This is a genomic window from Denitratisoma sp. DHT3, assembly GCF_007833355.1.
GTDB lineage: Bacteria > Pseudomonadota > Gammaproteobacteria > Burkholderiales > Rhodocyclaceae > Denitratisoma.
This window is the reverse complement of record NZ_CP020914.1, coordinates 2670282-2727585: the sequence shown is the minus strand read 5'-3', so window position 1 is coordinate 2727585 and position 57304 is coordinate 2670282. Positions and strand designations below refer to the sequence as shown.

Sequence of the window (57304 nt, the reverse complement as noted above, 5' to 3'; positions counted from 1 at the left end):
AGAATCGGGATCGCCAAGTATAAGTCAGAGTCCATGGCCTCAGCACCTCATCTCCACGCCCCGATCGAAGACGCCGAACGCCTGCGGCAGGGCCAGCGCATCACCTGGGTCAGCGTGGCGGTCAATATCGCGCTCACCGCGATGCAGGTCGTGGTGGGGCTCGCGGCCCATTCGCAGAGCCTGATCGCCGACGCGATGCACACTCTGTCCGACGTGGTGGCGGACGTCTTCGTGCTGATCGCCAACCGCAAGGGCGCCGAGGCCGCCGACGCGCAGCACCCCTACGGCCACCATCGCTACGAAACCCTCGCCTCTCTGATGCTGGGACTGCTGCTGTCGGCCACCGGCATCGGCATCCTGCTCGCCGCCGCCGGCCGCCTGGAGAATCTCGCCACCCTGCCGCCGGTGGGCATCGCCGCCTTCTGGGCCGCAATCGCCACCCTGGTCGGCAAGGAAGGGCTGTTCCGCTACATGCTGACCGTCGCCGAGCGCCTGCGCTCGCCGATGCTGATGGCCAACGCCTGGCACGCCCGGGCCGACGCGTTGTCCTCGCTGGTGGTGGCGGTCGGCATCGCCGGCAGCGTGCTGGGCGTCGGCTTCGCCGACGGCGTGGCGGCCATCATCGTCGGGGCGATGATCGTCAAGGCCGGCGTGCGCTTCGCCTGGGAGGCCATCAACGAACTGATCGACACCGGACTCTCCGCCGAGGAAGTGCAGCGCATCCATGAAACCCTGCGCACCGCACCGGGCGTGCTGGGGCTCCACGACCTGCGCACGCGGCGCATGGCGCACCACGTGCTGGTCGACGCCCACATCCAGGTCAGCCCGCGGGTCAGCGTCTCCGAAGGCCACCTGATCGGCGAACTGGCCCGGCGACGCTTGCTCAAGGCCCACCCCGAGGTTCTCGACGTGCTGGTGCACGTGGATGCGGAGGACGACGTGGATTCCAGCCAGCGCGCCATGGGGCTGCCCGAACGGGATGCACTGGTGCGCCATCTGCGCCACTTGCTGGGAGATGCGCCGCCTCCATTCGAGGACATCACGCTGCATTACCTGGGACGCAAGGTGGAAGCGGAAGTCGTCCTGCCCGCCGAGCTCATGGCCGATCCGGAACACCTGGCCCGCATCGGTCGCTGCCTGGCGCAACGCCTGCCGGGCGACACCTGGTTCAGCGCGGTGAGGCTGAGTTGCCGGGTTGCACCGGAATAGTGCATCAGCCGCATCCAACGCACCAATAAAGTGCGACGGATGGCGCCCATCTCAGGCATCGACCCTTGTGGCACAATGGCCGCCCCCGGATTGGCGTTTGGCACAGATACTGCTAACTCGCCGCGGTAGCGAATTCCCGCACGCATTGAATCGTTAGGAGAGTCCCTCATGACCACGCCTCAGAATGTGATGAAGCTCATCAAGGAGCAGGAAGTCAAATTCGTCGACTTCCGCTTCACCGACACCCGCGGCAAGGAGCAGCACGTCGGCGTGCCCGTTTCCGCCTTCAGCCTGGACAAGTTCGAGGACGGCCACGCCTTCGACGGCTCCTCCATCGCCGGCTGGAAGGGCATCCAGGCCTCCGACATGCTGCTGATGCCGGATGCCGGCACCGCCTACATCGACCCCTTCTTCGACGAAACCACCCTGGTGCTGACCTGCGACGTGGTGGAGCCTTCCGACGGCAAGGGCTACGACCGCGACCCGCGTTCCATCGCCAAGCGCGCCGAGGCCTACCTGAAGTCCTCCGGCATCGGCGACACCGCCTATTTCGGCCCCGAGCCCGAATTCTTCATTTTCGACTCCATCGAGTGGGGCGTGGACATGTCCGGCGCCCACGTCAAGATCCGCTCCGAGGAAGCGGCCTGGTCCTCCTCCGAGAGGTTCGACGGCGGCAACACCGGCCACCGCCCCTCGGTCAAGGGCGGCTACTTCCCCGTGCCTCCGGTCGACTCCTTCAACGACATCCGCGCCCAGATGGTGCTGGCCCTGGAAGCCTGCGGCTGCCCCGTCGAGGTGCATCACCATGAAGTGGCCACCGCCGGCCAGAACGAGATCGGTACGGTGTTCAACACCCTGGTGAAGCGCGCCGACCAGACCCAGGTGCTGAAGTACATCGTCCACAACGTCGCCCACCAGTACGGCAAGACCGCCACCTTCATGCCCAAGCCCATCGTCGGCGACAACGGCTCCGGCATGCACGTGCACCAGTCGATCTGGAAGGATGGCAAGAACCTGTTCGCCGGCAACGGCTACGCCGGCATGTCCGAGTTCGCCCTGTACTACATCGGCGGCATCATCAAGCACGCGCGCGCGCTCAACGCCATCACCAACCCGCTGACCAACTCCTACAAGCGCCTGGTGCCCGGCTTCGAGGCCCCGGTGAAGCTCGCCTACTCGGCCAAGAACCGTTCCGCCTCGATCCGCATCCCCTTCGTCAACAGCGACAAGGCCCGCCGCATCGAGACCCGTTTCCCCGATCCGGGCGCCAACCCCTACCTGTGCTTCGCCGCGCTGATGATGGCGGGCCTGGACGGCGTGCAGAACAAGATCCACCCCGGCGACCCCGCCGACAAGAACCTCTACGACCTGCCCCCCGAGGAAGACGCCAAGATCCCGACCGTCTGCTCCAGCCTGGAGCAGGCCCTGGAGTACCTGGACAAGGATCGCGAGTTCCTGACCCGTGGCGGCGTGTTCTCCAACGAGTGGGTGGACAGCTTCATCGAACTGAAGATGGAGGAAGTCACGCGTTTCCGCATGACCACCCACCCGGTCGAGTTCGACATGTACTACTCGATCTGAGCCCTTCGGGTTCGCCATGGAAAGGACGGGGCGACCCGTCCTTTTTTGTTTGGGGCAAATCCCCTACACTCTCCCCATCCGCGATTCTTTCCTCGATGCCCATGAAAGGACTGCTCCTGCCCGCTCTGCTCGGCCTGGCCGCCTTGGCCGCGCCGTTGGCCGACGCTCAGGCCAACACGCTGTATAAATGCAGCGATGGCGACGGTCGCACCACCTACACCAACACCAAACCCGCCGCCCAGCGCTGCACCGTCCTCTCCCGCGAGACGCCGCCGGCCGCCAAGGCCCCGAGTACAGCCGCCGGCCGCCCCCGCGGCGTTGCCGCCAGCCCTTCGCCGACGGACTTCCCCCGCGTCAGCATGGACGCTCAGCAGCGCCGCGACACCGATCGCCGCCACATCCTGGACCAGGAGCAGATGGCGGAGCGGAGGAACCTCGAGGAAGCCCGGCGCGCGCTGGCCGAACAGGAGGTGCAGCGCACCGGTCCCGACCAGATGCGCCCCTACCGGGATCGCATCGCGCTCCACGAGCGCAATCTCGAGGCCCTGCGGCGCGAGATGTCCAATCTGAGATAGAGGTGTCACGGGTGCAATTCTTGCTGCATCGATCGGCATGAACGCCCCCGACACCTCCTCGTCGCAAGGCGCCTTCGGCGGCCTCGACCTGCTCTCCTCCGCGGTGATCCTGCTCGACGACCAGCAACGCATTCGCCATCTCAATCCGGCGGCGGAAAATCTCTTCGCCGCCAGTCAGCGCAGCTGGCTGGGGCGTCCGCTGGAACAGTTGCTGGGCCATTCGCCGACGCTGCGCTCGGCGCTGGACAATGCCCTGGGCAACAACTGGAGCTACACCGGCCACAACATCGAGGTCGCGCGCGGCGAGCGGCCGGCGCTGCACCTGGACTGCACCGTGACCCCGGTACACACCGCCGGCACCCGCCTGCTGCTGGAATTCCGTCCCATCGACCAGCAATTGAAAGCCGCGCGCGAGGAACGCGAGGCGGTGCAGCAGCAGGCCACGCGGGAACTGATCCGCAACCTGGCCCACGAGATCAAGAACCCCCTGGGCGGCATTCGCGGCTCGGCCCAGCTGCTGGAACGGGAACTGGCCAATCTGCCCAACGCGCCGACGCTCAGGGAATACACCGAGGTCATCATCAGCGAGGCGGATCGCCTGCAGGACCTGATGCAGCGCCTGCTCTCCTCCCACCGCGCGATGCAGCCGGCGCCACTGGGCATCCACGAGATCCTGGAGCGGGTGCTGCGCCTGATCCATGCCGAATTCGCCGGGGTACGCGTGCGCCGCGACTACGACACCTCGCTGCCGCAACTGACCGGCGATCCCGAGCAGCTGATCCAGGCCATTCTCAATATCGCCCGCAATGCCGCCCAGGCGATTGTGAGCATGCCTCCCGATCACCATGTCGAAGGCGGCGAGATCGTTTTCCGCACCCGCGCGGCGCGCCAGGTCACGCTGGCGAAGAAACGCTATCCCTTGGCACTCGAATTGCAGGTGATCGACAACGGCCCCGGTATCCCCGAAGAGATGCAGGACAAGATCTTCTATCCCCTGGTTTCCGGCCGCGAGGGCGGCAGCGGCCTGGGACTGGCGCTGGCGCAGAGCTTCATCCAGCAGCACCACGGCAGCATCGAGGTCGAATCGCGCCCCGGCCGTACCAGCTTTCGCATCCTGCTGCCGCTGGCGGCCGACCGCAACGAATTAACAGGTAAGCATTCATGAAACTCCCCCCTTCCCCCCCCTCGCGGGGGGTTCGAATCGGCTCGCTGCACTCGATGTCACGGGGCGCTTCGTGGCAATACCGTTCGATTTCTTACGGTATGCGCCCATGAAACCGGTCTGGATTGTCGATGACGACCGTTCCATCCGCTGGGTCTTCGAAAAGGCCCTGGGACGGGAGGACATTCCCCACCAGAGCTTCGCCACCGCCACCGAGGCCCTGGCCGCCCTGGAGGCCGGCGAACGGCCGCGGGTCCTGGTCTCCGACGTGCGCATGCCCGGCCCGAGCGGCCTGGAACTGCTGCGTCAGGTGAAGGCGCGCTGGCCCGAGCTGCCGGTGATCATCATGACCGCCTACTCCGACCTGGATTCCGCCGTGGCGGCCTTCCAGGGCGGCGCCTACGAATACCTGCCCAAGCCTTTCGACGTGGACCAGGCGGTGGCCTTGGTGCGGCGGGCCATCGACGAGTCGACGCACCACGTTGGTGCCTCCATCACCACCGAACTGGTGCCCGAAATCCTCGGCCAGGCGCCGGCCATGCAGGAGGTGTTCCGCGCCATCGGCCGCCTGGCCCAGTCCCATGCCACGGTGCTGATCAACGGCGAGTCGGGCACCGGCAAGGAACTGGTGGCCCGCGCCCTGCACCGCCACAGTCCGCGCCGGGACGCGCCGTTCATCGCCATCAACACCGCGGCGATTCCCCGCGACCTGCTGGAGTCCGAGCTCTTCGGCCATGAGAAGGGTGCCTTCACCGGCGCCGCCGCCCAACGCCGCGGGCGCTTCGAGCAGGCCGAGGGCGGCACCCTGTTCCTCGACGAAATCGGCGACATGCCCGCCGAACTGCAGACGCGGCTCCTGCGCGTGCTCTCCGACGGCCACTTCTACCGGGTCGGCGGCCAGTCGCCGGTCAAGGCCAACGTCCGGGTCATCACCGCGACCCACCAGCATCTGGAGGCGCGGGTCAAGGAAGGCCTGTTCCGCGAAGACCTGTTCCATCGCCTCAACGTGATCCGCCTGCGGCTGCCGCCGCTGCGCGAGCGGCGCGAGGACATTCCGCTGCTGGCGCGGCATTTCCTTGCCCACAGCGCCAAGGAACTGGGCGTCGACTCCAAACGCCTGACCGACGCCGCCCTGCGCCACCTGCAGAACCTGGAGTTCCCGGGCAATGTGCGCCAGCTGGAAAACCTCTGCCACTGGCTGACGGTAATGGCACCGGGCCAGGCCGTGGACGTGGCCGACCTGCCTGGCGAGATGCGCGAACAGACCGCCAGCAGCGGCCCCATGGACTGGCTGGAAGCGCTCTCGGGAGAAGCCGACCGCCTGATCGCCGCCCGCCCCGGCGAAGTCTTCGATCGCCTGACCCGCGCCTTCGAGGGCACGCTGATCCGGCGCGCGCTGGCCGCCACCGGCGGACGGCGCATCGAGGCCGCCCATTTGCTGGGCATCGGCCGCAACACCATCACCCGCAAGATCCACGAACTCGACCTGGATCACGCCGACGACGCGGATCAGGGATAATCCTCAAGCTGGCCAAGCCGGAAACCGTACGGGAGAGGCTCGCTACGCTCGGATGTTTGGTCAACCGTTTCAATTCGCAATTTCACGCCAACTATCGACTCTCCCGACCGTTCCCATGAAATTCGACCCCCGGCGCCTGGCAGCGGGCGCCTATCCTTTCGCGATGACGGTGGAGCCGCGCTTCGCCGACATGGACATCGTCAAGCACATCAACAACCTCGCCGTCGCCGAGTACTACGAGGAGGCGCGGGTGCGCTTCCTGATGGAAGTCCTCGGCGAGGACTTTCTGTTCCGTGCCCGGGAGTTCCGCCTGCTGGTGGCCCGCGCCAGTTACGACTACCTGCACGAGGCCCGCTACCCGACACCGCTGGAAGTCCGGGCCGGCATCGCCCGTCTCGGCCGCAGTTCCTTCGATCTGGCGATGGCCCTGTTCCAGGACGAACGCTGCATCGGCCTGGCCGACGTGGTGAAGGTCCATCTGGTCGCCGGCAAGCCGGCGCCGCTGCCGGCCGAACTGCGCGCGCAACTGGAATCCCGGGCGCTGCGGCTGGCGCCGACGGGATAAGCGGCGGCCATGCAGATGATGGACAGCACTTTCGACATCGCCGCCACCGCCGCCGCGCTGGGCACCGCCGCCTGCCGCCTCGACATCGACGCCGTGGCGGAATGCGACTCCACCAATACCCGGCTGCTGGAGCGAGCCCAGGCCGGTGCGCCTTCCGGCACCGTGCTGGTGGCGGATAAACAGACGGCGGGCCGGGGACGGCGCGGGCGCCAGTGGGTCTCGGCGCCGGGCGACAGCCTGACCTTTTCCCTGCTGTGGCGCTTCCCCCCCGCTTCCCCGGCGCCGGCCGCCCTGTCGCTGGCCGTCGGCCTGGCGCTGGCGCGCGGCCTGGAGGCCCTGGACGTGCGGGAGGTCGGCCTGAAGTGGCCCAACGATCTGCTGCTGCGGGGACGGAAGCTCGCCGGCGTCCTGGTCGAACTACAGGCGGGAGAGGTGCGCAGCGCGGTGATCGGCATCGGCCTCAATCTGCGCCTGCCGGCCGACCTGCCGCCGGAAGTGGCGGCGGCCGCGCTGGGGCAGGCCCTGCCCCTCGGACCGCAGGCGCCCAGCCGCGAAACAGTGTTGGCGGCGCTCTTGGCGGCGCTGGTGACGACCCTGGACGAATACGCCGACGGCGGCTTCGCGGCCCTGCGCGAGGCGTGGCTGGCGCGCCATGCCTGGCAGGGGCTGCCGGTGCGGATCAGCGGCGGCGAGGTCGCCGAGGGCCGCTGCCTGGGGGTGGACGAGGATGGCGCGCTGCTGCTGGCGTCGGCCACCGGCCCGCGCCGCATCCTGGCCGGCGACGTCAGCCTGCGGCCGGCGGAACCGGGGGACGGCGCCTCATGATTCTTTGTCTCGACTGCGGCAACACCCGCATCAAATGGGGCCTGCGGGAGGGTTCGGACTGGTGCGCACGCGGCGCCTTCGCCACGACGGCCACGCTGACCACGGCAACCGTCGCAGAACTGGCGGCGCACCTGCCCGCCGACCGCATGGCCGCGGTCACCCGCGTGCTGGGCGTCAACGTGGCCGGGCCGGCGGTCGCCGCCGCCATCGAGCGGGGCCTGGGGCGGTCCGTCCAATGGTTGCAGGCCAGCCCCCATTGCTGCGGCGTGACCAACCATTACGAACAGCCGGCGCAACTGGGCGCCGACCGCTGGGCCGCCCTGATCGGCGCCTGGCATCTGCAGCAGGACGCCTGCCTGGTGCTGAGCGCCGGCACCGCCACCACCATCGACGTGCTGGACGCCGGCGGCGGCTTCCAGGGCGGGCTGATCCTGCCCGGCCTCGATCTGATGCGCAGCGCGCTGGCCCGGAACACCGCGCAACTGCCGCCGCAGCCCGGCCATTACCGGATGCTGCCGCGCAACACGCAGGACGCGATCAGCAGCGGCGCGCTGCACGCGACGCTGGGCGCGATCGGCCGCATGTACGCCCATCTGGCCCAGATGACTGCCGGCCCGGTCCCCGCGTGCCTGCTCTCCGGCGGCGCGGCCGAGGCGCTGGCGCCCCACCTCGAGCTTCCCCTGCGGCGGGTGGACAACCTGGCGCTGGAGGGTCTGGCCCACCTCGCCCTGGCGTCCTGAGGCACAATTCGGTGTTTTGATCGACGCATTTTCCCGAGGACCCCATGGAAGCGACCCGCATCGACCTGGAACAGAACGACATCCCCACCCACTGGTACAACGTGGTGGCGGATATGAAGAATCCTCCCGCGCCGCCCCTGGGACCCGACGGCAAACCCGTGGCGCCGGAACGCATGATGGCCATTTTCCCCGGCGCCATCCTGGAACAGGAGATGAGCGCCGAGCGCTGGATCGCCATCCCCCAGGAAGTGCGCGAAATCTACCGCCTCTGGCGTCCCAGTCCCTTGGTGCGCGCCGTGCGCCTGGAGCAGGCCCTGGGCACCCCGGCGAAGATCTTCTACAAGTTCGAGGGCTGCTCGCCGGCCGGCTCCCACAAGCCCAATTCCGCCGTGCCCCAGGCCTTCTACAACAAGCAGGCGGGCATCAAGCGGCTCACCACCGAGACCGGCGCCGGCCAGTGGGGGTCGTCGATCGCCTTCGCCGGCCAGATGTTCGGCCTCCCCGTGCGGGTCTACATGGTGAACGTCAGCTATCAGCAGAAGCCCTTCCGCCGTTCCATGATGCAGACCTGGGGCGCCGAGGTCTATGCCAGCCCCTCGGAGCTGACTCAGACCGGCCGCGACGCCCTGGCCAAGGATCCCAACAATCCCGGCTCGCTGGGCCTGGCGATCTCCGAGGCCGTGGAGGAAGCCGCCGGCCGCGCCGACACCAACTACACCCTGGGCTCGGTGCTGAACCACGTGCTGCTGCACCAGAGCATCATCGGCCTGGAGGCGAAGAAGCAGTTCGAGAAGATCGGCCTCTACCCGGACGTGATCCTGGGCCCCTGCGGCGGCGGCTCCAGCTTCGGCGGCATCGCCTTCCCCTTCCTCGCCGACAAGGCGGCCGGCGAGAAACGCGCCCAGAACCTGCGCTGCGTGGCGGTCGAACCCACCTCCTGCCCGACCCTGACCCACGGCGCCTACGCCTACGACTACGGCGACGCCTCCGGCTTCACGCCGCTGATGAAGATGTACACCCTCGGCCACGACTTCATGCCGCCCGGCATCCACGCCGGCGGCCTGCGCTACCACGGCGATTCGCCGCTGGTCTCGCAGCTCTTCCACGAGGGCCAGGTGGAGGCGGTGGCCGTGCCGCAACTGGCCACCTTCGAGGCCGGCATCACCTTCTCGCGGGCCGAAGGCGTGATTCCCGCACCCGAATCCTGCCACGCGATCCGCGCCGCGATCGACGAGGCCCTGAAGTGCAAGGCGACCGGCGAGCCCAAGGTGATCCTGTTCAATCTCACCGGCCACGGCCACTTCGACATGGCCGCCTACGACAAGTATTTCGCCGGGGAGCTGGACGACTACGCCTATCCGCGCGAGGCGGTGGAAGCCTCCTTGCAGCACCTGCCGCAGGTGGGCTGAGGCCGGGCCGCGATGGTCCTGCTGCGCCTGGCCGTGCTGTTGGCGGTATTCGCCAACCTGGTGTTCTACGCCTGGAACCGGAACGCTCCGGGGGACACCGGCGACGGCCGCGAACCCCGGCGCCTCGCCGCCCAGGTCGCCCCCGAGAAGCTGCGGCTGGTGCCGGCCGCGGAACTCAAGGCGCTGGAAGCGCCATCGATACCCTCGGTGGCTCCCGTGACGGCCAATGGGAGCCGCGAAGCCTGCCGCCTGGTCACGGGACTGAAAGCCGCCGACGGCGAGCGCCTGCGTGCGGCATGGCAGGCCCGGTTGCCTGAACTCCACTTCAAGCGCCTCCCCATCGACACGGCGCCGATGTACCAGATCGCCATCGACGGCCTGCCCGGCCGGGCGGCGGCCGAGGCCAAGCTGGCGGAGGTGCGGGCACTGGGCATCAAGAGCGAAGTGAGCTACGTCAACCCGGCGCCAAGCCGCTATGCGCTGGTCTTCGCCACATTCCGCAGCGAAGCCGGCGCCCGCGAATACCTGGCCGACCTGGCGCACCGGGGAGTCAAATCGGCCCGTATCGTCACCCACCCTTCCTCGCCGCAGGAAAGCCGGATCGAGGCGCGGGGCCCGGAGGCGGGCCTGGCCAGGCTCGCCGAACTGCTGAAGCCCCTGACGGGCGCCAAGCTGGAGGAATGCGCGACACCATGAACCAAGCCCCGATGCGCCATACCTTCATCGTCGGTCTGACCGGCGGCATCGGCAGCGGCAAGAGCGCCGCCGCCGACATGTTCGCCCAACTGGGCGCCGCCATCGTCGACGCCGATGCCGTGGCCCACGACCTGACCGGACCCGGCGGCGCCGCGATGGCGTCGATCCGGGAGGCTTTCGGCCCCGCGCTGGTGACGCCCGCCGGCGCCCTGGATCGGACCGCCATGCGTCAGTTGGCCTTCACCGACCCGTCCGCCCGGGCGCGCCTGGAAGCCATCCTCCATCCCCTGATCGCGGCCGAGGGCGCGGCCCGCATGAGCGCCGCCATGGCGCACGGCGCGCCTTACGTGATCCATGCCGTGCCGCTGCTGGCGGAGTCCGGCGGCGCCCGTCAGCACATGAGCCGGATATTGGTGGTGGATTGCCCGGAAGACCTGCAGGTGAGCCGGGTCATCGCCCGCAACGGTCTGGCGGCCGAGGAAGTGCGCCGCATCATGGCCGTGCAAGCCAGTCGCGCCCAGCGCCTGGCGATCGCCGACGATGTGATCGTCAACGACGGCGATCTGGAGCGCCTGCGGCGTCAAGTCGCCGTATTGCATGCCAAATACCTTGAAGCGGCGACAAAAGCCGTCTTTTCGGGTTGAGATTTAGGCTCGGATCGGGGAGAATCGGGGCGAATTCCCCCAAGGGCCCTGGCGCGTGATCACCTACGAATATCCCCTCAATGAGCGCATCCGCACCCTCTTGCGCCTGGAGGATCTATTCGACAGAAACGCGCATTTCCTCGCCGGTCAGACGCCCGAGGACCATCATGTGGCCCTGGCGACCATGTTCGAGATTCTGGAGGCCGCCGGTCGCGCCGACCTCAAATTCGATCTGATGCAGGAACTGGAGCGGCAGCGCCAGATCCTCCTGTCGTTTCGCAACAATCCGGACATTTCAGAGGACGCCCTCTCCGGCGCCCTCTACGAGATCGAGCAGGCCTCCGCGGGCCTCCTGGCGATGCAGGGCAAGATCGGCCACTATCTGCGGGAAAACGAATGGCTGATGGCCATCAAGAACCGCATTGCGATTCCCGGCGGGGTCTGCGAATTCGACCTGCCGTCGTATCACTACTGGCTGCACCGCGACAGCGCCGTCCGCCAGCACGACCTGGCGGGCTGGCTCAGTCCGATACAGCCGATCCGCCAGGCGCTGGGCATCGTCCTGCGCCTGCTGCGCTCCTCGGGTCGGCCGGAGCAGCAGATCGCCGCGCGGGGCGCCTACCAGTTGATGCTGGCCGGCCGCGTCGCCCTGATGGTGCGCCTGCGCCTGGCGTACGGCGACGCCTACGTACCGGAAATCAGCGCCAGCAAATATGCGCTGAACATCCGCTTTCTCCCTCCCCACATGGACCATCGGCCCAAGCAGGTCGATACGGACGTCAGTTTCGAACTGACCTTCTGCAATCTGTAGCAGTCCCTCTGGGGGCGGACCGGCATCGCCGGCACGCCGCAATCGTCACATGGATTGGATGTCTTCTTTCAGACGGGAAGAGCGGGCCGGGGTGCGCGGACGGCGCGCATCCCGCTAAGGATCAGGAGCAAAGTGGCGACATAGAACACGACCTGGATGCCGAGCGGCGATGCTTCATAGCCGATCAGGGTATGCAGGAAGCGCCCCGGCACGGAGCCGTTGGACAACAGCCAGGAACTGTCCCAGAGCGGCGCGGCCAGGCTCGGCAGCAGATCGGCCTGGACCAGGAAGCGCGCCATCTGGCTGGCCATGGCGGCGGCCAGCACGAGGATCAGCCCGCTGGTCGCGGCAAAGAACCAGCGGGCCGGGATTTTCAGGAATCCCGCGTACAGGGCGTAACCGGCACCGACGCCGGCGGCAAGCCCCAGCGCGCCACCGCCGACGACATTGGCCAATCCGCCTTCGCTGCCGGCCAGCAGGCCATACAGGAACAGCACCGTTTCGGCGCCCTCGCGCAGGATGCACAGGGCGACCACCACCGCCAGCGCCGACATCTCGCGGCTGCCGCTGCTGACGTCGCTGCCCAGTTGCCGCGCATCGCGGGAAAGCTGGGCGCCATGCCTGGCCATCCAGATGTTGTGCCAAGCCAGCATCAGCGCCGCCGCGCCGAGAACGAGGGCATTGAGCAGTTCCTGCCCGATGCCCTCGGCCAGGCCGGCGATCCATTCCGTCAATGCGGCCACGGCCAGCGAGCCGAGCAGTCCCGCGCCGATACCCAGCGACAGCCAGCGGGCCCGCGTCGCCAGGCCGCGGGTCGCGGCGGCGATGATGCCGATCACCAAGGCCGCCTCGAGCGTCTCGCGAAAAACGATGATTGCCGAACCAAGCATTTCCAATTCACTCCGCAATGAGGGCGCCACGCGCCGTTTTGTCATGAAAATCGCCGATGAAGGGGTGTGCCCCGCACCACGCGCTCAGCGCATCCGATACAGGGCCGCCTTGGTGCCGGCGAGCATATCCTTCCCGCGATTCAATTCGTGGTTTTCGAATTCTTCCGGTGTCGCGTCCTGGCCATGAGCACACCCGCTCGACCTTCTGCCCGGCCGGGATGCGCACCTCGGACGGTTCGAAAATGGGGTTGCGAATGGCATGAAACATGAACGCCAGCAATGGTTTCCAATGTCTCTCGCACGCCGGCTAATGATAACTATTCTCGAAAAGAATTCAAAATAAAATTTTGCCGCCGCTGCTGGTGGCGCAGGGCCCCGATCGGATCGAGCCGGGCGGCCTGGACGTTGATCAGCCGCACCGAATTCTGGAACTGGGTGCCATGGACCTTGCGCTGAGCCGTCGTCCGCCAGCCTGATTTCAGATCGGCTGGCTCACGCGTAACTGAGGTTTTCAGGCTCAATGATCGTCAACGGGCATTTCGGACAACAACGACATTGTCATCATAGTGACTACCCTGGCGCTCCCCACCCCCGGCTTTGCCGAGCTGACCCATCCTGTCCGAATATGACCTATCTCCTCAGTTCAAATTGAGCGGCACTTCCCGCATGCTTGCGAAAAATCCCTGAATAGAACAAGAAATGCCGGGGATTAGCCATGCCGGGAGCCACAAGATGCGACGCTTATTCATCACCTATCAGGAGGAAAGAGATGAGAGTCATGTATCGACACAACCGCATTAAACAGATGGCAGCGCTGATCAGCGGCGCCATGTCCGGGGTATTCAGCACGCACGCTTTCAGCGCATCCGACAGCCCTGCCGCGAAATCCCAGGAACTGGAGGAAGTCGTCGTCACGGCGCAAAAGCGCGCCGAAAACCTGCTGGACGTCCCCATTTCGATTACCGCCTTGAGCAGCAAGGCGCTCGAAGCCCAGAACGTGACGGATACCAACTCGTTCGCCAAGGAAATTCCCAATCTGCACATCAAGCAAGGCACGACGGGGACCATCACGCTGGCGATTCGCGGCGTAAGCAACAACGATCCAGCCAACCCTGGCTATGAAAACGCCGTCGGGATTTATACAGATGGCGTTTACTCAGGTATTTCGGCCGGTTCGCTGTTCGATCTGGGGGATGTCGAGCGCATCGAAGTCTTGCGCGGACCACAGGGCACGCTATATGGCCGGAACACCATTGGCGGGGCGATCAACGTCATCAGCAAACGACCCAGCGGAGAACTGGGTGGATCTGTAAAGGTTGGTTTCGGCAATTACGATCTTCGTACCACCAATGCCAGCATCGACTTGCCCACATTCGGCCAGGCGAATGTGGGCTTCGGCACGGTGAAGGCGCGGTTGAGCCTGTTCGAGCGGAAATCCGGCACCATCACCCCCAACGTGCCGGTCAGCTACACCACGGTCTCGAAGCCGACGGCCAACTTCTCCGGATTCGGCAATACTGATCGCAACGGTGTGCACCTGGGTGTGGACTGGCAGCCGAGAAGCAGTATCCAGGTCGCCTATGACTACACCCAATTCAAGGCCAACGATCGCCAGCGTTTGATGCAGATCATCGACGTCGTGCGTCCAAGCTCCTTGCCCGTCGGTTTTGAAAAATATATTCCTCCAGGCCAGCCACCTGCCTTTGGTACTGCCAACCAGGTTCCGTTCTTCAAGACCGACAATGCTACCCATGCGCTTACGTTGACCTGGACCCTGAACGAGAACCTCACCCTCAAGTCCATTACCGGCTATCGAAAATTGACGACATCCGATGCGCAGGACCTGGACGGCAGCAACACTGCGCAGTTCGACTCCCAGCGCTATGGCGATTTCACCCAGTCGACAGAAGAGCTGCAATTGCTAGGCACGTATCAAGGACTGAAGTACGTCATTGGCGGGTATTACTCCAAAGAGAAGCAGAACAGCATCCGTGCCCAGCAGTTCACCAACGGAACCACAACCCGGAACACGACGGCCCACCTGAACAACAGCAACTCGGCGATCTTCGGTCAGATCGACTACACCCCCATAGCGATGCCGAAGCTCACACTCAGCTTGGGCGCGCGACACACCAACGAAACCAAGCAGATGTCGCGCTACATCATGAACTACACCAACAGCACCGGCGTTTATGCGCTCGTCGATCCACCGCCGAACCTGGTACTCCCTCGAATTGAATTCAGCAATACCTCGATGATGTTCTCGCCCAGCTACCGGATCACGGACAAGCTGAATGTCTATTACAAGTATTCGGAGGGTTTCCGCAGCGGCGGTTACGACGGCACGGCGGCGACGATCGCCTCTGCCTCGGTACCGTTCAAGCCGGAGGAGCTCAAGACCCATGAGATCGGCATGAAGTCGCGCTGGCTGGAGAATCGCCTGGACCTGAATCTGGCCCTGTTCCGCAGCTATTACAATGACCAGCAGGTCAACTCCTTCACCGGGACCACTTCCGCAGTTCTGAACGCAGGCAAGTCGAAGATCAACGGCGCCGAACTGGAGGCCAAGGCGCTCGTCATGGAAGGTTTGCAAGTTGGATTAGGACTGTCCTTCCTCAACTATTCCTACCAGAAGTTCGACATGGGACCGCTCATCGGCGATGTTGCGGATCGCGCTCGCATGAACAATGCCCCCCGGAACACAGCCAATCTGTCGATGGACTACACCTTCCCCAGATTCAGCATCGGCAAGCTGGCGCTGCACCTCAATTACAACTATGTTTCGGAAGCGGAGGCCATCGCCATCAAGACAACCGGCGCCGCGCCCAATTCCAAGCTGGACGCCCGTGGTCTGTTCGATGCGCGCATCACCCTATCGGGGGTCAAGGTCAGCAACAATGCCTCACTGCAATTCGCGCTCTGGGGCATGAATCTGACCAACAAGCGGTATGTCGACGGCTTGGTCGATTTCAACACCTTCCGTTCGGGTACACTCGGCATGCCGAGAACATACGGCGCCGATGTGACACTGGATTTTTAAGAGGCGCAAGCCAGTCGCCGGCCTCATTGAATCACGATGAGGCCGGCTGGCCGCATCATGCGGCCCACAGGAAGGACAACGCAGGCGCCACCTTGGATGCCTCTGCTTCCCGAAAACAAGGATTGCTCGATGCCCAAGAAACCTCTGAGCGAACGCAGTTGGTATCCTAACTATGTACTCGCAGTCTTACTGCTCGCCTATATTTTTTCCTTCATCGACCGCCAGATACTGAGCCTCATGGTCGTACCCATCCGGCGCGACTTGGCGATCACCGACTTCCAGATGAGCCTGCTGCAAGGTACGGCCTTCGCGTTGCTCTACTCCGTCATGGCCCTCCCAATTGCACGCCTGGCGGACGCCTACAGCAGACGAACGATCATTTCCAGCGGCATCGCGCTGTGGAGCCTGATGACCGCTGGCTGCGGACTAGCCCGCTCTTATGGCGCATTATTCCTGATGCGGGTGGGCGTCGGCGTTGGAGAAGCCGCACTGTCGCCAGCGGCCTATTCGCTGCTGAGCGACTATTTCTCGAAGCAGCGCCTGGCCCGGGCAGTCGCCATCTACAGCCTCGGCATCAGCCTGGGCAGCGGACTGGCCTACTTGGCGGGCGGCCTGCTGATGGAAGCGGTTTCCAAAATATCCGTCATCGAACTGCCCCTGCTGGGTGCCATGAAATCCTGGCAGGTAGTCTTCATCGTCGTCGGCTTACCCGGCCTACTGATCGCTCTGCTGATGGCATATATCTCGGAGCCGGCGCGGCGCGGCGCGCTGCACGACGCTTCGGGCCAAAGACAAAAGCTCAAGATGCGGGAAACCTTGAGTTTCCTGCTGGCTCGCTGGCGTCTCTATCTCGTTTTCCCGATTGCCACCGGGTTTCTCGGCATTTTCTCCTTTGGGCTGATGGCCTGGTACCCAACTTTTCTGATCCGAACTTTCGGCATGTCGATCGGTGAGTCCGGCATATATTTCGGACTGACGTATTTGATCGTTGGCACGCTGGGGACTTACTCCGGCGCCCGCTTTGCCGAGAAGCTTCAGCACAAATATCCCGACATCCACATCCGTTTCGTGATGATTTCCGCTCTGGTGATGGTCGTGCCGAGCGTACTGGGTCCGCTGATGCCCTCGGCGCCGTTGGCGCTGGCGATGTTGATACCAACGATTTTTCTCAAATGCAGCTATTACGGCAGCACCGGCTCCGCGATGCAATTGGTGACGCCCAATCAGATGCGCGCCCAGGTGTCCGCCTTGCAGATCTTCTTCGGCAACATCATCGGCCTGGCGGTTGGCGCATCTTCGATTGCCGCGCTGAACGATTTCGTCTTTCACGACGACAATGCCATTCATTTCTCCTTGGCATTGGTGGCCGGGACTTCCTGCGTGGGGGGGGCACTGCTCCTGGCCTCCTGCCTGAAACCCTATCGCCGTGCCCTGCTCGAAGCCAGGACCGTGGAAGAAACCGCCCATGCATCGGATGATGATGCGCGGACGCGGACGAATTCCGCTTGCGACAACGCCATGGCGAAAAGCTAAGCGCCGGCACACCTTGCCCGGCCAGGTCGGCCGGCGGCCGCGTTCATGGCTCAGCCAATGACACCGTTGCGATGAAGGCGGGCGAGTTCATTGTCGTCGAGCCCCAGCTCGGTATTCAGAATTTCCACCGTATGCTCCCCCACCCAGGGCATGCGGGATTCCGGCCCTTCGCTGACGGCAGACATCTTGATCGGATTGCCGGCCACCAGCACCGGTGGTCCATCGCCATTCGGGCGAGGGATTTCGACCAGTGCGTCATGGGCGCGCACATGGGGATCCTCCACGAGTTCCCCATGGAACAGGCATGGCCCGGCGGGCACACCCTTGACCGCCATCAACTGGCAGACGTCCATGCGCGTCCGGGTCGCGGCCCATCCCTCGATACTTGGACGGATCAGCGATTCGATGTGCCGCCCCCAGCCGAGCCGGGTACTCAATCGCTCATCCGTCAGCCAGGATTCGCATCCGATCAGATGTGCCAAGGACGCAAACTGGTGTTCTCGCACCACCTGCAGCATGAACCAGCCATCCTGGGCGCGGAAGGTATGATGAATGCCAGGCTGGATGAGCTCCTCGTCGGGATTGCGCCGCAGCCCGAGGGACCAGACATTCATTCCGTAATCCGCCATGGCCAGCATCGCATCGAACATGGCGATATCGACATGCTGGCCTCGGCCGATCCGATCCCGGTGCCGCAGGGCGGCCAGCACGCCGATCACACCAAACATGCCCGCACCGGTATCGCCCAGACCGGCGACCGGATTGGGAATCGGGGGCCGATTCGGCAGGCGCGCATGTTCGTAAACACCCGACATCGCTTCGGCGACGGCCGCATAGGCGGGCCAATTCTTGTAGGGTGACGCCCGTGTCTGACCGAAACCGGAAAGCGAAAAATAAATCAGATGTGGGTTGTCTGCCGACAGGTTCGGGTAATCCAATCCCAGCGCGGCCAGTGTTCCGGGTTTGAAGTTCTCGCAGAAGACGTCGTAGCGGGCAAGCATCCGCTTCAGCAAGGCACGTCCATCCTCGTGCTTGAAGTCGATGCAGATGCTGCGCTTGTTAAGATTGTTGCGCAGAAATGTTGCGCCAAGAGGGCGCCCTTGAGGGTCCAGTACACCGGGTTGGGCCAGGCGGCCCGGCTCTCCTTTTCCCGGTTGTTCGACTTTCACCACCTCCGCCCCCAAGCGGGCCAGCAACTGCGTTGCCCAGGGCAGGGACTGCATCTGCTCCAGAGCGAGCACGCGTACTCCGGCAAGCGGCTTACCAAAGCCCATTGCTTCTTCGTTACCGACGTCACCCAGCTTCATGGTCTTACCCAGCCTCCCGGTCCGAATACGCCCATCTGCGAGAAAACCAAGGCGATCAAGAATTTCGCGCTACCGACGATCGATTCTAAATTTTCGAAAATCGTTTGCACTGGAAATCGCAAGGCATGAGCTGCCAAAACGGGTCAAATCCGGCCCCGCCAGGAAAGGCTCGATGAGTATCTTGCTCAGGTCACATCCGGTCAGAACGGATCATGGCGTGGAGCGCCTGAACGCAATCAGACCACGGCAGATGAGACCTTGAATCTGATGAAGATCCGGATGAACGCCTAGCGATCACATGCGATGTTGACCAGGTTACCGGTCAGGTCGCGCAGCGCTATGGGTGTTTGGATAATTGAACGGATACTGAATGGCTGAAGGCCGGCTGCTCGTTCATTCCACTCATGATCGATAGCCCCCGCAAAGCATCCGTCCAGCGGCTTTACCGGTAGTCGGACAGCTTGCTTCCGGTCCAGCTCCGGAAAGCTCGACGGAAATTGCTCACGTCGTTATAGCCGAGAAGGAAACCGATTTCCTTGGGCGTCAAGGCAGTGTATTCAAGGTACTGCAATGCCAGATCACGGCGAGTGTCATCGAGGATTTGTTGATAGCTGATCCCCTCTGCCTGCAACTGGCGGCGCAGGGTTCTGGGTTTCACCCCCAGCAGATCCGCCATGTCGTCCACCGGCGGAAAGTTTCCCGGCCTGTTGATCAACATATCCCGCACCTTTCTCTCCAGCGAATCGCGCTTGGATATTCTGCTGGATATCAACCGGCACTGTTGCTCGCATATCTTGAAGACTTCGGGATTGGCCAGACTGATGGGATCGTCGATGTGATCCGGGTCGAACTGGATCACATTCTTTTTCTGATTGAAATAAACGGGGCAATCGAATCGTTCCCGATAAACGGAAAGATCGCGCGGAGCATCATAGGTAACGCGCATTTCCAGCACGGGGAAATGCCGGTTCGTCAAATGAAATGCCAGCTCCATCGCTCTGCTGACATATTCCTCCACCGCAAAGGAGATCAAGTCATCCAGGGGATGGATTTCGGAAATCTCTACGCGCCAAAGCTTCTCGGTGATCGTGGAGACCGGTCGAATGATATGTTGGTTGAGCAGGCAATACTGGGCCAGGACTCCCCTTGACTGGCGCAGGGTCGAACTGCTCAGGGCCGCGTAACCCAGAACGCCGAAATCGCTGATCTTGAATTCCGATCCCAACGCAACCCCGATGAAATCGTTACCCGTCAACCGGATCATGTTGCTGATGATTTGACGGTAAACCGCGGAGGAGCCCAGGAAGAATCCCTGAATCTGCTCCTCCGTCAGTCCAGTGCCGCAAAGGACCTCCCGGCTGTCGAATCCGCGGGCGCGCATTCGGGCAAGGTAGAAAGCGATTCTGTTGCCGCCCAATTGCCCGCCCGCCATGTCGGCGTCCGCATTTGCCGTACTTTGTTCGTCCACTGGACCACGTCTCTTCATCTCCTTGAAGGGGAGCGCCGACGCTAACGAAATGCCGTCATACATGAGTGACTCCTCCTGTCATCGCGAACCCATCTCTTCGCGCAGTGACTGCTCAGACGACTGCACGCCTCATTTCCCAGTGCCTCGGAATAAGCGTAAATCGACTTTATTGGTTTAATGCGGCGATTGTAAGTGGCCGCCATGAAATTGTGAAAGTGTTATCCGGCCAATTCTCCATCGGCCAGGGAAGATCGCCCAACGTCCAGTCACCCCGGAGTCGCAAGGGATGTCGGCGTCGCTTTTCGTGTTCCGGCGACCCCATGGATGCGAAACATGACATCCAATCACGGCTGATGAACAGGCACTGCGGCCCAAATGCCTAAATTGACCCGAATTTTGTTATTTAGGCATTCAGGCGCAAGCCCCATCCACGACACCGCTCTCTATCATTTCGGCGTCACCACAACTTGCGCCTTGAATGGGGGCCGTTCCGAGCAGTGAATAACCGAATAAGCGATGGAGAGTTGTCCATGTCCAAAATTCCTTATGTCCGGCTTATCCGGAAATTTGCGGAGGAGACTCCGCAGCGAACGGCCATTGTCTGCGATGACGAATCCATTACCTGCGAAGCCCTGGAGAAACGATCGAATCGCCTGGCCCGGGCTTACGCCGCCCAGGGGGTTGCGGAGGGGGATGTCGTAACCGTTTGCCTGCCCAACGATGCGGAATATTTTTACGCCTGCGTCGCCATATGGAAGTTGGGCGCCATCCCCAACCCACTATCGACGGAACTGCCCACAACCGAGTTCGTGGCGATATTGGCCGAGGCCAAGCCGAGCTTGATCGTCGGCGTGCCCACCTTGCCTGGCTACAAGACGCTGCCGGCCGACTACGAACCGGACGAATCCTGTTCTGACGATCCGCTGCCGGAAAAGATTTCGCCCCATGAGCGGGCGATGACGTCCGGCGGCAGTACCGGGCGGCCGAAACTCATCATTCCGGCAAACCCAGCGCTTTATGACCAGCAGAACCCGCCGCAGCTATTCACGCCGGAAAGAGCCATTCTGGTTCCCGGCCCCCTTTACCATGCGGGGGGATACAGTACTGCGTGGGGCGGCGTCTTTTCCGGCGGATGTGCCGTCGTGATGCGTCGCTTCGATCCGGAACAGTGCCTGCATCTGATTGAGAAACATCGTATCGACCGGGTGTTCTTCGTGCCCACGATGCTGAACAGAATCTGGCGCCTGCCCGAAAAGGTACGCCTCGGCTACGACGTCTCGTCCCTTAAGTTTGTCGCCAGCGGCGGGGCGCCTTGTCCTCAATGGTTGTTCCGGGCCTGGATCGAGTGGTTGGGTCCAGAGCGCATGTTCGAAGGATATGGCCCCAGCGAACGCATCGGCAGAACTTTCATCACGGGCACGGAATGGCTGCAGCACCCCGGTTCTGTCGGCAAGGCCATGGATGGCTGCAAGATCCGGATTCTCGACGAGCACAGGAAGGACGTTCCTGTCGGCACCATCGGCGAAATCTACATGATGCCTGCGGCAGGAACAGCATCCACATTCATCTATCGCGGCGCGGAACGCCGGATGACGGAAGACGGATGGGAGTCCGTCGGCGACATGGGGCATCTCGATTCCGAGGGCTATCTCTATATTGCCGACCGCAGGACCGACATGATTCTATGTGGCGGCCGCAACATCTTCCCCGCCGAAATTGAAGCAGCGCTGAATTCCCATCCGGCAGTCAAGGCCAGTGTCGTCGTCGGCCTCCCTGACGACGACATGGGGCAAAAGATTCACGCAATCGTGGAAAACTCAAAGCCAGTCACGGAGGAGGCGCTGCGGCAACACCTGGAACATCTGTTGATCCGATACAAGGTTCCCCATAGCTTTGAGTTTGTCCAGATACCCCTCTTCAATGAAGCCGGAAAAGTGTGCCGCTCAGAGCTGCGGGCAGAGCGGGTGTCCAAGAGACTGCTCGCCATCAATCGCATGTCGTAGGCCGGGGCATGGGAAAAAGACATCTCAACGACATCGACAAGGCAGCGCTTGAAGAGATCAGACCGTGTGGAGCGGGCCTGCCGTCATGCCCCGGTGTCGGGTAGTCGAGCGATCGTTCGCATGGATCGACAAATGCGGTGCCGGGAGTTACTGGTAGCGCAGGGCCTCGATCGGGTCGAGCCGGGCGGCCTTCCTGGCCGGATAGAAGCCGAAGAAGATGCCCACCGCGGCGGCGACGCCGAAGGCGATCAGCACCGAACTGCCGGAAATCACCACCGCGGTCTTGGCGAGCATGTTCACCAGCAGGGCGCCGCCCACGCCCAGCGCCAGGCCGATCAGGCAACCCACCACCGAGATGATGATCGCCTCCAGCAGGAACTGCATCAGGATGTCGCGTTCCCGGGCGCCGATCGCCATGCGGATGCCGATCTCGCGGGTGCGCTCCGTCACCGACACCAGCATGATGTTCATGATGCCGATGCCCCCCACCAGCAGCGACACGGAGGCGATGGCGCCCAGCAGCAGGGACATCACGCGGGTGGTCTCCGCCGCCGAGTCGGCCAGGGCGGTCAGATTGCGGACAAAGAAATCGGCGTCCTGGCCTTCGCGGATGCGGTGACGCTGGTGGAGCAGGGCCGTCATGCCCTGCTCCACGCTGTCCATCGATTCGGCGGAGGCGGCCTGGACGTTGATCAGCCGCACCGAGCCCTGGAACTGGGTGCCATAGACCTTGCGCTGGGCCGTCGTCAGGGGGATCAGGATCGTGTCGTCCTGGTCCCGGCCGTCCAGGCTCTGGCCCTTGGCGGACAGCACGCCGAGCACGACGAAAGGACTGTTGCGGATGCGCAGCGACTTGCCGACCGGATCCTCGTCGCCGAACAGGCTCTGGGCCACCGTTTGGCCCAGCAGCGCCACGCGGGTGGCCGAGCGCAGGTCGGAATCGGCGAAAGGCGTGCCCGCCGCCAGATTCCAGTTGCGCACGTCCAGATAGCCCGGCGTGACGCCATACACCGAAGTGCTCCAGTTGTTGCTGCCATAGACCACCTGCGCGGTGCCCGGATGGATCGGCGCCACCGCCCGCACGCCGGGCAGTTCGGCGATCGCGTCGGCGTCGGCCACGGTCAGCGTGGGCGCGGCGCCACCGCCCATGCGCACGCCGCCGGAGGTGGTGGAGCCGGAGAGGACGATGAACAGGTTGGCGCCCATCGAGTTGATCGACTCCTTCACCGCCAATTGAGCGCCCTGGCCGATCGCCGTCATCAGCACCACGGCTGAGACGCCGATCACCATGCCCAGCATGGTGAGGAAGGTGCGCATCTTGTTGGCGCCCATGGCATGCCAGGCTTGGCCTAGTAGGGTGGTGATCATTTCAGGTACACCCCGCAACTAGGAACATCTGACGACAAATACGGCCTGGCATGCCATGGGCGCGGGGCGCCCTCGAAAGACACCCCCTCCCGGCCTCCCCCGCCAAGCGGGGGAGGCGACTGGTTTGTGCCCTGCGGGCAACTGATTGGAGGGCAGCTTCGCTCATGCGGGTTCTCCCTCATGGTCGTGGCCGCCGTCGTGCACGATCAGGCCGTCGCGGAAGCGCACCAGGCGTCGGGCGTGGCGGGCGATGTCGGGTTCATGGGTGACCAGCACCACGGTGATGCCCTCGCGGTTCAGCGCCTCGAACAGGGCCATGATCTCCTCGGAGGTCTGGCTGTCCAGATTGCCGGTCGGTTCGTCGGCCAGGATCAGGCGCGGCCGGTTCACCAGGGCGCGGGCGATCGCGACACGCTGCTGCTGACCGCCGGAGATGCGGTTGGGCATGGACTTGGCGTAGGCGCCGAGCCCTACCCTGTCCAGCATCTCGCGCGCCCGGGCGCGGCGCGTCTCGCGATCGATGTTGGCATAGACCAGGGGCAGGGCGACGTTGTCCTCCAGGCTGATGCGCGGCAGCAGGTTGAACCCCTGGAAAACGAAGCCGATCTGGCGTCCGCGCACTTGCGCCAGCTCGTCCTTGTCCATGGTCGACACGGCGCGCCCGTCGAGCCGGTATTCGCCGGCGCTGGGCCGATCCAGGCAACCCAGCAGGTTCATGAAGGTGGATTTGCCCGAACCGGAGGGCCCCATCACGGCGACGAATTCACCGGACTCGATCACGAGATCCACGCCCTTCAGCGCCGGGAAGGCACCGGCCGGCGTCTGGTAGGCCTTGGCCAGGTTCCGCACCTCGATGACGGTCTGCCGGTTCATCGTGTCAGAATGGGCGGAACTGCGGCCCCTGGGGCCCGCCGCTCTTGCCCTTGGCTTGGCCGTTCTCGGCGACGATGACCTGGTCGCCGGCTTTCAGCTCTCCCGCCAGCACCTCGGTGTTGCGGCCGTCGCTGATGCCGATGGTCAGGCTCACGGGCTTGATCTGGCCGCCGCGCAACACCCAGACCGTGCCGCTGGCCGCATCGCGCTTCTTCTTGCCCGGTTCCGGCTTGGCGCCGGGCTTGCCGGCGGCTTCCTGGGGCGCTTCGGCGGGCTTGAAGCGCAGCGCCGCATTGGATACCAGCAACGCGTCCTCGCGGTGGGCCACGCCGATGTTCACATACGCCGTCATGCCCGGCAGCAGCACCTGGTCCGGATTGTCGACGGCGATCACCACGTCGTAGGTCACCACGTTCTGCACCGTGGTCGGATTCAGGCGGATCAGCCGCACCACCCCGTGGAAGGCGCGGTTGGGAAAGGCGTCGACGTTGAAGTGCACCTTCTGGCCTTCGCGGATCTGGCCGATGTCGGCTTCGGCGAAGGCCGAATCGATCTGCATCTTGGACAGGTCCTGGGCGATCTTGAACAGGGTCGGCGTCTGGAAACTGGCGGCCACGGTCTGGCCCACGTCGATGCTGCGGTCCACCACCACGCCGGAAACCGGGGAGCGGATCACCGAATAGCCCAGGTTGGCGCGGCTGCGCTTCAGTGCCGCCATGCCCTGCTCCACCTGGGCCGCCGCCGTCTTTTTGGCCTGGATCGCCTGATCCAGTTCCTGGCGCGAAATGTACTCCTGGGCAAACAGGGACTGGGCCCGCTTTTCATTGACGCTGGCCAGGTCCAGGCTGGCCTGGGCCGATTTCAGATTGGCCTGGTCCTGGCCCACCTGGGCGGCGAACAGCACGTCGTCCAGTTCCGCCAGCACCTGGTCCTTTTGCACCCGGGCGTTGTAGTCCACGTGAAGTTTTTTCACCGTGCCGGACACCTGGGTGCCGACGCTGACCAGGATCACCGGATTGAGGGTGCCGTTGGCGGAAACGCTCTGGGTCAGGCTGCCCCGCACCAGCGACTGCTGCTTGTAGCGCTGCGCCAGGTCGTCGCCGCCGCGCAGGCCGAAAGCGGCGTAAAGCCCGGCCGCGACGATGACGAGGACGAGAGCCGGCCAGCGCCAGGCGAATTTGGATTTCATGGCGTCTTGCCTTCCTGCAAGGTTTCGATCAGTCCCACGTCGAGCGCGCCCATGGCCTGGGCCAACGCCACCCGGGCCACGTTCCAGTTGAACAGGGCCTGCACCCGTTGCTGGCGGGCGGAAGCCAGGGCACTCTGGGCGTTGAGCAGGTCCAGCAGGCTGCCCACCCCGGCCTCGTAGCGACCCCGCGCCACCTGGTCGGCGGCCTCGGCGCTGGCCAGCAGATCGGCGCTGCTGCGGGTGGTCTGGGTTGCGGTGGTGAGCGCCTGGTAGGCGTTCCAGACATCCTGCGCCACCTGCAGGCGCAGGCTTTCCGCAGTGGCCGCCCGGGCCTCGACCTGGGCCTCGGCGGCCCGTACCCGGTAGTGCGTGGCGAAGCCGGTGAACAGCGGCACGTTCAGCGTCAGGCCGACGCTGCCGCTGCGGGTGTCGCCCAGCCCGGCGGTATGCGCGTCACTGGCCGTCATTCCCAGGCTCAGGCTCGGCAGATGGGCGGCGCGCGCCGCATCGACGCTGGCGCGGGCGGCCTGGGCCTGGGCCAGCGCCGCCTGGAAATCGGGGCGCCGGCGTCGGGCCGTGTCGACCAGGGCATCGACATTCTGTTCGAAGTTTGCCGCCGGCTCGCCCTGGGTCAGGGTCGCCAAAGCCAGGGGACGCTGGGCATCGCGGCCGATCAGCGCGTTCAGCGCGCCCTGGGCCGTCTTCAGGCTGCCATCCGCGGCAATCCGGTTGAGCTGGGCCTGGGACCAGGCCGTGCGCGCCTGCAGCCGATCGGCGGGCGCGGCGCTGCCGGCCCGATAGCGGGCCTCGGCGGCGCGGAAACTGGTCTCGGCGGCCCGCTCCGAGGCCACGGCGGCGGCCAGCGCGGCCTCCAGCGCCTGGGCCTGATAGTAGGCCTGGGTCGTCGCCAGCAGCAGGGACTGCACGGTGGCATCCTGCGTGGCATTGGCGGCGGCCAGCAACTGGCGCGCATTCTCCAGCGTGGCGGCACGGCCGCCGAAATCGAAGACCAGCCAGGAGAGGCTGGCCGCCACGCTGCGCTGATCGCGATCGACGTCCGCAAGCCGGGCTCGTCCCGTGCCGGCCGTGGCGGAAAGACTGGGCAAATACGCGGCCTGCGCCACACCGACCTGGGCCGCCTGGGCCCGGGCGTTGGCCCAGGCCAGGCGGGTCTGGGGATTGGCGCAGAGGGCGCCGTCGATCGCCGCGGCCAGGGTCAAGGCCCCATTCCGTGGCGCGGGGGAGCAAGCGGCAAAGGGAGCGGTCCCCAACCCGTCGCCGGTTGCGAGGGGATCGAAGCCGCCCCCCGCCCAGGCGGGAAAGGCCAGACAAAGGATGGCCCAGGTCATCGGGATTCGTGCAGACATGGGGTACGAGTTTAACCTGCGGGCATGACTGTCCGCCGCGGGCCGGCGGCGGGGATTGTTACGGTCGGTAATCGCCACGATGCCCGCGGCAGGCCCGAAGCGTAGAATCGGCAGGCTTCCCGTCCGTTGTTCCACCGTGCTCGCCCATGAAGAAGAATCTCCTCCTGATCGTCCTCATCCTGCTTGCCGCCGGCGCGGCCTGGCTCATCGGCCGGCCGGCCTCGAAGCCGGCGCCGGCGCCGCAGACGGTACCGGTGGTGGCGGTGACGGCGAAGACCGCCGACATGCCCGTGATCCTGCAACTGACCGGCCGCACCGAGGCCCAGGAAACCGTGACGCTGCGTTCCCGCGTGGAAGGCCAGGTGCTGGCGGTGCCGTTCACAGAAGGTCAGCATGTGAAAAAGGGCGACGCGCTGGTGCGTCTCGATCCCGCCGACTACGCCGCGCGCTTCCGCCAGGCCGAGGCCCTGGCGCACAAGGCCCGGCTGGATGCGCGGCGCTACGAGGATCTGAAGGAGCGGGGTTTCGTCTCCGCGGAAAAACTGGCCGATGTCCGCGCGACAGCCGAAGCTGCGGCCGCGGCGGCCGAACTGGCGCGCCTGCAGCAGGACTACACCACGGTCAGGGCGCCCTTCGACGGCATCGTCGGCGCCCGCCTGGTGTTCCCCGGCGCCGCGGTGAAGGCCAACGACACCGCCCTGGCGGTGGTCAACCGGGTACGGCCGCTGAACGTCGCCTTCACAGTCGCCGAAAAGCATCTGCCCGCGCTGCGCGCCGCCTTCCAGGCGGGCACCCTCAAGGCCGCCATCACCGCGCCGGACGGCGAGGTGCGCGAAGGAAGGGTGCATTTCCTCGACAACGGGGTGGACCGCGCCACCGGCACCATCCAGCTCAAGGCCGCCTTGGCCAATGAGCGGGAAACCCTGCTGCCGGGACAGTTCGTCCAGGTGGCGCTGGTGCTCGACACCCTGAAGAACGTCGTGACCCTGCCCACCCAGACGCTGCAGCAGGGGCCGGCGGGCAGCTACGTGTACGTGGTCAAGACCGATCACAGCGTGGAGTTGCGGCCGGTGGAGGTGGCGGCGGCGGACCAGGAGCGGATCGCGATCACCAAGGGCGTCGCCGTGGGCGAGACCGTGGTCAGCGAAGGCCAGTTGCGCCTGGTGCCCGGCGCCGTGGTGCAGATCAAGGCCGACGGCAAGAGCGGATCGTAGCCGCTCATGGCAACCGTTTTTTCACCCTGGAGCATGAAGTACGCGGTTTGCTCGCCACGCCCGATCATTTGACCTGCCGTTTCAATTCGAATTCGTGATGTCACGTTGACCATGCAGCTGCCCGAACTTTCCATCCGCCGGCCGGTGATGACCACGCTGCTGATGGCGGCCATCCTCGCCTTCGGTTTCTTCGCCTATCGCGCGCTGCCGGTCTCCGAGCTGCCCAGCGTCGACTTCCCCACCATCTCGGTCTCCGCCAACCTGCCCGGCGCCTCTCCCGAAACCATGGCCGCGGCCGTCGCCACGCCCCTGGAGGCACAACTCTCCACCATCGCCGGGCTGGCGTCGATGAACTCGGTCAGCGCCCAGGGGCTGACCTCGATCACACTGCAATTCAACCTGGAGCGCGACATCGACGCCGCCGCCCAGGACGTGCAGTCGGCCATCGCCTCGGCCGCGCGCAGACTGCCCGCCGACATGCCGACGCCGCCGTCCTTCCGCAAGGTCAACCCGGCGGACTCGCCGATCATCTTCATCGCCATGTCCTCGGACACCCTGCCCCTGTCGGTGGTCGACGAATATGCCGAGACCCAACTGGCGCAACGCCTGTCCACCATTCCCGGTGTCGCCCAGGTGCTGGTGTTCGGTGCCAGCAAGTTCGCCGTGCGCATCCAGGCCAATCCTGACCAACTGGCCTCGCGCGGCATCGGCATCGACGAAGTGGCGCAGGCCGTGAAGGCCGGCAACGTCAACCAGCCCACCGGCGTGCTCGACAGCGCCCACCAGTCCCTGGCGATCAAGGCCAACGGCCAGTTGGAAGAGGCCGCCGCCTACCGTCCGTTGGTCGTCGCTTGGCGCAACGGCGCCCCGGTGCGGCTGGAGGAGGTGGCCACGGTGATCGACAGCGTGGAAAACCTCAAGGGCGGCGCCTGGTTCAACGGCAAGAAGGCCATGATCCTCGCCGTGCAACGCCAGCCCGGCGCCAACACGGTGGAAACGGTGGATGCGATCAAGCGGATCCTCCCCGTATTCAAGGAAAAGCTGCCGGCCTCGGTGGAGCTGCAGGTGCATTACGACCGCAGCGTCACCATCCGCCATTCGATCCTCGACGTGCAGTTCACCCTGCTCCTGGCCGGCTTCCTGGTGATCCTGGTAATCCTGCTGTTCCTGCGCAACCTCTCGGCGACGCTGATTCCCGCGGTCGCCCTGCCGATCTCGGTGGTCGGCACCTTCGCCGTGATGCACCTGATGGACTACAGCCTGGACAATCTGTCGCTGTTGGCGCTGACCCTGTCGGTGGGCTTCGTCGTGGACGACGCGATCGTGATGCTGGAAAACATCGTGCGCCACATGGAGGCTGGCGAGCCGCCGCTCCAGGCCGCGCTGCGGGGTTCGCGCGAAATCGGGTTCACGATCCTGTCGATGACCCTCTCGCTGGTGGCGGTGTTCATCCCGGTGCTGTTCATGGGTGGCATCGTCGGACGCCTGCTGCATGAATTCGCCGTCACCATCTGCGCGGCGATCCTGGTCTCCGGACTGGTATCGCTGACCCTGACGCCGATGCTGTGCAGCCGCTATCTGCGCCACGACGCCCAGTCGCAGCGGCACGGCGCCGTCTTCCGCGCCTTCGAGCGCTTTTTCGACGCCCTGCTGGAGGCCTACCGCAGCAGCCTGGCGTGGACGATGGATCGGCCGCGCCTGGTGATGGCCAGCTTCCTCGCCACCCTGGTCGCCACCGCCGGGCTGTTCGTCCTGGTGCCGAAGGACTTCCTGCCCGGCGGCGACGTGGGCTACATCATCGCTTTCACCGAAGGTCCGCAGGATGTCTCCTTCGCCGCGATGGCCGAACGGCAGCAGGTGGTGGCCGAAACGGTGCGCGCCAACCCCAACGTGGCCCGCGTGATGTCGGCGCTGGGCGCCAGCGGTCCCCGCCCCACGGTCAACACCGGCAGCATGTACATCGTGCTCAAGCCCACGGAAGAGCGCAGCGCCACCCCCGACCAGGTGATCCAGCAACTGCGGCCGGAGCTGGCGCAGATCCACGGCATCAAGGTGTTCCTGCAGAATCCGCCGACGATCAACATCGGCGGCCAGCTCACCTCGGCCCAGTACCAATACACTCTGCAGGACACCGACCTCGACGAGCTCTATCAGTGGAACGACACCCTGCTGGCGAAGATCCGCCAGCTGCCGGGCTTCGTCGACGTCAACAGCAACCTGAAGAACCAGAGCCCGACCCTGGCGCTGGACGTGGACCGGGACAAGATCGCCGCCCTGGGCCTGTCCTTCGGCCAGGTGGAAGACGCCCTGCAAAGCGCCTACAGCGCCCGCCAGGTCTCCACCATCTACGGCGCCACCAACCAGTATCAGGTGATCCTGGAAGTGGCTCCCCAATTCCAGGTCGACCCGGCGGCGCTCTCCAAGCTCCACGTCCGCGCCGACAACGGCCAGCTGGTGCCGCTCGACACCGTGGTCCGGGTCAGCCGCAAGACCCAGGCGCTGACGGTGAACCATCAGGGCCAGTTGCCGTCGGTGACCATCTCCTTCAATCTGCTGCCCGGCGTCTCGCTGGGCGAGGCGGTGGACCGCATCAAGACCCTGGAGCGGGAACTGCGCCTGCCGGTGTCGCTGACCACCAGCCTGCAGGGCACGGCGCAGGCCTTCGCCGCGTCGATGCAGGGGCTGGGCGTGCTGCTGCTGATCGCCGTGCTGGTGGTGTATATCGTGCTGGGCATCCTCTACGAGAGCTTCATCCATCCGCTGACGATTCTCTCCGGCCTGCCCGCGGCGGGCCTGGGCGCGCTGCTCACCCTGCTGCTGTTCCGCACCGATCTTTCCCTCTACGCCTTCGTCGGCGTGATCATGCTGGTGGGCATCGTCAAGAAGAACGCCATCATGATGATCGACTTCGCCCTGGAAAAGCAGCGCAACGAGGGGGTGGCGGCGCGGGAAGCGATCTTCCAGGCCTGCCTGATCCGTTTCCGGCCGATCATGATGACCACCATGGCGGCCCTGGCCGGCACCCTGCCCATCGCCATCGGCCTCGGCGCCGGCGCCGAGGTTCGGCGGCCGCTGGGCCTGGCGGTGGTGGGCGGGCTGGTGGTGTCCCAGTTCCTCACCCTCTACCTGACGCCGGTGATCTATTTCTACCTCGACCGCCTGGCGCAGCGCGTCAGTTTCAAGCCGACGGCAGAGGGCTGATTGATTTGATTGATCGCCCCCCGGCGGGGGGGCGATATGGCTCGCTGCGCTCGGATGTTTGGGGGCGCTTCGTGGTTGCACCGATAGGTTGCGGCTGGCGCCGGGAAAAGCTTGTTTTTTACGCTAACGCTGATCAAGTCCGTTCGTACTGTCGAAGTTCAAGCCGCACCGGTGTGACTTGTTCAGCGTTTTCCTAGACTGAAACCGAAACTCCAGCCATGACCGAAGGAATGACCGGTATGTCCAACTGCGATCTGTGCCTCAATCCGGGAGGCGAGTTGCTCTGGCAGGACGCCCTGTGCCGGGTGATCCGCGTCGAAGGCGCCGAGGGCGAGGCGTTTCCCGGGTTCTGCCGCGTGGTCTGGCACGCCCACGTGCGGGAAATGAGCGACCTGTCGCCAGGCGAACAGCGTCACCTGCTGAACGTGGTGCTGGCCGTGGAACTGGCGCTGCGCGGCCTGCTGCTCCCGGACAAGATCAATCTGGCCAGCCTGGGCAATGCGGTACCCCATCTGCACTGGCACGTGATTCCGCGCTGGACCGACGACAGCCACTTCCCGGCCCCCATCTGGGCCAGCCCCCGCCGCCCCGCGCACGTCCGGCGCTCGGTCCCCGCCAGCGACGCCTTGCGCGCGGCCCTGGAACGAGCCCTGGCGGAAATCCAGGGTGGAGGATGAGCCCCGCATGAATTTCGACCTGCCTCCCCTCGGCACCGACACGCCTCCCGCATTCACCGACGCGGCCGGTTGCCGCGCGTGGCTGGCGGCCTTGCCTGCGGCCACGCCGATACCGGCCCTGGCGCAGTTGACGGAGCAGCTCCGCCGCCTGAACCGCGTCCCGCTGGCGCCGGGCGAGCGGCTTTCCCTGCTCGACGACCTGAACGCGGCGGCGGATCCGCTGCGGCAGGCCCTGATCCCGCGCTTCGCCGGCAAACCCCTGCCGCTGGGTACGGCCGAAGAGGCCGCCCTGGCGGCGCTACTCGATCTGCAGCAGGCCCTGCTCGACGGCTGTCTGCGCTGCGTCGAGAGCTGCGGCGGCGGACAGTCGCCGCCACTGGCCACCGCCATCCAGCGCGCCCTGGCGGTCTTGCTGGAGCGGCAGCGGCGTCTGGCGCAAGCCCGGCGGCAACCACCGGCCGCCCACTGGCGCATGCTGCATCGTCTGCTCGCGCTTGCCGAGCAGCGGCAACTGGCCGACGCCGAAGTCCCGGTGCCGGGCCATCGCCGGCCCACCACCGTGCTGGCCACCTACGGCGCGGCCCTGCTGATCCAGGCCGCCGGCCCCCACGAGCTTGCCCCGCGGCAGTTGTCCTGGATGCTGCGCTGGGCGCAACGCTGGGGCGGCAAGCTGCGCCTGCTGACGGCACCACCGGCCCGGATCGAGGCCCGCCCCCTGTGCGTGGCCCTGGAGGGCGAGCAGCCGGCGACGGCACTCCCCGGCAAGGGCGACGACACCCGCTACCTGGACACCGCGGAGTTGCGCAAGAGCCTCAAGCAGCGCCTGGCCCGGCTGGAGCAGGGCGCCACGCCCGCCGAACTGCAACTGGGCGACGACTGTCCGCAGCCCGCCTGCGGGCAGTTGCTGGCCCAGCTCTATCCGCGCTGGTGCAAGGGTGGCCTGCCGCGCCTGCCGGACCCGGATGGCGGTCCCTGCCGCGTGGTTTCCGGCCTGGCCGCGATCCATTACCACCTGTCCGGCCGCGAGACGCCGCGGCAAGAGCCGGCCAGGACCATGGAGCAATTGCGCCGGGAACGGGAGGAAATCGCCACTTTCGGCCGGGTCAAGACCACTGCGACCACTGCGGCGCGGCACGCGCCGCCGCCGGAATTCGAGATCGAGGACGACTGGCGGCTGCTGCAAGCCGGCACTGGCGACCTGCATCTGCTGCGGCCGGCGGCAACGCCGGGGGCGCGCATCGGCAGCGGCGCCCTGTGCGCCGTGGCGAGGCCGGGCACGCCGGGCCTCGCCCTGGCTCGGGTGCGCTGGCTGCTGGAAACCGGCGACGGCCTGCACCTCAGCCTGCGCCTGCTCCCCGCGCCGGGAACGCCGCTGACGCTGCGCACCGCGCCCGGAGAACCCTGGCGTCCCGCCATTGCGCTGCCGGCGACGGCGGAACAGCCGGCCAGCCTGCTCCTGCCCGTCGGCGGTTTCCGCCTGGGCGAAACCGTGGAATTGGCGGAATCGCGCGGGTGCGCCGCCACCCGCCCCTGCCGGCTGGGCCGCCTCCTGGGCCGCGGCGAGGACCACGCATGGGCGGTCTGCGAATAGCCCGGCACCGCCCGCCGCGCTATGATAGGCGCCCTCGCATTCACGCCGTATCGCCATGGCAGGCATTACCAAAAACAGCCCCACCCCCACCGAGATCAAGCTGCACCAGAAATCCCGGCTGCTGGAAATCAGCTTCAGCGACGGCGCCAGTTTCAGCATTCCCTACGAATTGCTGCGGGTCTATTCGCCCTCGGCCAGCGTGCGCGGCCATACTCCGGCGCAGGCGGTGCTGCAGACCGGCAAGCGCCAGGTGGACATCGTCGCCATGGAACCGGTGGGCAATTACGCGATCAAACCAACTTTTTCCGACGGCCACGACTCGGGCCTGTATTCCTGGGACATCCTCTACGACCTGGGCGCGCGCCAGGACCAGCACTGGCAGGACTACCTGGCCCGCCTGGAGGCGGCCGGCGCCAACCGCGACGTGGACACCACCACGCCGCCGCCCAAGACCGGCGGCTGCGGCCACCACTGAATCGCCGAACGCCCCCGGATCACCATCCAACTCGCACCGGCCGCGCCGGCAGGAAAACAAATGAGCAAGCAAACCGATTTTGGCTATGAAACCGTCGCCGAAGAGGACAAGGCCAAGCGCGTCGCCGGCGTCTTCTCCTCCGTCGCCAGCAAGTACGACATCATGAACGACCTGATGTCCGCCGGCCTCCATCGGCTCTGGAAGCGCTTCACCATCGAAGTGGCGGCACTGCGCCACGGCGACCGGGTGCTGGACGTGGCCGGCGGCACCGCCGACCTCTCCTCCGCCTTCGCGCGCCGGGTCGGCGTCGGCCTGCCCGGCGGCGGCCAGGTCTGGCTCACCGACATCAACAACGCGATGCTCAGCGTCGGCCGCGACCGCCTGCTGGACGAGGGCGTGGTGGCCCCCACCGCCCAGTGCGACGCGGAGAAGCTACCCTTCCCCGACAACCATTTCGACTGCGTCAGCGTGGCCTTCGGCCTGCGCAACATGACCCACAAGGACCAGGCGCTGGCCGAGATGCGGCGGGTGCTGAAGCCGGGCGGGCGGCTCCTGGTGCTGGAGTTCTCCAAGGTCTGGAAGCCCCTGGAGACCGCCTACGATTTCTATTCCTTCAAGGTGTTGCCCTGGCTGGGCCAGAAGGTGGCCGGCGATGCCGACAGCTACCGCTATCTGGCCGAATCGATCCGCATGCACCCGGACCAGGAGACCCTGAAGGGAATGATGGAACGGGCGGGCCTGTCCCGGGTCGAATACTTCAACCTGACGGCGGGCGTGGTTGCCCTGCACCGGGGTTACAAGCTCTGAGAGCTAAAAAAGGAGAAAACATGAAACGTCTTTTCATCGCGCTGTTCGCCACGTTGGTCGGTCTCGGCCTCTTTGTCCAGGACGCCGAGGCCAAGCGCCTGGGCGGCAGCCGCTCGTTCGGCATGAGCCGGGATTCCTCGGTGATGAAGCGGGAAGCCTTACCGGCCAAGCCCGCCACGCCGACCCAGAACGCCGCAGCGGCGCCCGGCGCGAAGCCGACCCCGGCACCCGCCGCCCAGCCCTCGGACATGCGGCGCTGGCTCGGCCCCCTGGCCGGCCTCGCGGCCGGCATCGGGCTGGCCGCGCTGTTCTCGCATCTGGGCCTGGGCGAAGGCATGGCCAACTTCGTGATGCTGGCGCTGTTGGCGATGGCGGCGATCTTCGTGATCCGTCTGCTGTTCCGCCGCAGCGCGCCGCAGGCGGCGCCCCAGTACGCCGGCGCCGGAAACGCGGAGCCGGTGCGCTTCGAGCCGATCACGGTGGCCGGCGGCACCGCCGCCACCCCCGCCGCCGAAGCGGCGCACATTCCCGCCGACTTCGACGTGGAGGGCTTCCTGCGCCAGGCCAAGCTCAACTTCATCCGCCTCCAGGCCGCCAACGACGCCGGCAACATGGAAGACATCAAGACCTTCGCCACCCCCGAGGTCTATGCCGAGGTCGAGATGCAGTACCGGGAGCGCGGCGGCGCCAAACAGCAGACCGACGTGGTGCAACTGGACGCCGGCCTCCTGGACGTCGCCAGCGAGGACAAGCGCCATGTCGCCAGCGTGCGCTTCCACGGCCTGATCCGGGAAGCGGCGGACGCGGCGCCGGAAACCTTCGACGAGGTCTGGCACCTGGTCAAGCCCACCGATGGCAGCGAAGGCTGGCGCGTGGCCGGCATCCAGCAAATGCTCTGATGTTGCAGGCTCCCATCCTCGCCGCCCTGAATCACGTCCTGGCCCAGGCGGCCTGGGCGCGTGGGCGGCTGAGTCCCTTCGCCGGGCGCCGCGCCCGGATCGAATTGCCGCCGCTGCCCACCCTGGCCTTCACGGTGGACGCGGAGGGCTATCTGCGCGCGCCGGAAAAAGACGGCGCGGATGATGCGCGCGGGGATGCCGATGTCGCCATCGCCCTGCCCGCCGCCGCGCCGCTCCTGGCGCTGGGCGATCCGGAGCAGGTCTTCAAGCGCGCCCACATCAGCGGCAATGCCGACTTCGCCGACAGCCTCGGCTTCGTGCTGCGCAACCTGCGTTGGGACTTCGAGGAGGACCTCTCCCGCATCGTCGGCGACATCGCCGCCCACCGCATCGCCGGCCTGCTGACGGGCCTGTTCGGCTGGCAGCGCGAGGCGGCGGCGCGGCTGGGACAGAACCTGGCCGAATACCTAGCCGAGGAACAGCATACCCTGTTGCGCCCCCCGGAACTGGCGGCCTTCAGCGACGAGGTCGGCCGGCTCGCCGCCGACCTGGCGCGGCTGGAGCAGCGGGTGGGCCGCCTGGCGCGCTGACGAGGGTGCCGGAGGGGCGGCAAACCATGCAACTGCGCATCACCACCTACAACATCCACAAGGGCTTCTCGCAGTTCAATCGCCACATGATGGTCCATGAGCTGCGCGACCGGCTGCGCGCCCTGGACTCGGACATCGTCTTCCTGCAGGAAGTGCAGGGCCTGCACCTGGGCCATGCCGAGCAGTTCGACCATTGGCCAGTGCAGCCCCAGCACGAGTTCCTGGCGCAGGACGTCTGGCACAGCACCGCCTACGGCCGCAACATGATCTACGACCACGGCCACCACGGCAACGCGATCCTGTCGCGCTATCCGATCGCCCACAGCCACAACCAGGACGTGACCCACCTGCGCTTCGAGCGGCGCGGCCTGCTGCATTCGACGATTCGGGTGCCGGGCTGGTCGCAGCCCCTGCATTGCGTCTGCGCCCACCTGTCGCTGTTCGGCCGTTCACGGCGCCTGCAGATGGAAGCGCTGGCCGTGCGCCTGGAAAAACTGATCCCGCCCGACGCGCCGCTGATCATCGCCGGCGACTTCAACGACTGGCGCAACCGGGCCCACAACCACCTGGCCGAGCGCCTCGGCCTGGCCGAAGTGTTCGTCGGCCGCGGCGGGCGTCCGGCCCGCAGCTACCCGGCGCACCTGCCGCTGCTGTGCCTGGACCGCATCTACGTGCGCGGCCTGGGCGTCGCCACCACCGAGGTGCACCAGGGGCCGCCCTGGTCCGGCATCTCCGACCACGCCGCGCTTTCGGCCAGCCTGTTCCCGGAATGAACCTGAAAACCGCACGGCAAGCCACAGAGTCCACAGCGTTGGAGCGAATGAGTCGTGGTTTGCCGGATCACCTTGCGGGTGAGCGATCAAGCGCTGGCAATCCATGGCTCTTTTCCTCTGTGATCTCTGTGTCCTCTGTGGCCAACTGAGGTTTTAAGGATGAAAGCGCACTTCGTTCCAGGCAACCGGATACGGCTGCTGGAGTGCGGCATGGAATACTTCCCGGCGCTGATCGCGGCGATCGAGGCGGCACGGTACGAAGTGCACCTGGAAACCTACATCTTCGCCGACGACGAAACCGGCCGCCGCGTGGCCGCCGCGCTTTCCCGCGCCGCCCGCCGCGGCGTCGCGGTGCGGGTGCTGGTCGACGGCTTCGGCGCCCGCGAATTCCCCGCCGGCCTGGGGCGGGACCTGCGCCAGGCCGGCGCCCGGGTGCTGGTCTATCGCCAGGAAGTGGCGCGGCTGCGGTTGCGGCGCCACCGGCTGCGGCGCCTGCATCGCAAGCTGGCGGTGGTGGATGGCACGCTCGCCTTCGTCGGCGGCATCAACGTCATCGACGACATAAACACGCCCGGCCAGGTGCCGCCCCGCTACGATTACGCGGTGACGATAGAGGGTCCGCTGGTGGCGGAAATCCACCAGTCCATGCATCACCTCTGGCGTCTGGTCGCCTCGGCCACCCTGAACTTGCGCGCACCGCGCCTGCCGGTGCTGGAGGCCGCCCCCCGGCGCCACGGCCGGACCCGCGCCCGTTTCGTGATCCGCGACAACCTGCGCCACCGGCGCGACATCGAGGAAGCCTACCTGGAGGCCATCGACGGCGCGCGCCGGGAGATCCTGATCGCCAGCGCCTATTTCCTCCCCGGCCGCCGCTTCCGCCAGGCGCTGGCCGCCGCCGCCGCGCGCGGCGTGCGGGTGACCCTGCTGCTCCAGGGCCGGGTCGAATACGCGCTGCTGCATTACGCCACCCAGGCCCTATATGGCCGCCTGCTGGCGTCCGGCATCGTCATCGCCGAATACCACCGCAGCTTCCTCCACGCCAAGGTGGCGGTGATCGACGGCCAGTGGGCCACCGTCGGCTCCTCCAACATCGACCCCTTCAGCCTGCTGCTGGCGCGCGAAGCCAACGTCGTGGTGTGGGACAAGGGCTTCGCCGCCACCCTGGAAGCCAGCCTGCGACGGGCCATGGCAACGGGCGCCGACATCGTCGCCGCCGACGCACCCAAGCGCCGCCCCTGGTGGCAGCGCCTGCTGAGCCAGGGCGCCTACACCCTGGTGCGCGCGGCGGTCGGCCTCAGCCGTTATGGTGGCGGGGAGTATCGGGAATAGTCGGATATCGCATTCAAAAACGGCAGGTATGGCCGACGATTTGCACTAAGGTGCCCACAGTGTTACCTTGGTGACACCAGTGCAAGGAGATGCTGATGACCACAACTTCTTTGAAGCTTCCCGATGACCTAAAAAAGCGCGCCGCCAGCGCGGCCCAGGAGTTGGGAATGTCGCCTCACGCTTTTATGGTGTCCGCCATTGAACAGGCTGCGTACGCGACGGAACAGCGGCTTGGATTCATTGCCGAGGCCAGGTCAGCAAGGGAAGAACTGATAGATACCGGCCGGGGCCTGGATGCCGATGAAGTTCATGCGTATCTGAAGGCCAAGGTAGCGGGAAAAAAGACCACCAAGCCCAAGACACGCGCATGGCACGTCTGATTTATTCATCGCACTCATTCAACGATCTCGATCGACTCACTGACTTTCTGATAAATACTGATCCGGTAGCCGCCAGCGAGACCGTGGAATTGATCGCGGAGGCGGTGACAATATTGAAGCGTCACCCCCTGATCGGGCGCCCTGTGGAAGACAACATTCGCGAGTTGGTCATATCACGGGGGAATACAGGCTATATAGCTCTCTACAGCTACGAAGCGGAACACGACACTGTCTTGATTTTGGCGATCCGACACCAACGTGAGTCTGGGTTTTCACATTAGCCTCGGCAATGACAGAAATGCTTTGGTAGTCTGACCCGCATACTCCGGCGCCGGCACGCTGCGCCGATGCGGCACCTGTTCCAGGCGCCAGTGGGCCAGTGCCCATTGCCAGACTTCGGCCAGTTTGGCTTCGGCCAGTTCGGCGGGCGGCTGCTGGCCGAGGAAAGCCAACGCCGCGATCAGGGCGGGGACGGGGCGGGACGGGTCCACCGGCGTCGCCAGGGTCTGCTTGGAGAGCTTTTCCCCGGCCGCGTTCACCACCACCGGCAGGTGGGCATAGGCCGGCGTCGGATAGCCCAGCAGGTGTTGCAGGAGGATCTGGCGCGGCGTCGAATCCAGCAGGTCGGCGCCGCGCACCACGTGGCTGATGCCCTGCGCCGCGTCATCCACCACCACCGCCAGTTGATAGGCGAACAGGCCATCGGCGCGCAGCAGCACGAAGTCGCCGGCCTCGCGCGCCAGGTTCTGCCGCTGCGGCCCCTGCACGGCGTCGTCGAATGTAATCGTCGTGTCGGGCACCGCCAGGCGCCAGGCGCGCGCAACGCGGCCCTGCGGCAGGCCGTGGCGGCAGGTGCCGGGGTAGAGGTGGGCGCCGTCCGGCGCCAGCGCCGAGTCCGCCAGTTCGCGGCGGGTGCAGGCGCAGGGAAACACCGCGCCGTCGGCCTGGAGGCGTTCCAGCGCCGCGCGATAGGCTTCGTTGCGGGTGGTCTGGTAGAGCACCGCGCCATCCCAGACGAAGCCGAACGCTTCCAGGGTGGACAGGATCAGCCGGTCGGCGCCGGGGCGGCAGCGCGGCAGGTCCACGTCCTCCATGCGCACCCGCCACAGGCCGCCCTGGCGGCGGGCCTCCAGGCAGCTGCCGAGCGCGGCGACCAGGGAGCCGAAATGCAGGGGGCCGGTGGGGCTGGGCGCGAAGCGGCCGCAATAACCCACCGGGCCCGCCGAGCCCGACGGCGGTGAGGCCGGGAACGTCATCGGCGCGGTATCGGCGCAGGCGGTGGCCGGCACGCCTCAGCGCAGCAGGCCGAAGACTTTCTTTGCCAGGCTGCCGGTGGCACCCAGCGGGTCCTTGCGGATGGCCTTCTCCTCCTCGGCAACCATCAGGTAGAGGCCATCCACCGCCTTGCGCGTGACGTAGCCGTCGAGATGGCTGTCGGCCTCCTTCACCAGGCCGTACTTGGCCGCCTTGCCGGCGAACTGGTCGTACTTCTCCGCCAGCTTCACCTTGGCGATCGCCTTGGCGACGATGGGCTGGAACTTCTCCGTCAGCGGCGCGCTGGTGGTGCGGCGGAAATACTGGGTGACGCTGTCGTCGCCGCCGCTCAGGATGCCTTTCGCGTCCTCCACCGACATCTGCCGGATGGCGTTCATCAGCAGCGGCTTGGCCGCCGGCACCGCCGCCTCGGCGGCGCGGTTCATCGCGGTTTCCAGTTCCTCCACCTGCTTGCCGGCGCCGAAACGGCGCATCAGGCCGGCGACTTTTTCCAGGTTCTCCGGCAGGCCGATCTTCACTTTCGGATTGCCCAGAAAACCGTCGCTGCGGCCCAGGGAGTCCACCGCCTTGCCGGCCCCCTGGCTCAGCGCCTCCTTGAGGCCGCCCACCGCGTCCTTGTTGGACAGGCTGGCGAGGTCGAGCGCCTGGGCGCCGGTGGCCAACAGGAGGGAGAACAGCAGCACGAACAGAGCGGGGAGGCGATTCGACATGGCAGGCGACTCACAGGACATTTGTGGAATCAGGATCGGTTCGACAGCAGCAGCGTCGACAGCAGCCAGGAGATCAGGCTGTAGAGCACCGCACCCAGCACCCCCGACCAGAAGTCGGCCACCGTGAAGCCGCGCAGGAAGGAGCCGACGAACCAGAACAGCAGGCCGTTGATGACGAAGATGAACAGCCCCAGGGTGAGGATGGTCGCCGGCAGGGTCAACAACACCAGCAGCGGCCGGATGAAGGTATTCACCAGTCCCAGCATCAGCGCGGCGACGAGGGCGGTGGTGAAGCTGTCGACCCGGATCGACGGCAGCAGATAGGCCACCGCCATCAGGGAAAGCGTGTTGATGAGCCAAGCGAGCAGCAGGGTCATGGGTGGCGTCTCCGGAAATCAACCAGGGTCCAGCGGAAGGCGGCGCCGCACGTCGCAGGGGACGCCGCGCAAGGCATTGCTGCCGGAGACGCTGTCGAAGCGCTCGCCGTCGATGCAGGCATTGTAGTTGATCGGTTGTTGCGCATCCCACCAGCCGTAATGCGCCCAGACGGTGCCGGCGGCGAGCTTGCGGCTGACCAGCGCGGTGCAGTGCATCTCGGCGTCGGCGGTGCGGATCACGATCGCGTCGCCGCTGGCGATGCCGCGGGCGGCGGCGACATCCGACGCCAGTTCGGCCTCCGGTCCGGGCTGGCGCGAGCGCAGCGACTCCAGCTGGCGGAACTGGCTGTGGCAGTAGTGGGCGGTCTTGCCGCAGGTCAGCGCGTAGGGCAGGTCCGCCGCCGCGGCGGGCGGCGTGAATTCGGGCAGCGCCTGGCCGCCGTGCGCGGCGAGTTCCGCGCACCACAGGGAGATCGGCGCCAGCGCCGGCTCGGCGCTCAGCTGCGGCACCGTCAGGCCGCGCGGTGCGGCCCGCAGCGCCGCGGCGTCGACGCCGCTGGGCGCCAGCACGTGGGCGAGGCCGGCTTCCGGACTACCGCCGAAGAAGTCCTCGGCGAGCCCCAGGGCCGCCGCCAGGTCGAAGACGATGCGGGTGTCGGCCCGCGCCGCGCCGGGCGGCGCCACCACGGCCGGGCGCAACTGGAGATGGGCGTCGGCGGCCGGCGTCACCATGAAGCCGGCCTGCAAGCCTTCGCGTTCCCAGCACGACGCGGCGGGCAGCAGCAGGTCGGCCCAGCGCGCGGTGGGCGTCTCGAACAGCTCGGTCTGGACGAAGAAATCGAGCTTCGCCAGGGCCGCCTCGGCGTGCCGGGTCGCCGGCTTGGACACCAGGAAATTGCCGCCGAAAGCCACCAATGCGCGCACCGGGTAGGGCTCGCCGCTGACGATGGTGCGATAGAGATCGCGGCTGGTGATCCAGCCGCGCGAAGGCGGGCCCAGGGGCCGCTCGGCCAGACCCAGGGTGCGTTGCCGGCATTCCGGCGGGACGGCCTCGAAGGCCGCGATGTCGTTCAACCGCGGCTTGGGGAACCAGCGGTTGCCGCCCGGCTGCCCGAGGCTGCCGGTCAGCGCGTAGAGGATGTTGATGGCGCGGCTGGCCGCCGTCGCCTGCTCCTGCTGGCAGGTGCCGGTCCAGGTGTAGAGCGACACCGGCTTCGCCGTCGCCAGCAATTCGGCGGTCCGCTGCAGCAGCTCCGTGTCGATCCCGGTCTCGCGCGCGACCCGCTCCGGCGGCCAAGCCGCAGCCAGTTCGGCGAGGCGCTCCAGCACCATGCCTTCGCCGTCCGGTGCGGAGGCAAAGGCGTCGGAGTGGCGGCGCAGGAAATCGGTGTCGGCGCCGTCCGCTGCCAGCAGCAGATGGATCAGGCCCAGGGCCAGCGCGGCATCGGTGCCCGGCCGCAGCGGCAGCCAGAGGTCGGCGCCGTTGGCGAGCCCGCCCTGGCGCGGGTCCACCGCGATCAGGCGGGCGCCGCGGCGCTGCGCGGCGCGGATCTGCTCGGCCTGGGCAAGCCAGGTGACGGTGGGGTTGCAGCCCCACAGCAGGATGGTGGCGGTGCGTTCGTAATCGGGCATGCCCAGGCCGTTGCCCCAGGTCAGGAAAGGACCGAAATCGCGGTGCCAGTTGCAGTTCTCGGTGGCGAACACCATGTTGGGGCTGCCCCAGAGATGGGCGAGGCGATGGATCCAGCCGAAGCTGTCGGCGATCGCCGTGCCGCTCGGCGTGGCCACGGCGAAGGCGGTCGCCGCCGGACCGGCGGCACGGAGCCGCTCGCCGGCGAGGGCGATGGCCTCGTCCCAACCGATCGCTTGCCAGCCCGCGTCCATCTCGCCCTTCGGCCGGGTACGGCGCAACGGCGTGGTCAGCCGCGCCGGATGCGCCACCAGTTCCGGCGCCGCGCGGGCCTTGACGCAGATGCTCCTGCCGGTCGGATGCAGCGGATCCGGCTCGATGCGCGCCAGCCGCCCGTCCTCGACGGTGGCCAGGCAGCCGCAGCGGGAGATGCACAACGCGCAGTAGGTGGGAATAGTCTCGAGCGCCATGGGGAATATCCTATTGACAGCGGCCGGACAGCGGCGGACAGATTAACAAACGGTTACGTTGTCGCCGTCAGCACCGCACGGTACCACTCGTTATTGGAAGCAGGCGCATGTGCGCTATTTTCGAAACGAAGGGAAATGAAATGTCCAAGATTCTGACCGCTGTGCTGGCTGGCCTGTTCGCTGTTTCCGCTTTTGCCGCCGATGCGCCGGCACCCGCCGCCGCCGAGAAGACGGATGCCGCCAAGGCCCCCGCCGCGAAGTAAGCAGGCAACGACGTCGTCACTCCAAGGCCCCGCGCGCGGGGCCTTGTCATTTCCAGAAGCGCCAGGAGCGGCGCCCATCAGCGCACCGGCACAGTATCGCCATGCGATACTGAACGCGGCACTCCGCTCCCCGATCATCATCAGGTCCGCTCATGCAAATCATCCACGCCGCCCAAAACCGTCACACCTGCAAGGCTTTCGATCCGACCAGGAAAATCCCCCACCCCGTCATCGACCAGTTGCGCGCCGTGCTGCGCAACAGTCCGTCGTCGGTGAATAGCCAGCCCTGGCACTTCTTCATCGCCAGCAGCGATGCCGGCAAGGAGCGTCTCGCCAGGGCGATGGTGGGCGGCCATGCCTACAACGCGCCGAAGATCCGCGATGCCTCCCATGTGATCGTGCTTTGCAGCCGCACCGATCTCGACGATGCCTATCTGGCGACGCTGCTGGATCAGGAGGACCACGACGGGCGTCTTGCCGAACCCGAGGCCCGGAGCCGGCAGGACGCGACGCGCAAGGGCTACGTCAGCCTGCATCGCGACAAGCAGAACGATTTGCAGGACTGGATGGTGAAGCAGGTCTACATCGCCCTCGGCTTTCTGCTTCTGGCCGCGGCCGGTCTCGAGATCGATGCCTGCCCGATGGAGGGCTTCAACCGGAAAATTCTCGACGAGGAACTCGGCCTCGCGGCCCGCGGCCTGACCGGCATCGTGCTGGTCAGCCTCGGCTATCGCAGCGACGGCGACTTCAACGCCAGGTTGCCGAAGTCGCGACTGCCGGAGGACGCCGTTTTCAGCGAATCTGAAGACGCGGGAGCGCCCCGGCGCATGGAGAGCCGCGCCGGCTTCATGGTCATTCGACAAAATCGACCCGCGGACTTATCGTTGCGGCGTGGCCAAGAAATTCCCCCTGCACCCCAAGCACCCCGAGCGCATTTGCTGGGGTTGCGACAAGTATTGCCCGGTAACCGACCTCGGCTGCGGCAACGGTTCCGAGCGCACCCAGCATCCGATGGAGCTGCTGGGCGAAGACTGGTACCGGCACGGCGACTGGGGGATCGAGCCGGACGAGGATCCGGCCGGGAAGACCGACGGCGAGTGAAGTCCTCGCCGCTTGGCCGTGCGGCGCGCCACTTGCAAGCACGCACCGATGCGCGCTTGCATTGACAGCGGCGTCAGTCCCGAGTTGTCGGCCGTGCGCGACGCCATCCTCTCGGGCCTGCCGGGCAGAAAAACAAAAAGCCGCTCGCGGCGGCTCGGTACGGTTCAAAAATACTTTCTACAGATCGTCGTCGTATTCCGGGCCCTCCAGGGGCTCGAGAAAATCTTCGCATTCCATTTTCGTTTTTTCCTCTGTTCTTGATGCATGGCCATGATGGCCGATGATTGTGACAGCACCATGACTGCAAGGTTCCCTGGCGCCGCACGCATGAACCGAGGAACTTCATTGCGGGCGGGGGACCGACAGAATGTGCCGGCCGATGAAACTGCCCAGGAACCAGCGGCGGCCCTGGGGAACGGCCACCGTGGCACCGTCCAGGGCGCTGCCATCCTGGCTGAACAGACGGGTCGCGGCCAGTGTCGCGGGGTCGAGCGCGGTGATGTGGAAAGGCGCGGGACAGCGTCCTACTTCCTTGCCGCAGGCATCGGCCCGGTAAGGCCCGGCGAAGCCCGTCGCCAGCAGCCGCCTGCCGTCCCAGGAGAGCCGATCGGACTGGAGGTTGCGCGCCGCCGCCACCCGTGTTCCCGTCGCCACGGCGATCTTGCGCACTTCCGCCTGCGGCCCGCCGACGCTGTAATAGACATGGCGCCCGTCGCCGTCGGTCTGGATGCCCTTGGGCAGCGTGCCCTCGGAGCCGGGTATTTTCTTCCAGCCCGTGGCGGGTGCCCAGGTCAGGACAAAGCCGGTGTCCTCGCCCTTGGCCACGGCCTCGCCGATGCGCGCCACGCGGTCGAGGCGGTGGCCATCGACCATATTCGTCGCGGCGAAGGCGCCGCCGGGCAGCGCCGCCACATCGCCGAGCAGGCTGGCCGCCGGGGCGACCGCACAGCCCCGCCATTCGAGGCCGTCGCGGCCGAGTTCGAAGAACTCCACCGATTCGCGCACGCCATGGTTCACCACCAGCAACTGCCACACGCCGTCGCCGCGGCGGGACAGGTGCAGCCCGCCCGGCGACAGGGCCGGGCCGATCTCGCCCGGACAGGCGGGATCGCCCCATCCCCGGCTCGGCTTGGCGCGCACCAGAGCACCCGGGCGGGGATAGGCCGGGACCTTTGCGCCGCTGGCCGCATCCACCCGGGTCAGCTGGCCCGGCCGCCAGATCACGCCGAAGCTGCTGGTGCCCATGTTTATCTGCGTCACCAGCAGGTGGCGGCCGTCGGGCAGGGGTTCCAGGTCGCCCGGTTGGTTCAGGCCGCAAATGGGCGTCAAGCCGTCGCGGGGCGCGCACTCGCCCGAGCCGATGGCCAGGGCGGGCAGGGAGAAGGCGGCAAGCAGGCAGGCGATGTAGATTCTCATGGTGGAACTGTACCGCTTATGGGAGCACTCGAAGCGGCATTGCGCGGCGGCAGATTTTCGCACCGTCGCGTCTTGGAAGTCGTCATCCTCCGTATCATTCACGACCCTGCGGCCGCCACAAAAAAGCCCCGACGCGCCGACCGATCCGATCCTTTACCGCATCACCATGAATTCTCTTTCGACCGAGCTGGAACGGCTCTACCTGATACCCGGCCAAATGGTCTATCCCGCGACACACGGCCCGGACGACACGCCCCGGGACGAGGCGCCCGTCCCCTTCAGCGGAGAACGTCTCCAGCGCAGCCTGAGCCAGGGACAGCACCTGACGATCGACCTCGTCACCCCCGCCCGCACCACCCGCACCCTGGTCATCTCACTGGAGCGCGGCCGGGACTGGCCTCTGATCGCCGGACTGTGCGAACGCCTGCAATCCGAACTGGACCTACCCGCGCCGGCCCTGGCCGTCTCCGGCCTGGCGGGTTATCAGCTCTGGCTTTCACTGGCGACACCCGTTCCGCTGGCACAGGCGCATCAGTTCGTGCAGGCGCTGGTGCGGCGCTACCTGCCGGAGGCCGCGCAGGTCCAGTGCCACCCCTCATCAGCGGACGACCGCGCCTGCCGCGTCGATCTGGTGCCGGCCTATCGCGAGGCCACCCGGCGCTGGTCGGCATTCATCGATCCCGGCCTGGGCGGCATGTTCGCCGACGAGCCGGGACTGGACATTCAACCCAACCCCGCGGGGCAGGCGGACATCCTGGCCGGATGCAGGAGCATCGACGCGCGAGCCTTCCAACACGCCCTGGCGCGCCTGGAATCGCCGCCAACCTGCGCGACGGAAACCCCGCCCACGGCGGCACAGCCCCATGCGGAACCGCAGTACGCGCCGGCCGGCGCTTACGCCAACCCGGAAGCTTTTCTCATGGCGGTGATGAACGATCCGCAATGCCCGATCGCGCATCGCATCGAGGCGGCCCGGGCCTTGCTGCCCTACCGTAAAGGAGCCCCGCAATGAGAATGGACCTGAAAGTGCCTTTTGCCGAAAAGGACGAGGCGAAGAAACTGGGCGCCCGCTGGGACCCCGCGCGCAAGACCTGGTACGTGGTCAACCAGACCGACCTGGCCCCCTTTGCCCGCTGGTCGCCGCAAGCCCACGACGGGACCAGCACGGCGCCGCCCGCGTCGCCCCGCGCCAAAGCGACGGCTGCTTCGCAGGTGATTGTCGGCAGCCGCTATAGGCCGTTGCCCAGGGTCTGCGAATGCCTGCCCTGGGAGGAGTGCGAGAAGTGCCGGACGTTGCTGGAATAGCGGTCAGGATGAGCGGGGAGCACCTCAGGACCGGTCGGTGTCCGGCCGGTCGGCAGCTTGGTCCAATTCCGCATTGCATTGAAACGCCGCGTCACGCGGCCCACTTCCAGATTGGCACCGGCATACCGCAGGGGCAGCCACTTGATCCGCCCCTTGAGGCCCGCAGCATGAAAACGCCAGCCGAGGCCTTTGCATTAGCGGCGTAAGTTGAGCAGGTTTCGCTGGGTCAATACAGCAGTAGGTTGAAAACGGGCTCATTGTTAATGCATGGGCATGGGTATTTTGGCTCAAGGATAGAGCCAAGAACGCCCGGCATCAACAGCCGAAAATTCAATAAATCATGTTGAATCATCAACTTAGTACATTTTGCACTAGCAAAACAGGGCCTGTACTGAATTTTGTGTAAACGGACGATTAGCAGGAAACTGCCGAACTGTCCGGAGGCACAATGAGCACGAAGAAGCATGCAGTCCCTGAAGAACTATTGGCCGGTCTGCTGGCCGACTACAAGAAACCCGAAGACCTGATTGGCGAGAACGGTCTGCTCAAGCAGCTGACCAAGTTGCTGGTCGAGAAGGCGTTGGACGCTGAATTGGCCGAGCACCTCGGTCACGGCAAGAACGAGCCGGTAGCCAACGATGCTGGCAACACCCGCAACGGCAAGAGCAGGAAGACCCTCAAGGGTGAATTCGGCGAACTGCCCATCGAAGTCCCGCGGGATCGGCACGGCACCTTCGAACCGCAGCTAATTCCCAAGCACCAGACGCGCTGGAGCGGCTTTGACGACAAGATCCTGTCGCTCTACGCCCGAGGCATGACGGTGCGCGAGATCCAGGCCCACCTGGAGGAAATGTACGGTACGGAGGTGTCGCCCAGCCTGATCTCGTCAATCACCGACGCCGTCAGCGATTTTTTCCAGCACAGCCAATACTTTCGCCAGACGAGCCGGTTCGTTACCCTCCCAATCTTTTTGTGGAGCAAGGCGGATACGCGCGCCATTCGCACCCCCGCGCTTGTCCGAGCCTCGGAAGGTGCGCGCGCTGTCCCACGCGGTGCTGACCATTTCGGTAATGGTCAGTCCACTAGCAGCAATCCTGGCCTTAACTGCACCTACGTCGTAGTCCTTGCGGCCTGGGGGCACCGGGTCTTGCCAGACTAGGTCTTCAGCAGGCACATCCGGCCCAATGTAGCGCGACTTCGGCCCCATGTCGCGGTGGGTCAGCTTGAACCAGGCGCGTGCAAAAACTTGCTCGAAGTAGGCGGGATCATCGCGGAAACGTTCAGCGATCTTTCGGTATTCTGGATCGAAGCGCATCGCCATATCGGCGTCAGTCATGATCGGCTTGCGGCGGATTGTCGGGTCCTCAACATCCACCGGCATATCCTCTTCTTTGATGCCTATTGGCTCCCACTGATGTGCCCCGGCCGGCGACTTCTGCAGCCACCAGTCGTAGCGTAGCAGCAGGTCGAAGTAACCTCCTCTACCGGTATTCCACTTCATCGGATGCGTTGTCCAGGAGCCCTCAATGCCACTGGTAACAGTGTCACGACCAATACCGCGGGTGGTGTGGTTCTGCCAGCCCAGGCCCTGCTCCTCAAGTTCGGCACCCTCGGGGGCTGGACCCAGATTAGCTGCACTGCCGTTGCCATGGCACTTACCCACTGTGTGGCCACCGGCGGTCAGTGCCACTGTTTCCTCGTCGTTCATCGCCATGCGGGCGAAGGTGATGCGTACATCATGGGCAGTCTTGAGTGGGTCAGGCTTACCATCGACTCCTTCAGGGTTCACGTAGATCAGGCCCATCATTACGGCCGCAAGTGGGTTTTCCAGATCGCGTTCGCCCGAGTAGCGGCTGCCTTCGCTGCCGCTGGGCGCTAGCCACTCTTTTTCAGAACCCCAATAGGTATCCTTTTCAGGGTGCCAGATATCTTCACGGCCAAAGGCGAAGCCGAAGGTCTTTAAGCCCATCGACTCATAGGCCATGTTGCCGGCCAGGATAATCAAGTCTGCCCAGCTGAGCTTGTTGCCGTACTTCTTCTTGATCGGCCATAGCAGGCGACGGGCCTTGTCGAGGTTGGCGTTGTCGGGCCATGAATTGATGGGGGCAAAACGTTGATTGCCTGTGCCACCACCGCCACGGCCATCTGCAATACGGTAGGTTCCAGCGGAGTGCCAGGCCATGCGGATCATCAGGCCGCCATAGTGGCCCCAGTCGGCCGGCCACCAGTCCTGGCTATTGGTCATCAGGGCTTTGAGGTCATTTTTCAACGCCTCAACATCGAGCTTTTTGACTTCTTCGCGGTAGTTGAAACCCGCTCCGAGGGGATTTGTCTTGGTATCGTGCTGATGGAGGATGTCCAGATTCAGGGCTTTTGGCCACCAATCCAGGTTTGTCATGTTCGCTGAAGTTACACCGCCATGCATCACGGGGCATTGGCCACTGCTATTCATCTTCTCGATAGACATTTGATCTCCTTTTCTGTATCCAGTGCATGAAACAGTCTGGTCACATTACGCCAGTCTGATTCATTGTGCTAATCAATAGATCCTACTGCCCCGATTGGGGAAGTTGATCGGCTGCACCTATCAGTCTTCAAGTCAGCTGCGAAGATTCGTGGGATTTATGCGATTCAGATAAATGTTGCGGCGGGTGAGTTGAAGTCCTCGGAGGGGACGGCGAGCTTCTCAATTAGCCGGTTATTCCAGTTCAACCAGATATCCCGGCCAGTCGCAGGTGCACAGTGAATATGTGTATCAGATTAATTGGTGAGAATATCCCCCTGCCGATTGTCTACTGTAACAACAGTGGGGTGATATTCAATAGTTGGAATGACACCCATATTCTGTTGGAAAGACTCTAAGAACTGAGGCGTAAAAAACGCATCAGCGTGTTCTCTGGACTCCCATAGGTAGACCGATAGACCTTGGCTGGTTTCTGTATCAAAACAGAACTGCTTACTGTAAAGATGAGGAAGGCCCAGGAAAATATTTTTTGCGCCATGGAGCAGTATGGCGTTGATTTCATCCTGAGTGAATTTTTTTTGGGTCTGGTATTTAACAATAACGGTAATCATAGGGTTCTCCATGGGTTGATGATTGGACAAAGGTAAAGTCGATACGGGAACACGATCAACAGACCGGATGATCTTCGAGTATCAGTTCTGAAGCCCGGAGGGCAATGGCCATGATGGTCGCATTGGTGATTCCCGCAACCATTTCCGGAATGATGGAAGCATCGACGATCCGCAACCCATCCGTCGAGTGAACTCTCATTTTCGAATCGACGACCGAGTTCTGAATGGTCGAGCCCATCGCACAGGTACCAACAGCGTGAAAGCCCGGTAAGCCATTTCTCTGGTACAGGTCGATAATTTCGTCATCAGTTTGTGCTTCAGCAGAGTTTGTGGCCTCCTGCATGATTCGTTGTGCCAACGGTGTTTGAGCGGCGATATGACGTATATGACGAACTGCAGCAACACTGATCTGACGGTCATATTCGTCACTCAAGTAATTGGACTGGATGGATGCAGGCTGCTGACCATCGAAAGACGTAATCTGTATCTGCCCCTGGCTTTGTGGATAGATTGGGTAACCTAGAAGTGTGACGCCAGGCGAATTACTAAAGGCATCTCCTTGACGGGAGAATGGGTTGAACATCAACTGAATATCCGCGCGTTTGTTAGCTGCATTGGTTGAGATAAATGCTGCGGCATGACAAGGTGACTGCGACATAGGGCCAGTGCGGTTAATGTAGTAACGCAAAACATTGCGCACAAGTGGCAGGCCGGCGTATTGATGGTTCTCTGAGTCATTCGGGGAATGAACTTCGAAGTTGATACCCAATAGCAAGTGTTCTCTCAGATTAGCCCCCACCTTTGGGTTATCACATATCACCTGTATTCCCAGCGACTTGAGCAATGACGACGCTCCCACCCCAGAGCGTTGCAGAATTTGTGGAGACTCAATTGCCCCAGCGCAAAGAATGACTTCTCGCCTAGCGCTATAACATACTGCGTGTCCTCGGCAAGTCGCATCGACACCGCTTGCCCGATTACCGTCAAAAATTATTCGGTTGGTGCGCGTATCAATTTCAATACGGAGGTTTTTTCTTTTTATCGCGGGCTTCAGGAAAGCCGTAGCCGCACTAACCCGCTTGCGATCAGCACTAATATTGAAATGTAGATAAGCCGCACCGGTTCTGCCGATATCGCTTACCTTATCCAAGTAAGGCAGTCCGCTGGCACGTGCTGATTCAATGAATGCCTGGGTAATAGCATGTTGTCTGTCATGGGGCAGGATAGGGATGATCCCCTTACTCCCGGAGCCACCATCCAGTTGATTAAAACACCGCTCAATCTCGGGCCAGTGCCAATGATGACCTCCGACATGCGACATTGTTGCAAAGCCCTCCTGCTGGGCGCGTACCCACAACATACCGTTGACTGAACTCGACCCACCAAGTGTTTTCCCCCGTAGCCAGAACTCTAGTGATGACGGCAAAGCCGGGCGTGGTACCGGATGGCGACTAACATAGCGATCTCCAGACAGAAGAGCTCCAAATCCTTTCGGCATAGTCAGCAGTGGGCTACTGTCTCGTGGCCCCTGCTCTAGCAGCAAGACAGAATGGTGTCCATTAGCACTAAGTCGATTAGCTAAAACAGAGCCGGCGGACCCCGCACCTACAATAATGAAGTCGAAGGTTTCTGTGCTCGAATTGGTCATGGTAGCTTCCTTGATCATCAAAAATGACGTACTTGATCAGCTATTGGACTGACCGGTTCTTAGCTCAGTTGGTGTAGAACCGGACCAACGTTTAACCGCACGACGAAAAGCGCGATCATCACTAAATCCCAACTGAAGGGCTATACACTTCATGGGCCGACTGGTCGTACGGAGCGCATGACTGGCATATGACATCCGGCATCGGTTGAGGATGTCGGAATAGCTGGTGCCTTCACCCCGTAAACGACGCCTCAAGGTTGCGGGACTTAAATTGACTAATTGAGTGACTGTTTCAAAGGTAATGTGAGACTTCTGGTTACGCAGAGAAGCTTGGATCAGGGTCTCGATCTGACTGGACAAACTACTGCCTTTCGGCCCGACCACAGAAAGATCCAATGGGAAATGGTCGATAACCTGCTTGAGTTGCTCACTATTCCTAGCCACCGGCAGGGTCAGGCACGATACTGGAAATACTATCCGGCTATGTCTCTGCTGATAAAACAGCGGTACGTCCGGCAGTCCGCCCAGCGGAGGAGAAAACGTGGGTTTGTCACAGCACAATCCAAGTTCTGAAACCGGCAGATCGACTGCTGTAATCCAGCTAAATAGCTGATAAAAAATACTCATGGAAGCCAGCAGTAGCAAGAGCGATGGTGTGTCCTTCATCGGACGGTCCAGCTCTATGCGCAACTCCGCAAATTCACTGCCCTGCACCAACTGAAGTGACAGCCCAATGGCCTTCACTAGCTCACAATAGACTATTGAGCGTTCAATCACACAAGCGAGGTTATCGCAGGTAATAACACAGTGCAGCAGCATGTCTGTGACATCTTTTGTCACTATCGCTTGGAGTGGCAGGGTGGTCGCCTCAGAGGAGAGAAGGCTGCAGATGTAATTAAAAAATCTACTGCATTCGCTGGGCGAGACCATATTGGGAGAAGCTTGGTTGTCCCACTTAATACCGGCTTGTTCAAGCAAGGTTGATCGGTCATATCCCCGGTTCTCCAGTTCTCGGAGCATAAAAGGTATGAGCCTTGCGGTCGAATACATGGTGGTGGAACCATCATCCATCGAGGGCCGCTCGCTGCGCAACGATAAGGCCTCTTTGATCTGAGGGTTTTCCATCCAAAAACTCCGGCCAATGATGATCTCCGGATTCTATGACTGTGTAAGAGGCCCAGGAAGGACCCTGGCGATCACCATCGGGACCTTCGTGTCCTTCACTATTGATCCTGGCCCAGATGTCCTTCGGTTTGAGCGGTGGCTTCTGGCCGACGAGCTTTCCCTTGTTCCAGGCTTCTCATTTGTTGACGGTTTCCATGATCGGAGTCCTATGTTCGGACTATGCTGGAATGGTTGCTGTTGAGGCAGGTGGCTTACGCGGAGTGTCGACCCTCTGCGGTATCCGAGGTACTACGGCCGGTTACCGAGTTGAGCAGCCATTCCTGACGACTGATCACCGACAAGTCCTCAGCCTTATATTGAGCTCCACATAAGGCCGAAACCCAGTCATCTGAAATCGGTTAAAAAAATGGCCTGCACAATTCAGTGCAGGCCATTTGATACCAAAATGATTCCGTTCTCACGAAATCCAGAATTTTGGGAAAGATCCAGACTTCAGTGAGATCCTACAGGTCTAGACATCGATGTTTTTGGCATAAAGCGCATTGCTCTCGATGAAATTTCGCCGGGGCTCAACGTTGTCGCCCATTAGAGTCGTAAAGATCTCATCGGCAGCGATGGCGTCGTCGATCTGCACCTTGAGCAGGCGGCGCACGGCGGGGTCCATGGTGGTTTCCCACAGCTGCTGGGGGTTCATCTCACCCAGGCCTTTGTAGCGCTGCTTGGAGAGGCCGCGCTCGACTTCGTTGAGCAGCCACTTCATGGCATCGGCGAAGCTGGCGACGTTGGCGCTCTTTTCGCCGCGCCGCATCTGGCCGCCGGGACCCATCAGGCCGACGATCATCTGGGCGGTGCGCTTGAGTTGCTGGTAGTCGCCGGAGAGCAGGAAGTCGGCGTCGATGTTGGAGACGCGCCGGTTGCCGTGGCGCATGCGCTCGATGCGCACTTGCCAGCGTTCGTTCTTCTCGTCGTAATGGGGCGCGATGACCAGATCGGCCACGTGGGCGGCAAGGCCTTCGGCGCTACGGCGAGCGGAGGGCTCGTCGTCCAGGCTGAGGGGCACGTCGTGGGCCAGGATGGCGTGGAGCACCTGGCTGTCGACAAAGTCGGTGAGGCGACGAACGATGGCTTCGGAGGTGAGGTAGCTGCGGGCCAGTTCGCCCAGGGCGTCGCCCTCGATGGCTGCGGCGCCTTCCCGGGGGATCAGCACTGCGCCGTCCAGAGCCAGCTTGAGCACGTGTTGGGAGAGGGCGGCGTCGTCCTTGATGTAGAGCTCGGTCTTGCCGTGCTTGATTTTGTACAGCGGCGGTTGGGCGATGTAGATATAGCCCCGCTCCACCAGCTCGGGCATCTGGCGATAGAAGAAGGTGAGCAGCAGGGTGCGGATGTGGGCACCGTCCACGTCGGCATCGGTCATGATGATGATGCGGTGGTAGCGCAGCTTCTCCGGTTTGTACTCCTCCTTGCCGATGCCGCAACCGAGGGCGGTGATCAGGATGGCGATTTCCTGGCTGGAGAGCAGCTTGTCGAAGCGGGCCTTCTCGACGTTGAGGATCTTGCCCTTCAGGGGCAGGATCGCCTGGAACTTGCGGTCGCGGCCCTGCTTGGCGGAGCCGCCGGCGGAGTCGCCCTCCACTAGGTAGAGTTCGCACAGGGAAGGGTCCTTCTCCTGGCAGTCGGCCAGCTTGCCGGGCAGGCCCATGCCGTCCAGTACGCCCTTGCGCCGGGTCATTTCGCGTGCCTTGCGTGCGGCTTCGCGGGCGCGCGAGGCTTCGACGATCTTGCCGCAGATGGTCTTGGCATCGAGCGGCCGCTCCTGCAGGTAGTCGGCCAGTTTCTGGGCCACCACTTCCTCCACGGCCGGGCGGGCTTCGGAGGAGACCAGCTTCATCTTGGTCTGCGAGGCGAACTTGGGGTCGGGCATTTTCACCGAGAGCACGCAGGCCAGACCTTCGCGCATGTCGTCGCCGGTGATCTCGACCTTGGCCTTCTTGGCGATCTCGTGTTCTTCGATGTACTTGTTGATCACCCGCGTCATCGCGGCGCGCAGGCCGGTGAGGTGGGTACCGCCGTCGGACTGGGGAATGTTGTTGGTGAAGCAGAGCACCTGTTCCTGGTAGCTGTCGTTCCACTGCATCGCCACTTCGACGCTGATGGTGACACCGCCCAGCACCGCGTCGCCGGACGAGCAGAAGACGTTGGGGTGCAGCACCGTCTTGGCGCGGTTGATGTAGTCGACGAAGCCCTTGACGCCACCGGAGAAGGCGAAGTCCTCCTCCTTGCCGTTGCGCTGGTCCACCAGCTTGATCTTGACGCCGTTGTTGAGGAAGGAAAGCTCGCGCAGGCGCTTGGCGAGAATCTCGTAGTGGAATTCGACGGTGCCGAAGATTTCCTCGTCGGCGAGGAAATGCACTTCGGTGCCGTGGTTCTGGGTTTCGCCGGCGATTTTCATCGGGCTGATTTCGATGCCGTCGACCTTTTCGATCACCCGGTCCACGGCGTGCCCGCGATTGAATTCGAGGAAGTGCTTCTTGCCGTCGCGGCGGATGGTCAGGCGCAGCCACTTGGACAGGGCGTTGACGCAGGAGACGCCGACGCCGTGCAGGCCGCCGGAGACCTTGTAGGAGTTCTGGTTGAACTTGCCGCCGGCGTGCAGCACGCACATCACGATCTCGGCCGCGGAACGCTTGGGCTCGTGCTTGTCGTCCATCTTGACGCCCACCGGGATGCCGCGGCCGTTGTCGGTGACGGAGATGGAGTTGTCGGCGTGGATGGTGACGACGATGTCGTCGCAATAGCCCGCCAGAGCCTCGTCGATCGCGTTGTCCACCACCTCGAACACCATGTGGTGCAGGCCGGTACCGTCGGAAGTGTCGCCGATGTACATGCCCGGGCGCTTGCGTACGGCCTCCAGACCCTCCAGCTGCTGGATGGAGGATTCGTCGTAACCGCCGTGGGCGGCGGGATTCTGCTCGGTCATAGGTACTTCCGGAAAGAGGGGGCGTTGAAAATCAGGATTCGAGTCGAAGGATGGTCCGTTTCTCCATCAGATGCGCATCGGCATCACGACGTACTTGAAGCGCTCGTTGTCGGGCAGCACGAACAGGGCGCTGGAATTGGCATCGGCCAGACGGCATTCGATGGCGTCCACACTCAAGTTGTTGAGCACGTCCAGCAGGTAGGTGACGTTGAAGCCGACATCCAGCGCGTCGCCGGCGTAGTCGATCTCGATCTCTTCCTGGGCGTCTTCCTGCTCGGCGTTGTTGGAGATGATCTTCAGGCTGCCGTTGCCGAGAACCAGGCGCACGCCGCGGAATTTCTCGTTGGTGAGGATCGCGGCCCGCTGCAGCGATTGCAGCAGAAGTTCGCGGGACAGGCGGATGGACTTGTCGTGGCCCTGGGGAATCACCCGCTCGTAGTCGGGGAACTTGCCGTCGATCAGCTTGGAGACGAACTCGATGTCGCCGAAACGGAACTGCACCTGGGTGGGAGCAATGACGATTTCCAGCGGATCGTCGTTGTCGGCCAGTTGGCGGGAGAGTTCGAGCACGGTTTTCCTGGGCAGGATGACTTCCATGCGCGGGTGCTCTTCCGGCAGGGTTTCGCTGGCGTAGGCCAGGCGATGGCCATCGGTGGCCACCACCCGCATTTCATTGCCATTCACCACCAGCAGGAGGCCGTTCAGGTAGTAGCGGATGTCCTGCTGGGCCATGGCGTATTGGACCAGGGCGAGGAGGCGCTTGAACTGCTTCTGGGACAGGCTGAGCTTGGTCTGTTCGCCCTCGGCGGGCGCCATGCGCGGGAAGTCCTCGGCGGGCAGGGTCTGCAGATTGAAGCGACTCTTGCCGGCCTTGAGCTGGAGCCGCCGATCCTCGAAATTGAGGCTGACCTCGGCCGACTCGGGCAGGGAGCGCAGAATGTCCTGCAGCTTGCGGGCCGCCACCGTCAGCGCAACGCTTTCCGGGCCCACGGCCTGGGTGCCGGTACGGATCTGGATCTCGATGTCCGTCGCAAGCAGGGTCAGGCGTTCGCCGTTCTTTTCCATCAGAACGTTGGAAAGAATGGGCAGGGTGTGTCGTTTTTCCACGATGCCGCACACTGATTGCAAGGGAGACAATATTTGATCTCGTGGTCCTTTAAACAAAAGCATTTATAAGTCTCCTGTTAACTAATAAGAGCTCGGCCGGTTCTGTGGAAAATGG

The 57304-nt window shown here is 64.4% G+C and carries 50 protein-coding genes and 3 pseudogenes; 34 read left to right on the top strand and 19 right to left on the bottom strand.

All coding sequences use genetic code 11. From position 1 onward, the window contains the following. Positions 1–33 precede the first annotated feature (33 nt). From B9N43_RS12555 to zapD, 12 genes are all read left to right on the top strand, one after another. The gene (locus B9N43_RS12555; protein ID WP_145842518.1) at positions 34–1209 is read left to right on the top strand and encodes a cation diffusion facilitator family transporter; all 1176 of its coding nucleotides are present in this window, start codon (positions 34–36) and stop codon (positions 1207–1209) included. A gap of 168 nt (positions 1210–1377) precedes the next feature. Then, complete coding sequence (gene glnA, locus B9N43_RS12550; protein ID WP_145842517.1) at positions 1378–2790, top strand: type I glutamate--ammonia ligase; 1413 nt, start codon at positions 1378–1380, stop codon at positions 2788–2790. 101 nt (positions 2791–2891) lie between these two features. Continuing rightward, complete coding sequence (locus B9N43_RS12545) at positions 2892–3365, top strand: DUF4124 domain-containing protein (protein WP_145842516.1); 474 nt, start codon at positions 2892–2894, stop codon at positions 3363–3365. A gap of 37 nt (positions 3366–3402) precedes the next feature. Next, a complete protein-coding gene (glnL, locus tag B9N43_RS12540; RefSeq protein ID WP_145842515.1) occupies positions 3403–4530 on the top strand; it encodes a nitrogen regulation protein NR(II) in 1128 nt (375 codons plus the stop codon). Positions 4531–4636: 106 nt separating this feature from the next. After that, positions 4637–6046, top strand: a complete 1410-nt coding sequence (ntrC, locus tag B9N43_RS12535) for a nitrogen regulation protein NR(I) (RefSeq protein ID WP_145842513.1) — start codon at positions 4637–4639, stop codon at positions 6044–6046. 115 nt (positions 6047–6161) lie between these two features. Further along, entirely contained in the window at positions 6162–6611 is a 450-nt protein-coding gene (locus B9N43_RS12530) for an acyl-CoA thioesterase (protein ID WP_186453809.1), read from the top strand. Between the two features lie 9 nt (positions 6612–6620). Further along, the gene (locus tag B9N43_RS12525) at positions 6621–7436 is read left to right on the top strand and encodes a biotin--[acetyl-CoA-carboxylase] ligase (RefSeq protein WP_222428726.1); all 816 of its coding nucleotides are present in this window, start codon (positions 6621–6623) and stop codon (positions 7434–7436) included. Continuing rightward, positions 7433–8176, top strand: a complete 744-nt coding sequence (locus B9N43_RS12520; RefSeq protein ID WP_145842511.1) for a type III pantothenate kinase — start codon at positions 7433–7435, stop codon at positions 8174–8176. Before B9N43_RS12525 ends, B9N43_RS12520 begins: the two co-directional genes overlap by 4 nt. 44 nt (positions 8177–8220) lie before the next feature. Continuing rightward, complete coding sequence (locus B9N43_RS12515) at positions 8221–9585, top strand: TrpB-like pyridoxal phosphate-dependent enzyme (RefSeq protein WP_145842510.1); 1365 nt, start codon at positions 8221–8223, stop codon at positions 9583–9585. A 12-nt stretch (positions 9586–9597) separates the two neighbouring features. Then, the gene (locus B9N43_RS12510) at positions 9598–10281 is read left to right on the top strand and encodes an SPOR domain-containing protein (protein ID WP_145842509.1); all 684 of its coding nucleotides are present in this window, start codon (positions 9598–9600) and stop codon (positions 10279–10281) included. After that, positions 10278–10925, top strand: a complete 648-nt coding sequence (gene coaE / locus B9N43_RS12505) for a dephospho-CoA kinase (protein WP_145842508.1) — start codon at positions 10278–10280, stop codon at positions 10923–10925. Before B9N43_RS12510 ends, coaE begins: the two co-directional genes overlap by 4 nt. Positions 10926–10980: 55 nt before the next feature. Continuing rightward, positions 10981–11736, top strand: a complete 756-nt coding sequence (zapD, locus tag B9N43_RS12500) for a cell division protein ZapD (RefSeq protein ID WP_145842507.1) — start codon at positions 10981–10983, stop codon at positions 11734–11736. A 68-nt stretch (positions 11737–11804) separates the two neighbouring features. Here the strand turns inward: zapD and B9N43_RS12495 are convergent, their stop codons facing one another. Next, positions 11805–12626: an FTR1 family protein gene (locus B9N43_RS12495; protein WP_145842506.1), complete on the bottom strand. Its 822-nt coding sequence runs from the start codon at positions 12624–12626 to the stop codon at positions 11805–11807. 317 nt (positions 12627–12943) lie between these two features. Further along, entirely contained in the window at positions 12944–13147 is a 204-nt protein-coding gene (locus B9N43_RS12490; protein WP_145842505.1) for a hypothetical protein, read from the bottom strand. Between the two features lie 248 nt (positions 13148–13395). On the opposite strand from B9N43_RS12490, the gene B9N43_RS12485 reads away from it, so the two are divergent. Together B9N43_RS12485 and B9N43_RS12480 are read left to right on the top strand one after the other, a co-directional pair. Then, positions 13396–15666 (top strand): TonB-dependent receptor, encoded by a 2271-nt coding sequence (locus B9N43_RS12485; RefSeq protein WP_186453808.1) that lies wholly within the window; start codon positions 13396–13398, stop codon positions 15664–15666. A 96-nt stretch (positions 15667–15762) separates the two neighbouring features. Next, positions 15763–17199 (top strand): spinster family MFS transporter, encoded by a 1437-nt coding sequence (locus B9N43_RS12480; RefSeq protein ID WP_186453807.1) that lies wholly within the window; start codon positions 15763–15765, stop codon positions 17197–17199. A 50-nt stretch (positions 17200–17249) separates the two neighbouring features. Here the strand turns inward: B9N43_RS12480 and B9N43_RS12475 are convergent, their stop codons facing one another. Both B9N43_RS12475 and B9N43_RS12470 read right to left on the bottom strand, forming a co-directional pair. After that, a complete protein-coding gene (locus tag B9N43_RS12475) occupies positions 17250–18506 on the bottom strand; it encodes a CaiB/BaiF CoA transferase family protein (RefSeq protein WP_145842502.1) in 1257 nt (418 codons plus the stop codon). Between the two features lie 442 nt (positions 18507–18948). After that, positions 18949–20037, bottom strand: a complete 1089-nt coding sequence (locus B9N43_RS12470) for an AraC family transcriptional regulator (protein ID WP_145842501.1) — start codon at positions 20035–20037, stop codon at positions 18949–18951. Positions 20038–20504: 467 nt separating this feature from the next. Between B9N43_RS12470 and B9N43_RS12465 the strand changes: the two genes are divergently transcribed. Then, positions 20505–21977 carry an AMP-binding protein gene (locus tag B9N43_RS12465; RefSeq protein WP_145842500.1) on the top strand — a complete coding sequence of 491 codons (1473 nt, stop codon included), beginning with the start codon at positions 20505–20507 and terminating at the stop codon, positions 21975–21977. A 147-nt stretch (positions 21978–22124) separates the two neighbouring features. On the opposite strand, the gene B9N43_RS12460 is transcribed toward B9N43_RS12465, so the two are convergent. The 4 genes from B9N43_RS12460 to B9N43_RS12445 all read right to left on the bottom strand — a co-directional run bounded on the left by B9N43_RS12460 (position 22125) and on the right by B9N43_RS12445 (position 26627). Further along, positions 22125–23345, bottom strand: a complete 1221-nt coding sequence (locus B9N43_RS12460; protein WP_145842499.1) for an ABC transporter permease — start codon at positions 23343–23345, stop codon at positions 22125–22127. Positions 23346–23507: 162 nt separating this feature from the next. Further along, positions 23508–24218 (bottom strand): ABC transporter ATP-binding protein, encoded by a 711-nt coding sequence (locus B9N43_RS12455; RefSeq protein ID WP_145842498.1) that lies wholly within the window; start codon positions 24216–24218, stop codon positions 23508–23510. Between the two features lie 4 nt (positions 24219–24222). Next, complete coding sequence (locus tag B9N43_RS12450; RefSeq protein ID WP_145842497.1) at positions 24223–25407, bottom strand: efflux RND transporter periplasmic adaptor subunit; 1185 nt, start codon at positions 25405–25407, stop codon at positions 24223–24225. After that, a complete protein-coding gene (locus B9N43_RS12445; RefSeq protein ID WP_222428725.1) occupies positions 25404–26627 on the bottom strand; it encodes a TolC family protein in 1224 nt (407 codons plus the stop codon). Before B9N43_RS12445 ends, B9N43_RS12450 begins: the two co-directional genes overlap by 4 nt. 293 nt (positions 26628–26920) lie before the next feature. Between B9N43_RS12445 and B9N43_RS12440 the strand changes: the two genes are divergently transcribed. The 12 genes from B9N43_RS12440 (at position 26921) to B9N43_RS12385 (ending at position 38991) form a co-directional block, all read left to right on the top strand. Then, on the top strand, positions 26921–27988 hold the full coding sequence (locus B9N43_RS12440) for an efflux RND transporter periplasmic adaptor subunit (protein WP_145842495.1): 1068 nt from the start codon (positions 26921–26923) through the stop codon (positions 27986–27988). Positions 27989–28099: 111 nt separating this feature from the next. Continuing rightward, positions 28100–31189 carry an efflux RND transporter permease subunit gene (locus B9N43_RS12435; protein WP_145842494.1) on the top strand — a complete coding sequence of 1030 codons (3090 nt, stop codon included), beginning with the start codon at positions 28100–28102 and terminating at the stop codon, positions 31187–31189. A 239-nt stretch (positions 31190–31428) separates the two neighbouring features. After that, positions 31429–31866, top strand: coding sequence for an HIT family protein (locus B9N43_RS12430; protein WP_145842493.1), 438 nt, complete (start codon positions 31429–31431; stop codon positions 31864–31866). 7 nt (positions 31867–31873) lie between these two features. After that, complete coding sequence (locus B9N43_RS12425; protein ID WP_145842492.1) at positions 31874–33457, top strand: hypothetical protein; 1584 nt, start codon at positions 31874–31876, stop codon at positions 33455–33457. A gap of 55 nt (positions 33458–33512) precedes the next feature. After that, positions 33513–33932, top strand: a complete 420-nt coding sequence (locus B9N43_RS12420) for a gamma-butyrobetaine hydroxylase-like domain-containing protein (protein WP_145842491.1) — start codon at positions 33513–33515, stop codon at positions 33930–33932. A 60-nt stretch (positions 33933–33992) separates the two neighbouring features. Next, entirely contained in the window at positions 33993–34739 is a 747-nt protein-coding gene (gene ubiE, locus B9N43_RS12415; protein ID WP_145842490.1) for a bifunctional demethylmenaquinone methyltransferase/2-methoxy-6-polyprenyl-1,4-benzoquinol methylase UbiE, read from the top strand. 20 nt (positions 34740–34759) lie between these two features. Beyond that, on the top strand, positions 34760–35638 hold the full coding sequence (locus B9N43_RS12410) for a Tim44 domain-containing protein (RefSeq protein WP_145842489.1): 879 nt from the start codon (positions 34760–34762) through the stop codon (positions 35636–35638). Continuing rightward, the gene (locus B9N43_RS12405; protein ID WP_145842488.1) at positions 35638–36228 is read left to right on the top strand and encodes an SCP2 domain-containing protein; all 591 of its coding nucleotides are present in this window, start codon (positions 35638–35640) and stop codon (positions 36226–36228) included. Before B9N43_RS12410 ends, B9N43_RS12405 begins: the two co-directional genes overlap by 1 nt. 26 nt (positions 36229–36254) lie before the next feature. Next, positions 36255–37001: an endonuclease/exonuclease/phosphatase family protein gene (locus B9N43_RS12400; protein WP_145842487.1), complete on the top strand. Its 747-nt coding sequence runs from the start codon at positions 36255–36257 to the stop codon at positions 36999–37001. 159 nt (positions 37002–37160) lie between these two features. Continuing rightward, entirely contained in the window at positions 37161–38330 is a 1170-nt protein-coding gene (clsB, locus tag B9N43_RS12395; protein WP_145842486.1) for a cardiolipin synthase ClsB, read from the top strand. 95 nt (positions 38331–38425) lie between these two features. Further along, the gene (locus B9N43_RS12390) at positions 38426–38710 is read left to right on the top strand and encodes a CopG family ribbon-helix-helix protein (RefSeq protein ID WP_261379324.1); all 285 of its coding nucleotides are present in this window, start codon (positions 38426–38428) and stop codon (positions 38708–38710) included. Then, positions 38698–38991: a type II toxin-antitoxin system RelE/ParE family toxin gene (locus B9N43_RS12385; protein WP_145842485.1), complete on the top strand. Its 294-nt coding sequence runs from the start codon at positions 38698–38700 to the stop codon at positions 38989–38991. Before B9N43_RS12390 ends, B9N43_RS12385 begins: the two co-directional genes overlap by 13 nt. Here the strand turns inward: B9N43_RS12385 and gluQRS are convergent. From gluQRS to B9N43_RS12365, 4 genes are read right to left on the bottom strand one after another with little or no spacing between them, the layout of a single operon-like run. Continuing rightward, on the bottom strand, positions 38983–39966 hold the full coding sequence (gene gluQRS / locus B9N43_RS12380; protein ID WP_145843559.1) for a tRNA glutamyl-Q(34) synthetase GluQRS: 984 nt from the start codon (positions 39964–39966) through the stop codon (positions 38983–38985). The two genes, B9N43_RS12385 and gluQRS, sit on opposite strands and share 9 nt — an antisense overlap. A gap of 36 nt (positions 39967–40002) precedes the next feature. Beyond that, entirely contained in the window at positions 40003–40695 is a 693-nt protein-coding gene (locus tag B9N43_RS12375; RefSeq protein WP_145842484.1) for a DUF4197 domain-containing protein, read from the bottom strand. Positions 40696–40724: 29 nt separating this feature from the next. Further along, positions 40725–41072 carry a phage holin family protein gene (locus B9N43_RS12370; RefSeq protein ID WP_145842483.1) on the bottom strand — a complete coding sequence of 116 codons (348 nt, stop codon included), beginning with the start codon at positions 41070–41072 and terminating at the stop codon, positions 40725–40727. Between the two features lie 18 nt (positions 41073–41090). Further along, positions 41091–43172, bottom strand: coding sequence for a molybdopterin-dependent oxidoreductase (locus B9N43_RS12365; protein WP_145842482.1), 2082 nt, complete (start codon positions 43170–43172; stop codon positions 41091–41093). A 140-nt stretch (positions 43173–43312) separates the two neighbouring features. Here B9N43_RS12365 and B9N43_RS17620 point away from each other — a divergent pair, with 140 nt between their 5' ends. From B9N43_RS17620 to B9N43_RS12350, 4 genes and pseudogenes are all read left to right on the top strand, one after another. Then, positions 43313–43435: a hypothetical protein gene (locus B9N43_RS17620; protein WP_261379323.1), complete on the top strand. Its 123-nt coding sequence runs from the start codon at positions 43313–43315 to the stop codon at positions 43433–43435. A 152-nt stretch (positions 43436–43587) separates the two neighbouring features. After that, positions 43588–44223: pseudogene (gene nfsB / locus B9N43_RS17615) on the top strand (oxygen-insensitive NAD(P)H nitroreductase); the annotation flags it as partial. Positions 44224–44326: 103 nt separating this feature from the next. Next, positions 44327–44536 (top strand): DUF3079 domain-containing protein, encoded by a 210-nt coding sequence (locus tag B9N43_RS12355; protein ID WP_145843558.1) that lies wholly within the window; start codon positions 44327–44329, stop codon positions 44534–44536. 93 nt (positions 44537–44629) lie between these two features. Further along, entirely contained in the window at positions 44630–44797 is a 168-nt protein-coding gene (locus B9N43_RS12350; RefSeq protein WP_186453806.1) for a hypothetical protein, read from the top strand. Between the two features lie 81 nt (positions 44798–44878). Here B9N43_RS12350 and B9N43_RS12345 read toward each other — a convergent pair whose 3' ends face one another. After that, positions 44879–45952: a hypothetical protein gene (locus B9N43_RS12345; RefSeq protein ID WP_145842480.1), complete on the bottom strand. Its 1074-nt coding sequence runs from the start codon at positions 45950–45952 to the stop codon at positions 44879–44881. A 166-nt stretch (positions 45953–46118) separates the two neighbouring features. Here B9N43_RS12345 and B9N43_RS12340 point away from each other — a divergent pair, with 166 nt between their 5' ends. From B9N43_RS12340 to B9N43_RS12330, 3 genes and pseudogenes are all read left to right on the top strand, one after another. After that, entirely contained in the window at positions 46119–46964 is an 846-nt protein-coding gene (locus B9N43_RS12340) for a hypothetical protein (protein WP_145842479.1), read from the top strand. Further along, entirely contained in the window at positions 46961–47257 is a 297-nt protein-coding gene (locus tag B9N43_RS12335) for a DUF5710 domain-containing protein (RefSeq protein ID WP_145842478.1), read from the top strand. The genes B9N43_RS12340 and B9N43_RS12335 overlap by 4 nt, the downstream gene beginning before the upstream one ends. A gap of 448 nt (positions 47258–47705) precedes the next feature. Then, positions 47706–48167 (top strand): annotated as a pseudogene (locus tag B9N43_RS12330) (transposase); the annotation flags it as partial. Here B9N43_RS12330 and katG read toward each other — a convergent pair. The 6 genes and pseudogenes from katG to dnaN form a co-directional block, all read right to left on the bottom strand. Further along, a pseudogene (katG, locus tag B9N43_RS12325) lies at positions 48150–49724 on the bottom strand (catalase/peroxidase HPI); the annotation flags it as partial. The pseudogenes B9N43_RS12330 and katG sit on opposite strands and share 18 nt — an antisense overlap. Positions 49725–50017: 293 nt before the next feature. Further along, entirely contained in the window at positions 50018–50332 is a 315-nt protein-coding gene (locus B9N43_RS12320) for a hypothetical protein (protein WP_145770401.1), read from the bottom strand. Between the two features lie 55 nt (positions 50333–50387). Next, positions 50388–51980 (bottom strand): GMC family oxidoreductase, encoded by a 1593-nt coding sequence (locus B9N43_RS12315; RefSeq protein ID WP_170228166.1) that lies wholly within the window; start codon positions 51978–51980, stop codon positions 50388–50390. Between the two features lie 36 nt (positions 51981–52016). Then, positions 52017–53105, bottom strand: a complete 1089-nt coding sequence (locus B9N43_RS12310; RefSeq protein WP_145770399.1) for an AraC family transcriptional regulator — start codon at positions 53103–53105, stop codon at positions 52017–52019. A gap of 511 nt (positions 53106–53616) precedes the next feature. Continuing rightward, on the bottom strand, positions 53617–56082 hold the full coding sequence (gyrB, locus tag B9N43_RS12300) for a DNA topoisomerase (ATP-hydrolyzing) subunit B (protein WP_145842477.1): 2466 nt from the start codon (positions 56080–56082) through the stop codon (positions 53617–53619). 66 nt (positions 56083–56148) lie between these two features. Further along, entirely contained in the window at positions 56149–57252 is a 1104-nt protein-coding gene (dnaN, locus tag B9N43_RS12295; RefSeq protein ID WP_145842476.1) for a DNA polymerase III subunit beta, read from the bottom strand. Positions 57253–57304: the final 52 nt, after the last annotated feature.

Coding starts and splice junctions, on each gene's coding strand:
- B9N43_RS12555 (WP_145842518.1), top strand. CDS start 34: ATGGCCTCAGCACCTCATCTCCACGCCCCGATCGAAGACGCCGAACGC.
- glnA (WP_145842517.1), top strand. CDS start 1,378: ATGACCACGCCTCAGAATGTGATGAAGCTCATCAAGGAGCAGGAAGTC.
- B9N43_RS12545 (WP_145842516.1), top strand. CDS start 2,892: ATGAAAGGACTGCTCCTGCCCGCTCTGCTCGGCCTGGCCGCCTTGGCC.
- glnL (WP_145842515.1), top strand. CDS start 3,403: ATGAACGCCCCCGACACCTCCTCGTCGCAAGGCGCCTTCGGCGGCCTC.
- ntrC (WP_145842513.1), top strand. CDS start 4,637: ATGAAACCGGTCTGGATTGTCGATGACGACCGTTCCATCCGCTGGGTC.
- B9N43_RS12530 (WP_186453809.1), top strand. CDS start 6,162: ATGAAATTCGACCCCCGGCGCCTGGCAGCGGGCGCCTATCCTTTCGCG.
- B9N43_RS12525 (WP_222428726.1), top strand. CDS start 6,621: ATGCAGATGATGGACAGCACTTTCGACATCGCCGCCACCGCCGCCGCG.
- B9N43_RS12520 (WP_145842511.1), top strand. CDS start 7,433: ATGATTCTTTGTCTCGACTGCGGCAACACCCGCATCAAATGGGGCCTG.
- B9N43_RS12515 (WP_145842510.1), top strand. CDS start 8,221: ATGGAAGCGACCCGCATCGACCTGGAACAGAACGACATCCCCACCCAC.
- B9N43_RS12510 (WP_145842509.1), top strand. CDS start 9,598: ATGGTCCTGCTGCGCCTGGCCGTGCTGTTGGCGGTATTCGCCAACCTG.
- coaE (WP_145842508.1), top strand. CDS start 10,278: ATGAACCAAGCCCCGATGCGCCATACCTTCATCGTCGGTCTGACCGGC.
- B9N43_RS12495 (WP_145842506.1), bottom strand. CDS start 12,626: ATGCTTGGTTCGGCAATCATCGTTTTTCGCGAGACGCTCGAGGCGGCC.
- B9N43_RS12485 (WP_186453808.1), top strand. CDS start 13,396: ATGAGAGTCATGTATCGACACAACCGCATTAAACAGATGGCAGCGCTG.
- B9N43_RS12480 (WP_186453807.1), top strand. CDS start 15,763: ATGCCTCTGCTTCCCGAAAACAAGGATTGCTCGATGCCCAAGAAACCT.
- B9N43_RS12475 (WP_145842502.1), bottom strand. CDS start 18,506: ATGAAGCTGGGTGACGTCGGTAACGAAGAAGCAATGGGCTTTGGTAAG.
- B9N43_RS12470 (WP_145842501.1), bottom strand. CDS start 20,037: ATGTATGACGGCATTTCGTTAGCGTCGGCGCTCCCCTTCAAGGAGATG.
- B9N43_RS12465 (WP_145842500.1), top strand. CDS start 20,505: ATGTCCAAAATTCCTTATGTCCGGCTTATCCGGAAATTTGCGGAGGAG.
- B9N43_RS12460 (WP_145842499.1), bottom strand. CDS start 23,345: ATGATCACCACCCTACTAGGCCAAGCCTGGCATGCCATGGGCGCCAAC.
- B9N43_RS12455 (WP_145842498.1), bottom strand. CDS start 24,218: ATGAACCGGCAGACCGTCATCGAGGTGCGGAACCTGGCCAAGGCCTAC.
- B9N43_RS12450 (WP_145842497.1), bottom strand. CDS start 25,407: ATGAAATCCAAATTCGCCTGGCGCTGGCCGGCTCTCGTCCTCGTCATC.
- B9N43_RS12440 (WP_145842495.1), top strand. CDS start 26,921: ATGAAGAAGAATCTCCTCCTGATCGTCCTCATCCTGCTTGCCGCCGGC.
- B9N43_RS12435 (WP_145842494.1), top strand. CDS start 28,100: ATGCAGCTGCCCGAACTTTCCATCCGCCGGCCGGTGATGACCACGCTG.
- B9N43_RS12430 (WP_145842493.1), top strand. CDS start 31,429: ATGTCCAACTGCGATCTGTGCCTCAATCCGGGAGGCGAGTTGCTCTGG.
- B9N43_RS12425 (WP_145842492.1), top strand. CDS start 31,874: ATGAATTTCGACCTGCCTCCCCTCGGCACCGACACGCCTCCCGCATTC.
- B9N43_RS12420 (WP_145842491.1), top strand. CDS start 33,513: ATGGCAGGCATTACCAAAAACAGCCCCACCCCCACCGAGATCAAGCTG.
- ubiE (WP_145842490.1), top strand. CDS start 33,993: ATGAGCAAGCAAACCGATTTTGGCTATGAAACCGTCGCCGAAGAGGAC.
- B9N43_RS12410 (WP_145842489.1), top strand. CDS start 34,760: ATGAAACGTCTTTTCATCGCGCTGTTCGCCACGTTGGTCGGTCTCGGC.
- B9N43_RS12405 (WP_145842488.1), top strand. CDS start 35,638: ATGTTGCAGGCTCCCATCCTCGCCGCCCTGAATCACGTCCTGGCCCAG.
- B9N43_RS12400 (WP_145842487.1), top strand. CDS start 36,255: ATGCAACTGCGCATCACCACCTACAACATCCACAAGGGCTTCTCGCAG.
- clsB (WP_145842486.1), top strand. CDS start 37,161: ATGAAAGCGCACTTCGTTCCAGGCAACCGGATACGGCTGCTGGAGTGC.
- B9N43_RS12390 (WP_261379324.1), top strand. CDS start 38,426: ATGACCACAACTTCTTTGAAGCTTCCCGATGACCTAAAAAAGCGCGCC.
- B9N43_RS12385 (WP_145842485.1), top strand. CDS start 38,698: ATGGCACGTCTGATTTATTCATCGCACTCATTCAACGATCTCGATCGA.
- gluQRS (WP_145843559.1), bottom strand. CDS start 39,966: ATGACGTTCCCGGCCTCACCGCCGTCGGGCTCGGCGGGCCCGGTGGGT.
- B9N43_RS12375 (WP_145842484.1), bottom strand. CDS start 40,695: ATGTCGAATCGCCTCCCCGCTCTGTTCGTGCTGCTGTTCTCCCTCCTG.
- B9N43_RS12370 (WP_145842483.1), bottom strand. CDS start 41,072: ATGACCCTGCTGCTCGCTTGGCTCATCAACACGCTTTCCCTGATGGCG.
- B9N43_RS12365 (WP_145842482.1), bottom strand. CDS start 43,172: ATGGCGCTCGAGACTATTCCCACCTACTGCGCGTTGTGCATCTCCCGC.
- B9N43_RS17620 (WP_261379323.1), top strand. CDS start 43,313: ATGTCCAAGATTCTGACCGCTGTGCTGGCTGGCCTGTTCGCTGTTTCC.
- B9N43_RS12345 (WP_145842480.1), bottom strand. CDS start 45,952: ATGAGAATCTACATCGCCTGCCTGCTTGCCGCCTTCTCCCTGCCCGCC.
- B9N43_RS12340 (WP_145842479.1), top strand. CDS start 46,119: ATGAATTCTCTTTCGACCGAGCTGGAACGGCTCTACCTGATACCCGGC.
- B9N43_RS12335 (WP_145842478.1), top strand. CDS start 46,961: ATGAGAATGGACCTGAAAGTGCCTTTTGCCGAAAAGGACGAGGCGAAG.
- B9N43_RS12320 (WP_145770401.1), bottom strand. CDS start 50,332: ATGATTACCGTTATTGTTAAATACCAGACCCAAAAAAAATTCACTCAG.
- B9N43_RS12315 (WP_170228166.1), bottom strand. CDS start 51,980: ATGACCAATTCGAGCACAGAAACCTTCGACTTCATTATTGTAGGTGCG.
- B9N43_RS12310 (WP_145770399.1), bottom strand. CDS start 53,105: ATGGAAAACCCTCAGATCAAAGAGGCCTTATCGTTGCGCAGCGAGCGG.
- gyrB (WP_145842477.1), bottom strand. CDS start 56,082: ATGACCGAGCAGAATCCCGCCGCCCACGGCGGTTACGACGAATCCTCC.
- dnaN (WP_145842476.1), bottom strand. CDS start 57,252: ATGCTTTTGTTTAAAGGACCACGAGATCAAATATTGTCTCCCTTGCAA.